This is a genomic window from Natronorubrum daqingense, from assembly GCF_001971705.1.
Taxonomy (GTDB): Archaea; Halobacteriota; Halobacteria; order Halobacteriales; family Natrialbaceae; genus Natronorubrum; species Natronorubrum daqingense.
On sequence record NZ_CP019330.1, the window covers coordinates 1 to 53,309 of the forward strand.

The 53,309-nt window shown below is 57.6% G+C and carries 70 protein-coding genes and 1 pseudogene (1 of these 71 running past the window's edge); 34 read left to right on the forward strand and 37 right to left on the reverse strand.

Annotated elements, in window-relative coordinates; all coding sequences use genetic code 11:
* The first annotated feature begins 3 nt into the window (after positions 1-3).
* From BB347_RS18415 to BB347_RS18525, 23 genes are all read left to right on the forward strand, one after another.
* Positions 4-1,587 (forward strand): S8 family peptidase, encoded by a 1,584-nt coding sequence (locus BB347_RS18415; protein WP_083687827.1) that lies wholly within the window; start codon positions 4-6, stop codon positions 1,585-1,587.
* 4 nt (positions 1,588-1,591) lie between these two features.
* Positions 1,592-2,458 (forward strand): hypothetical protein, encoded by an 867-nt coding sequence (locus BB347_RS18420; protein WP_236996034.1) that lies wholly within the window; start codon positions 1,592-1,594, stop codon positions 2,456-2,458.
* An 81-nt stretch (positions 2,459-2,539) separates the two neighbouring features.
* A complete protein-coding gene (locus BB347_RS18425; protein WP_076584281.1) occupies positions 2,540-3,511 on the forward strand; it encodes a hypothetical protein in 972 nt (323 codons plus the stop codon).
* 2 nt (positions 3,512-3,513) lie between these two features.
* Complete coding sequence (locus tag BB347_RS18430) at positions 3,514-3,759, forward strand: hypothetical protein (RefSeq protein WP_076584279.1); 246 nt, start codon at positions 3,514-3,516, stop codon at positions 3,757-3,759.
* The gene (locus tag BB347_RS18435) at positions 3,759-4,880 is read left to right on the forward strand and encodes a WD40 repeat domain-containing protein (protein ID WP_076584277.1); all 1,122 of its coding nucleotides are present in this window, start codon (positions 3,759-3,761) and stop codon (positions 4,878-4,880) included. The genes BB347_RS18430 and BB347_RS18435 overlap by 1 nt, the downstream gene beginning before the upstream one ends.
* Before the next feature lie 63 nt (positions 4,881-4,943).
* Positions 4,944-5,918: a hypothetical protein gene (locus tag BB347_RS18440; protein WP_139327086.1), complete on the forward strand. Its 975-nt coding sequence runs from the start codon at positions 4,944-4,946 to the stop codon at positions 5,916-5,918.
* 54 nt (positions 5,919-5,972) lie between these two features.
* Positions 5,973-7,511 carry a S8 family peptidase gene (locus BB347_RS18445; RefSeq protein WP_168170981.1) on the forward strand — a complete coding sequence of 513 codons (1,539 nt, stop codon included), beginning with the start codon at positions 5,973-5,975 and terminating at the stop codon, positions 7,509-7,511.
* Between the two features lie 180 nt (positions 7,512-7,691).
* Positions 7,692-8,693: a hypothetical protein gene (locus BB347_RS18450; RefSeq protein WP_139327085.1), complete on the forward strand. Its 1,002-nt coding sequence runs from the start codon at positions 7,692-7,694 to the stop codon at positions 8,691-8,693.
* Between the two features lie 109 nt (positions 8,694-8,802).
* Entirely contained in the window at positions 8,803-9,189 is a 387-nt protein-coding gene (locus BB347_RS18455) for a hypothetical protein (protein WP_076584269.1), read from the forward strand.
* 2 nt (positions 9,190-9,191) lie between these two features.
* Positions 9,192-9,386 carry a hypothetical protein gene (locus BB347_RS18460; protein ID WP_076584267.1) on the forward strand — a complete coding sequence of 65 codons (195 nt, stop codon included), beginning with the start codon at positions 9,192-9,194 and terminating at the stop codon, positions 9,384-9,386.
* A 157-nt stretch (positions 9,387-9,543) separates the two neighbouring features.
* The gene (locus tag BB347_RS18865) at positions 9,544-10,236 is read left to right on the forward strand and encodes a hypothetical protein (protein WP_083687832.1); all 693 of its coding nucleotides are present in this window, start codon (positions 9,544-9,546) and stop codon (positions 10,234-10,236) included.
* Entirely contained in the window at positions 10,236-10,610 is a 375-nt protein-coding gene (locus BB347_RS18470; RefSeq protein ID WP_076584266.1) for a hypothetical protein, read from the forward strand. The genes BB347_RS18865 and BB347_RS18470 overlap by 1 nt, the downstream gene beginning before the upstream one ends.
* 5 nt (positions 10,611-10,615) lie before the next feature.
* Positions 10,616-10,822 carry a hypothetical protein gene (locus BB347_RS18475; RefSeq protein ID WP_076584293.1) on the forward strand — a complete coding sequence of 69 codons (207 nt, stop codon included), beginning with the start codon at positions 10,616-10,618 and terminating at the stop codon, positions 10,820-10,822.
* A gap of 4 nt (positions 10,823-10,826) precedes the next feature.
* Positions 10,827-11,144, forward strand: coding sequence for a hypothetical protein (locus BB347_RS18480; protein ID WP_139327084.1), 318 nt, complete (start codon positions 10,827-10,829; stop codon positions 11,142-11,144).
* Positions 11,141-12,031: a hypothetical protein gene (locus tag BB347_RS18485; protein WP_076584263.1), complete on the forward strand. Its 891-nt coding sequence runs from the start codon at positions 11,141-11,143 to the stop codon at positions 12,029-12,031. The genes BB347_RS18480 and BB347_RS18485 overlap by 4 nt, the downstream gene beginning before the upstream one ends.
* Positions 12,032-12,235, forward strand: a complete 204-nt coding sequence (locus BB347_RS18490) for a hypothetical protein (RefSeq protein WP_076584261.1) — start codon at positions 12,032-12,034, stop codon at positions 12,233-12,235.
* Positions 12,235-12,489, forward strand: coding sequence for a hypothetical protein (locus tag BB347_RS18495; RefSeq protein WP_076584260.1), 255 nt, complete (start codon positions 12,235-12,237; stop codon positions 12,487-12,489). Before BB347_RS18490 ends, BB347_RS18495 begins: the two co-directional genes overlap by 1 nt.
* A gap of 6 nt (positions 12,490-12,495) precedes the next feature.
* On the forward strand, positions 12,496-13,002 hold the full coding sequence (locus tag BB347_RS18500; RefSeq protein ID WP_076584259.1) for a hypothetical protein: 507 nt from the start codon (positions 12,496-12,498) through the stop codon (positions 13,000-13,002).
* A complete protein-coding gene (locus BB347_RS18505; protein WP_076584257.1) occupies positions 12,989-14,989 on the forward strand; it encodes a hypothetical protein in 2,001 nt (666 codons plus the stop codon). The genes BB347_RS18500 and BB347_RS18505 overlap by 14 nt, the downstream gene beginning before the upstream one ends.
* Before the next feature lie 261 nt (positions 14,990-15,250).
* Positions 15,251-15,577: a hypothetical protein gene (locus BB347_RS18510; protein ID WP_076584256.1), complete on the forward strand. Its 327-nt coding sequence runs from the start codon at positions 15,251-15,253 to the stop codon at positions 15,575-15,577.
* Entirely contained in the window at positions 15,567-16,571 is a 1,005-nt protein-coding gene (locus BB347_RS18515; RefSeq protein WP_076584254.1) for a hypothetical protein, read from the forward strand. The genes BB347_RS18510 and BB347_RS18515 overlap by 11 nt, the downstream gene beginning before the upstream one ends.
* Positions 16,564-18,108 carry a hypothetical protein gene (locus BB347_RS18520; protein WP_139327083.1) on the forward strand — a complete coding sequence of 515 codons (1,545 nt, stop codon included), beginning with the start codon at positions 16,564-16,566 and terminating at the stop codon, positions 18,106-18,108. The genes BB347_RS18515 and BB347_RS18520 overlap by 8 nt, the downstream gene beginning before the upstream one ends.
* Entirely contained in the window at positions 18,095-19,969 is a 1,875-nt protein-coding gene (locus tag BB347_RS18525; RefSeq protein WP_076584251.1) for a hypothetical protein, read from the forward strand. The genes BB347_RS18520 and BB347_RS18525 overlap by 14 nt, the downstream gene beginning before the upstream one ends.
* 266 nt (positions 19,970-20,235) lie before the next feature.
* Here BB347_RS18525 and BB347_RS18535 read toward each other — a convergent pair whose 3' ends face one another.
* The 6 genes from BB347_RS18535 to BB347_RS18560 form a co-directional block, all read right to left on the reverse strand.
* The gene (locus BB347_RS18535; RefSeq protein WP_076584248.1) at positions 20,236-21,345 is read right to left on the reverse strand and encodes a tyrosine-type recombinase/integrase; all 1,110 of its coding nucleotides are present in this window, start codon (positions 21,343-21,345) and stop codon (positions 20,236-20,238) included.
* Positions 21,342-21,719 (reverse strand): DUF7344 domain-containing protein, encoded by a 378-nt coding sequence (locus tag BB347_RS18540; RefSeq protein ID WP_449289610.1) that lies wholly within the window; start codon positions 21,717-21,719, stop codon positions 21,342-21,344. The genes BB347_RS18535 and BB347_RS18540 overlap by 4 nt, the downstream gene beginning before the upstream one ends.
* 191 nt (positions 21,720-21,910) lie before the next feature.
* Positions 21,911-22,114: a hypothetical protein gene (locus tag BB347_RS18545; protein WP_076584245.1), complete on the reverse strand. Its 204-nt coding sequence runs from the start codon at positions 22,112-22,114 to the stop codon at positions 21,911-21,913.
* Positions 22,115-22,162: 48 nt separating this feature from the next.
* Positions 22,163-22,285 (reverse strand): hypothetical protein, encoded by a 123-nt coding sequence (locus BB347_RS19855; protein ID WP_257787649.1) that lies wholly within the window; start codon positions 22,283-22,285, stop codon positions 22,163-22,165.
* A 244-nt stretch (positions 22,286-22,529) separates the two neighbouring features.
* A complete protein-coding gene (locus BB347_RS19125) occupies positions 22,530-22,727 on the reverse strand; it encodes a hypothetical protein (protein ID WP_139327080.1) in 198 nt (65 codons plus the stop codon).
* 268 nt (positions 22,728-22,995) lie between these two features.
* The gene (locus BB347_RS18560; protein ID WP_076584240.1) at positions 22,996-23,475 is read right to left on the reverse strand and encodes a hypothetical protein; all 480 of its coding nucleotides are present in this window, start codon (positions 23,473-23,475) and stop codon (positions 22,996-22,998) included.
* A 181-nt stretch (positions 23,476-23,656) separates the two neighbouring features.
* Between BB347_RS18560 and BB347_RS18565 the strand changes: the two genes are divergently transcribed.
* On the forward strand, positions 23,657-23,935 hold the full coding sequence (locus BB347_RS18565; protein WP_076584239.1) for a hypothetical protein: 279 nt from the start codon (positions 23,657-23,659) through the stop codon (positions 23,933-23,935).
* The gene (locus BB347_RS18570; protein WP_076584237.1) at positions 23,932-24,129 is read left to right on the forward strand and encodes a hypothetical protein; all 198 of its coding nucleotides are present in this window, start codon (positions 23,932-23,934) and stop codon (positions 24,127-24,129) included. Before BB347_RS18565 ends, BB347_RS18570 begins: the two co-directional genes overlap by 4 nt.
* A gap of 4 nt (positions 24,130-24,133) precedes the next feature.
* On the opposite strand, the gene BB347_RS18575 is transcribed toward BB347_RS18570, so the two are convergent.
* The 13 genes and pseudogenes from BB347_RS18575 to BB347_RS18625 all read right to left on the reverse strand — a co-directional run bounded on the left by BB347_RS18575 (position 24,134) and on the right by BB347_RS18625 (position 30,293).
* Positions 24,134-24,520, reverse strand: a complete 387-nt coding sequence (locus tag BB347_RS18575) for a hypothetical protein (RefSeq protein WP_076584235.1) — start codon at positions 24,518-24,520, stop codon at positions 24,134-24,136.
* The gene (locus BB347_RS18580) at positions 24,517-25,401 is read right to left on the reverse strand and encodes a ParA family protein (protein WP_076584233.1); all 885 of its coding nucleotides are present in this window, start codon (positions 25,399-25,401) and stop codon (positions 24,517-24,519) included. Before BB347_RS18580 ends, BB347_RS18575 begins: the two co-directional genes overlap by 4 nt.
* A 423-nt stretch (positions 25,402-25,824) precedes the next feature.
* A pseudogene (locus BB347_RS18585) lies at positions 25,825-26,031 on the reverse strand (hypothetical protein); the annotation flags it as partial.
* 374 nt (positions 26,032-26,405) lie between these two features.
* The gene (locus BB347_RS18590; protein ID WP_139327079.1) at positions 26,406-26,648 is read right to left on the reverse strand and encodes a hypothetical protein; all 243 of its coding nucleotides are present in this window, start codon (positions 26,646-26,648) and stop codon (positions 26,406-26,408) included.
* A gap of 447 nt (positions 26,649-27,095) precedes the next feature.
* Positions 27,096-27,248 (reverse strand): hypothetical protein, encoded by a 153-nt coding sequence (locus BB347_RS19130; RefSeq protein WP_157525028.1) that lies wholly within the window; start codon positions 27,246-27,248, stop codon positions 27,096-27,098.
* Positions 27,248-28,153 (reverse strand): DNA adenine methylase, encoded by a 906-nt coding sequence (locus BB347_RS18600; protein WP_076584227.1) that lies wholly within the window; start codon positions 28,151-28,153, stop codon positions 27,248-27,250. Before BB347_RS18600 ends, BB347_RS19130 begins: the two co-directional genes overlap by 1 nt.
* On the reverse strand, positions 28,150-28,572 hold the full coding sequence (locus BB347_RS18605; protein ID WP_076584225.1) for a hypothetical protein: 423 nt from the start codon (positions 28,570-28,572) through the stop codon (positions 28,150-28,152). Before BB347_RS18605 ends, BB347_RS18600 begins: the two co-directional genes overlap by 4 nt.
* A gap of 182 nt (positions 28,573-28,754) precedes the next feature.
* Entirely contained in the window at positions 28,755-28,946 is a 192-nt protein-coding gene (locus BB347_RS19135) for a hypothetical protein (protein WP_139327078.1), read from the reverse strand.
* Entirely contained in the window at positions 28,946-29,263 is a 318-nt protein-coding gene (locus BB347_RS18610) for a hypothetical protein (RefSeq protein ID WP_157525031.1), read from the reverse strand. Before BB347_RS18610 ends, BB347_RS19135 begins: the two co-directional genes overlap by 1 nt.
* Before the next feature lie 86 nt (positions 29,264-29,349).
* Positions 29,350-29,547 carry a hypothetical protein gene (locus BB347_RS18615; protein WP_076584222.1) on the reverse strand — a complete coding sequence of 66 codons (198 nt, stop codon included), beginning with the start codon at positions 29,545-29,547 and terminating at the stop codon, positions 29,350-29,352.
* A complete protein-coding gene (locus BB347_RS18620; RefSeq protein WP_076584221.1) occupies positions 29,544-29,951 on the reverse strand; it encodes a hypothetical protein in 408 nt (135 codons plus the stop codon). Before BB347_RS18620 ends, BB347_RS18615 begins: the two co-directional genes overlap by 4 nt.
* Complete coding sequence (locus BB347_RS19140) at positions 29,944-30,114, reverse strand: hypothetical protein (protein WP_157525033.1); 171 nt, start codon at positions 30,112-30,114, stop codon at positions 29,944-29,946. Before BB347_RS19140 ends, BB347_RS18620 begins: the two co-directional genes overlap by 8 nt.
* On the reverse strand, positions 30,111-30,293 hold the full coding sequence (locus BB347_RS18625; protein ID WP_076584219.1) for a hypothetical protein: 183 nt from the start codon (positions 30,291-30,293) through the stop codon (positions 30,111-30,113). Before BB347_RS18625 ends, BB347_RS19140 begins: the two co-directional genes overlap by 4 nt.
* Before the next feature lie 112 nt (positions 30,294-30,405).
* Between BB347_RS18625 and BB347_RS18630 the strand changes: the two genes are divergently transcribed.
* Positions 30,406-30,648, forward strand: coding sequence for a winged helix-turn-helix domain-containing protein (locus BB347_RS18630; RefSeq protein ID WP_083687830.1), 243 nt, complete (start codon positions 30,406-30,408; stop codon positions 30,646-30,648).
* A 605-nt stretch (positions 30,649-31,253) separates the two neighbouring features.
* Here the strand turns inward: BB347_RS18630 and BB347_RS18635 are convergent.
* The 13 genes from BB347_RS18635 to BB347_RS18690 form a co-directional block, all read right to left on the reverse strand.
* On the reverse strand, positions 31,254-31,925 hold the full coding sequence (locus BB347_RS18635) for a tyrosine-type recombinase/integrase (protein WP_076584289.1): 672 nt from the start codon (positions 31,923-31,925) through the stop codon (positions 31,254-31,256).
* 129 nt (positions 31,926-32,054) lie between these two features.
* Positions 32,055-33,116, reverse strand: a complete 1,062-nt coding sequence (locus tag BB347_RS18640; protein WP_076584217.1) for a hypothetical protein — start codon at positions 33,114-33,116, stop codon at positions 32,055-32,057.
* A 106-nt stretch (positions 33,117-33,222) separates the two neighbouring features.
* On the reverse strand, positions 33,223-34,176 hold the full coding sequence (locus BB347_RS18645) for a hypothetical protein (RefSeq protein WP_139327077.1): 954 nt from the start codon (positions 34,174-34,176) through the stop codon (positions 33,223-33,225).
* Positions 34,177-34,501: 325 nt separating this feature from the next.
* The gene (locus BB347_RS18650; RefSeq protein ID WP_076584214.1) at positions 34,502-34,705 is read right to left on the reverse strand and encodes a hypothetical protein; all 204 of its coding nucleotides are present in this window, start codon (positions 34,703-34,705) and stop codon (positions 34,502-34,504) included.
* Positions 34,702-34,833, reverse strand: coding sequence for a hypothetical protein (locus BB347_RS19860; RefSeq protein WP_257787648.1), 132 nt, complete (start codon positions 34,831-34,833; stop codon positions 34,702-34,704). The genes BB347_RS18650 and BB347_RS19860 overlap by 4 nt, the downstream gene beginning before the upstream one ends.
* Before the next feature lie 97 nt (positions 34,834-34,930).
* On the reverse strand, positions 34,931-35,404 hold the full coding sequence (locus tag BB347_RS18655) for a hypothetical protein (protein ID WP_076584212.1): 474 nt from the start codon (positions 35,402-35,404) through the stop codon (positions 34,931-34,933).
* Complete coding sequence (locus BB347_RS18660; protein ID WP_076584211.1) at positions 35,401-35,634, reverse strand: MarR family transcriptional regulator; 234 nt, start codon at positions 35,632-35,634, stop codon at positions 35,401-35,403. The genes BB347_RS18655 and BB347_RS18660 overlap by 4 nt, the downstream gene beginning before the upstream one ends.
* Entirely contained in the window at positions 35,627-37,378 is a 1,752-nt protein-coding gene (locus tag BB347_RS18665; protein WP_076584210.1) for a DNA cytosine methyltransferase, read from the reverse strand. The genes BB347_RS18660 and BB347_RS18665 overlap by 8 nt, the downstream gene beginning before the upstream one ends.
* Positions 37,375-37,641, reverse strand: coding sequence for a DUF7563 family protein (locus BB347_RS18670; RefSeq protein ID WP_076584209.1), 267 nt, complete (start codon positions 37,639-37,641; stop codon positions 37,375-37,377). Before BB347_RS18670 ends, BB347_RS18665 begins: the two co-directional genes overlap by 4 nt.
* Entirely contained in the window at positions 37,638-37,931 is a 294-nt protein-coding gene (locus BB347_RS18675) for a helix-turn-helix domain-containing protein (RefSeq protein WP_076584208.1), read from the reverse strand. Before BB347_RS18675 ends, BB347_RS18670 begins: the two co-directional genes overlap by 4 nt.
* A complete protein-coding gene (locus BB347_RS18680) occupies positions 37,928-38,590 on the reverse strand; it encodes a hypothetical protein (RefSeq protein WP_077202652.1) in 663 nt (220 codons plus the stop codon). Before BB347_RS18680 ends, BB347_RS18675 begins: the two co-directional genes overlap by 4 nt.
* A complete protein-coding gene (locus tag BB347_RS18685; protein ID WP_076584205.1) occupies positions 38,590-38,907 on the reverse strand; it encodes a hypothetical protein in 318 nt (105 codons plus the stop codon). Before BB347_RS18685 ends, BB347_RS18680 begins: the two co-directional genes overlap by 1 nt.
* Positions 38,907-39,509, reverse strand: coding sequence for a hypothetical protein (locus BB347_RS18690; RefSeq protein ID WP_076584204.1), 603 nt, complete (start codon positions 39,507-39,509; stop codon positions 38,907-38,909). The genes BB347_RS18685 and BB347_RS18690 overlap by 1 nt, the downstream gene beginning before the upstream one ends.
* Before the next feature lie 367 nt (positions 39,510-39,876).
* On the opposite strand from BB347_RS18690, the gene BB347_RS19900 reads away from it, so the two are divergent.
* Complete coding sequence (locus BB347_RS19900) at positions 39,877-40,107, forward strand: helix-turn-helix domain-containing protein (protein WP_076584202.1); 231 nt, start codon at positions 39,877-39,879, stop codon at positions 40,105-40,107.
* Positions 40,108-40,167: 60 nt separating this feature from the next.
* Positions 40,168-40,629 carry a hypothetical protein gene (locus BB347_RS18700; protein WP_076584199.1) on the forward strand — a complete coding sequence of 154 codons (462 nt, stop codon included), beginning with the start codon at positions 40,168-40,170 and terminating at the stop codon, positions 40,627-40,629.
* Here BB347_RS18700 and BB347_RS18705 read toward each other — a convergent pair.
* The 3 genes from BB347_RS18705 to BB347_RS18720 form a co-directional block, all read right to left on the reverse strand.
* Entirely contained in the window at positions 40,626-43,721 is a 3,096-nt protein-coding gene (locus tag BB347_RS18705; protein ID WP_076584198.1) for a hypothetical protein, read from the reverse strand. The two genes, BB347_RS18700 and BB347_RS18705, sit on opposite strands and share 4 nt — an antisense overlap.
* Before the next feature lie 448 nt (positions 43,722-44,169).
* Complete coding sequence (locus BB347_RS18710; protein WP_076584196.1) at positions 44,170-44,481, reverse strand: hypothetical protein; 312 nt, start codon at positions 44,479-44,481, stop codon at positions 44,170-44,172.
* 694 nt (positions 44,482-45,175) lie between these two features.
* Positions 45,176-46,216, reverse strand: a complete 1,041-nt coding sequence (locus tag BB347_RS18720; protein ID WP_076584194.1) for a Cdc6/Cdc18 family protein — start codon at positions 46,214-46,216, stop codon at positions 45,176-45,178.
* A 910-nt stretch (positions 46,217-47,126) separates the two neighbouring features.
* Here BB347_RS18720 and BB347_RS18725 point away from each other — a divergent pair.
* Positions 47,127-47,522, forward strand: a complete 396-nt coding sequence (locus BB347_RS18725; RefSeq protein ID WP_076584192.1) for a hypothetical protein — start codon at positions 47,127-47,129, stop codon at positions 47,520-47,522.
* The gene (locus tag BB347_RS18730; RefSeq protein ID WP_076584191.1) at positions 47,519-47,824 is read left to right on the forward strand and encodes a hypothetical protein; all 306 of its coding nucleotides are present in this window, start codon (positions 47,519-47,521) and stop codon (positions 47,822-47,824) included. The genes BB347_RS18725 and BB347_RS18730 overlap by 4 nt, the downstream gene beginning before the upstream one ends.
* 20 nt (positions 47,825-47,844) lie before the next feature.
* Here BB347_RS18730 and BB347_RS18735 read toward each other — a convergent pair whose 3' ends face one another.
* Entirely contained in the window at positions 47,845-48,210 is a 366-nt protein-coding gene (locus BB347_RS18735; RefSeq protein ID WP_236996032.1) for a hypothetical protein, read from the reverse strand.
* A 138-nt stretch (positions 48,211-48,348) separates the two neighbouring features.
* On the reverse strand, positions 48,349-48,906 hold the full coding sequence (locus BB347_RS18740; RefSeq protein WP_076584189.1) for a type IV pilin: 558 nt from the start codon (positions 48,904-48,906) through the stop codon (positions 48,349-48,351).
* A 324-nt stretch (positions 48,907-49,230) separates the two neighbouring features.
* On the opposite strand from BB347_RS18740, the gene BB347_RS18745 reads away from it, so the two are divergent.
* The 4 genes from BB347_RS18745 to BB347_RS18755 form a co-directional block, all read left to right on the forward strand.
* Positions 49,231-50,022, forward strand: a complete 792-nt coding sequence (locus tag BB347_RS18745) for a hypothetical protein (RefSeq protein WP_076584188.1) — start codon at positions 49,231-49,233, stop codon at positions 50,020-50,022.
* Positions 50,023-50,081: 59 nt separating this feature from the next.
* On the forward strand, positions 50,082-50,237 hold the full coding sequence (locus BB347_RS19145) for a hypothetical protein (RefSeq protein ID WP_157525036.1): 156 nt from the start codon (positions 50,082-50,084) through the stop codon (positions 50,235-50,237).
* Positions 50,238-50,585: 348 nt separating this feature from the next.
* The gene (locus tag BB347_RS18750) at positions 50,586-51,194 is read left to right on the forward strand and encodes a hypothetical protein (protein WP_076584186.1); all 609 of its coding nucleotides are present in this window, start codon (positions 50,586-50,588) and stop codon (positions 51,192-51,194) included.
* Positions 51,195-51,208: 14 nt separating this feature from the next.
* A protein-coding gene (locus tag BB347_RS18755; protein ID WP_083687828.1) for a WD40 repeat domain-containing protein crosses the window boundary here: on the forward strand, positions 51,209-53,309 show its 5' portion. The gene runs 1,682 nt beyond the window's last position; 2,101 of the gene's 3,783 nt are visible here — the first part of the coding sequence; the start codon lies at positions 51,209-51,211; its stop codon lies beyond the right edge, outside the window.

The following is a 53,309-nucleotide window of genomic DNA, read 5'->3' on the forward strand; positions in this document are numbered from 1 at the left end:
CCAATGTTTAGGAGAGAATTCATCAAAGCAGGCGCAGGAGCAACCGCACTCATCGCAACACCGGCGTTCGTCCCGGTACCGGCGCTCGGCAGCCACGACACCCTCACCGAGTTCGCACTCTCGGACCCCGAAATCGATCCGTACGGCGCGGATCACAACCCATCGTTCGTCGGCAGCTACGACGACGCTGACGACCGCGAAGCGTTCGAGGCGTGGCTCGAGGATGATACCGATACCGGACGCATCGTCCGCGAGTACGACCATCTCGACCAGACCGCGTTCACGCTGTCGTGGTCCGAAGCTGGCGTCTCACAACTGTGGGGTGGCCTCGAGCATCGATCGGGCGGCCTTGACGACCTGACCTACCTCGAGTTTGCAGACGCGAACGCCATCCTCGACCATCCAGAGCCGATCGAACCCGACGACCTCGTGAGCGAGTCGGCGTTCTCGCTCGAGACGGGCTGGCTCGAGCGCCAACTGCTCGCACTCGAGCTGGGCCAACTCGACGCCGAACCCGATATCGACGGCCTCGCCTTCGATGACGACGCACCCGAATCAACGCTCAGAGAGGCACGCCGACTCGTCGGCGCGGGCGATGGCGTCCTCGAAGACACCAACCGCGGTGACGGCGTCACGGTCATCGTGATCGATACCGGTATCGAAGACCGCTCGATCTACGAAGACGAAAACGGCGATCGACGCATCCAACCGGAATCGACGGACTTCACGAGCGCGGGCGACCCGACGGTCGACGAGAACGGTATCGACACGGTCTCGGATGCCGACGGTCACGGCGATTGGGTCTCGGCGTGCATCCTCGCGGATAACGACGATGACCGATACTCTGGATTCGCGCCCGAAGCCGACCTCGTGACGGCGAAAGCACTCGACGAAGATGGTGGCGCGGTCGCGGATATCGTCGCGGGCGTCGACCTCGCTATCGACGTCGACGCAGACGTGATCTGCATGAGCCTCGGCAGCCCGCAATGGTCCGAAGCACTCGCAGACGCGCTCGAGGACGCGTGGGATGCTGGCGCGTTCACGGTCGTCGCCTCTGGCAACGACCGCGTCGGAACGACGTTTACGGCTCATCCCGCCAGCGCCGAACATGGCCTTCCGGTCAACGCGACGAACGTCCCCGAAAGCGGCGACCGGGACGACACCCAAATCGCGAACTTCGGGAACGTTGGCCCGCATCCGGGTACGCAGGACTTCTCGAGTGGTGCCTCAGAAGGCGCGGGGCCGGAACTCGCAGCGCCGGGGATGCAGATCGAGATCGACCCCGTCGGGACGCTCACCGGAACGAGCATGGCCGCGCCGATGGTCGCCGGCGCGGCGGCGGTCCTCGCAGGCGAGGGGCACGATAACGAGGCCATCCACGACCGGCTACTCGAGTCGGCCTACCCCGTCGAACACTTCGGCGTCACGGAGTCCGAGTACGGCTTGCTCGATCTCGAGGCCGCACTCGAGGGCCGTGAACACGATGACGACCAGGCCGACGTGCGCTCGGACAGTGCGCGCACGCGGGATGACTTCAACGAAGCGCTGTCGGTGAGTCGCGGGCGACTAATTTTGAGGCTGTTCTAAGACCATGGCTGGCTCAGTGACGCGTCGAGAGTACCTCCAGAGCACCGGGAGTGTCGCGTTTCTCGGCTGGGGGGCGTTCGATTCGGCGGATGACGCACTCGAGGACGAACCCGAACTCGAGTACGACGGCGACGCACCGGTCTTCCCCGACCATATTACGGAGACGCGAGACGATACAGACGAACTCGAGGAGTACGCGCCGAAACTCGTGACGACGCCCGAAGCGCGCTCGGAAATGCGTGGCATGTACGGCTGGATCGCCGAAAGCGAGGAGTTCGACGTGACGGCGTACTACTACTGGACGCGCTACAATACCCAACGCAGTTCGCTGGCCTACGTCGGTCTCGATGTCGATGCGATTCGAGTGCCGTTCACTGACCGCGAACTGTTCGGCTTCGATTCGCACTACCTGGACCACGAGCCCTATATCTCATTTGTGAACGACGACGGCACCGTCGAGCAAGCGGTCGCGACGGCAGGCCATCACTACGCGATGGAGCTCGATTCAGACTGGGGCAGTTTCACCGAAGACCGTGTGAGCGGGCGCGAGACGCACGCCAATCTGGCCGTCATCCGCCCGTGGAATCACTTCATGGATGCGCCGCGTGGCGAACACGGCGATTTCGTGTTCAACTACGCGAGTTTCGGTAGCTGGCTCAACGAGTACGAGACGTGGTATCGAAACAATCGCTACGAGCGCACCGCCGATATCGCGGTCATGGACCCCTTCAGGTTCTACGATGACGGCGAGCAGGCCTACCGGGACCACTGGTGGGAGGCCGACGAGTTAGACGCACGCGTCGTGCGCGATATCCGACTCCGGCGGATCACCGACCGCGACCAACTCCGGATCGAGGATTGGGACAGATGACTGAGAACGCAAAACCACCGCCAGACCCACCGCCCGATCGACCGCGCACAGCTACCGAACACTTAGCGATACAGACACACCATGCCACTTGAAATCATACCGAATAGACAACTCAAAATCGACACACCCGACGGCGGAAGCGTCGTCTGGGGGGATGTCGACGGAGAGACGAGCATCCCTGGAACGTTCGGGCGAACGTCTTCGGGCGTGTTGCTCGGCCCACTCGAGATCGCCGTTCCAGACGGCGAAACGCTCTGGATCGACGACCTCAGTTTCGAGGCCGAATACGACGGCGGCTGGTTTTCGCTAGGCCTCGTCGCCCCACTGGCGGCAGCCCCAATGGCTGACCGCGACGAGACTGAATCGAACCCGGTCAACCGACGCCACATTCTCACGCTACTGGCGGCAACCGTCGCTGCCGGTATGTTGTCGGTCAATGCGAGTGCTGACGAAGACGAAGACGAAGACGACGATGGTACAGTCGCCCTGTCGGTAGCCCGTCTCGAGATTGGCGATTCCGACCAACCGTTTTCGATTCGGATCATCGACATCGTAGACGAAGTCTTGCCACCGACGACCGATGTCCTGGTTGATCAGGACGGTCGGCGGACCGGATCGGTCGGTGACAGCGACGAACGTGTTACGATCGGTTCGGATGCCGAGACCGTTCGAATCTATCTCGAGGATAGCATCGGGCGGATATCGAAACTACTCGCGTGGGCACAGTCACACTTGCCCGGTGACTCGAGTCTGACGTTCGAGCGCGAGTTGCCCGACGATGCCGATAGCTACGACGATGGCACAACAGTCGATCTGACCGATAACCCAGTACTCGTCAACTCAGTTGATGAGTCTGGCTACGATCGAACGACCCTCGAGATCGGCGAGACACAGATACCGAACGTCAGCGATGCGGACGCTGAAAGTACCACTGCTGGGGAGTGGGCACTCGAGGATGACACACTCGTCTATGGGGTTGGCGAGGACGCACCATCGGAGTCAGTGTGGACGCTCCGAACGCAACTCAGTTTCACACAAGCACTCACAACATAATCATGACAGACGACACACTCGACCTAACGGTACTGGATGATGAGGGGGAAGAAGTTGACGATGCGGAAGTGACGGTGAATGGAGAAGAAGTCGGTGGGTCCGGAAGCGGTGGTCCACTCACTGAAAATGACGATGACGAACTCGAGCCAGAGGATGGACAGCCGATTCGGGCCTCGGGCGGATTGTACATCCCCGAACTCGAGGAAGACCCAGATGACGGCAATCTATGGATACGGGGCGATCTGTAATGTCTGATTGGGAACTGCTTGAGTCCTTGGGCGAGTCGTCCGGTGACATCAATTCAGTCACGTTCTCCCCAGATGGTGAGTGGATCGCTTATACTGGGTCTGACAACGATGTCTACATCCACTCGATTGAGGACCTAGAACATGAAGAGACACTTAGAGAATCAGGTGGAACTGTCCATTCTGTCACGTTTTCCCCAGATGGTGAGTGGATCGCATACGGTGGGTCCAGAGACAATGTGTATATCCATTCGACTGAGGACTGGGAATATGAAGAAACACTTACGGAAGCGAGTAATTCTGTCGAGTCCATATCCTTCTCACCAGATGGCGAGTGGATCGCTTACAGTGGTTCCAGTGGAGATGTAGACATTCATTCGACCGAGGATTGGGAATATGAAGAGACATTAACGGAGGATACTACCACTGTCAGCTCAGTCACATTCTCACCAGATAGTGGGTGGATCGCCCATGGAGATTCTGATGATGAAGTCCACATCCATTCGACTGGGGACTGGGAACATGAAGAGACACTCACTGAAGCGAGCGGTAACATCCAGTCAGTCACTTTCTCACCAGAAGGAGAGTGGATTGCTTACGGGGGGTGGGTTTTTGACGGCGAAGTCTACATCCATTCGACTGAGGATTGGGCACATGAAGAGACACTCTCGGAAGCGAGTAACAGTATCGAATCTATTGCATTCTCCTCTGGTGATGAGTGGGTTGCTTATAACAGTGGTGACGAAGAAATACATATTCATTCGACAGAAGATTGGGAGTATGAGGCTACATTAACAGAATCAGGTGAAGATATTAACTCGGTTGAGTTCTCATCAGACGGGTACCTAATTGCTTACGGCGGGGACGACGCGGAGGCACACATCCATACGACGCCTGAATTTGACGGCGACCCATACCCAATAGCTACTGCCAGTTACGAAACAAGTTATGGAACCACGTATGATATTCCACTCTACGACCCAGACGATATAGATGATTCATGGCTTCGCTTCCGCGTAGACGGTACTGTCTCGGTTGCAAAACTCATCGATCCTGACAACGAACCACTTCGGGCCAGACAAGGTGCTGGCGAAGAAGTTCAGGGCGTTGAAACCGACACTTAATCTAAAACGTATGATAAAATGAAGGGGACTATTGATACCCAGAAAGTATGCAGAAGAACAGCTATGGCATCAATCGCGGGTTTTTTCGCGTCTATAGCCGGAAGTACGTTGTTCTCCTCAACCGTGGGTGCAACAGACGATGGCCCTATTGAATTAGAAGTAGGTGCAACAATTCCTGATGGGTCCAATATCACACTCACCACCATCGACAAATCAGATGATGAGGTGTCAAGCACGATCGACCTCAAGAATGGTGAACACACGTACGAAGTAGATGGCCTTGACCACTCGGACGAACCCGAGTATTACTGGCGTGCAGAGTATGAGACGGAAGGTGATAAGACACCATCACTTGAGCGCGTAGAGCTGATCACGCCAGACGACAGCGGACTCTTCTCGATACTCGATTTCGATTTTGACTTCAGCTTTGACTTCGACTTTTGGCCGTTCAACGAAGCCGAGGGCGAAGTGCCACTTCTCTCCGGGTTTCGGCGCGGAACGAGCGGAGATGGCGATTCAGATACCGTAAGATTCAGACAACGCGGTCATGTGGAATCATCGGCTAAAGAAAGCGGCGTCTGGAGTGAGTCTGAATTCGAAGAAGCTACGAAACGGGGCGTGGAGCTATCGGGCGGACGTCTGTCATTGATCGAGCTGGAACAGGGACGACCGACTGGGAAAACAGAGGTTAGCAGCCCCGAAGAGGCGCTCTCTCTCGACATCGAAGAACAGGAACAAGGGGATGCATCAAACCTCCATTTCGAATTCTCTGGGACCGATTCCACTGTTGACTCACACCCCGATCTTGATAGCGATATTGCTGGAATTGCGACCTACGATGGCGACCCTGTTTCAGACGCAAAATTCTACGTTGTGAACACAACAGAAGATACGTACGAAGAAACAGCATACAGCAATTCTGACGGTGAATTCTATATTGATGTTTCCGACTCAGATGCAGAATACGCCGTTTTTGGCGAAGTAGAAATCGACGGTGAAACGCAGACCAGCATGGCACAGGCGTCAGTGCTGATCTGAGATAACGATCTCATAAACTGAGCAATCATCATGGTGAGCTACAGCCCAACCCTATTGGAAGAGCACGGCGAGAAACGAGCGATAATTAACTTCGACCGGCCGGATGAGTACTACGGTCCGTGTGAGACGAGATCTGAGAAAATTGCCGAGTTGAAAGAGTGTTGTAACTCTACTCATGCCCCACTCAAGGACTTTATCTCGAGCACTGCCGGTATCGAACTTCTGAGCGATCACTGGGCCGGATCAACTGCAACAGTACGGATCGACTTTAACACGTTCGATGTAGACGATCTCGAGGACGTTGATTACGTCAAGAGTGTTGTGGTCGACGATGGAACACTCAAAATCAATTCCGACGATGGTGCTGATACTTATCTCCCAGGAGACGTTGATTGGTCGCTTGAACAAACGCAAGTCCATGAGTTTTGGACTGAATATGGGGCCCGTGGTGAAAATGTGAAGGTAGCAGTGACTGATACGGGAATCGATCCCGACCACGAAGCACTTGAGTTGTATACTGATGATCCTGATGATGAGACGTACCCTGGCGGATGGGCCGAATTCGACCTTGACGGAAATGAAATCGAAGACAGCGAACCGTGGTACGATTTTTGGCACGGAATCGAAGTCTCGGGTCCAATAAAGGGAAAACCTCCAGAATCAGCGGACGAGGAGTACATGGGAGTCGCCCCTGAGTGCGATTTGATGATGGTGAAGATGAACGACCCCGATGAAACTGACACGACGACCCATTCGGCTATGATTGCGGCACTCGAGTGGTGCCTCGAAAATGGCGCAGATATCATAAATAGCAGCTGGGGGAATTACGCAAGACAATCCCCACCGTATGAATTAGACCTCTATTATGACATTTTCCAAGACGCATTGGATATGAACTGCATCTCGGTTGGGTCCTCCGGGAACACGGACGAAGGGGGTGAAATAGGGCCGGCACCTGGGTCATACTACAATGCCATCAGCGTAGGCGGAGTCGAAGAGTCGGGCGAGATGTACGGCAGTTCTACGGGCCGAACAATTGAAGAATCCGATTGGGATGAATACCCTGATGAATGGCCAGATGAGTATATCATACCAGATATTACGGCCGGGGGTCGAAACGTCCCGACCACAACGGAAGACGATGAATATGGAACGGCATCCGGAACATCGTTCGCCGCCCCGATCGTCACTGGCCACATCGCACTGCTCTTGTCCTACTCACGCACGCAAACAGAGTCGGATGCAGATATCAATGACATCATTTCCGCACTGAAAGGAACGGCGTGGAAGCCCGATGACTGGAGTGATGATGACTTTGAGGACGGATCCGAAGAAGCAGGCGAACACGACACTCGATATGGTTGTGGCATTGCCAAAGTGTTGGATGCGCAGGAAAAACTCCGAGATATGAGGTCTATCACGGGAGAGGTTATATTCAATTCAATACCGACTAACGATGCGAAAGTATATGTAATCGATCGCAACTCGAATGATCTTGCTGGCGTTTTGGAGCCTTCAGAGGGCGAATTCAGGTACGAGGGTGGCTCCAGCGACGACTCCTACCACATCGGCGTGGTGGCTGACGATGATTAACTCACAACCAACACTCGAAATGTCACCCATGACCCACACCAAAAACACAATGAGCCGCTGGACTGCCGGAGGCGTCCCGCCACCCTACGGCTAACAGCCCGCCCAAACAGCACCGCCCACCAACCAACCCTTCCTTCAACCAACACTACAATGAAATTCCAACGCTTCGCAGCGACAGCGATGGCTGCACTCATGATCCTCTCGGTTATGGGCGCAGCGTTCGCAGGCACCGCAGCAGCAGACGAACATCACATCGAACTCGAGCTCGACGACGAAGACATCATCGACGAGTTCGAGGCCGACAGCGACCAGGAGATCGAGGCGACGATCGACGCCGACGGCGCTGACTTCGGCGAGGATGACACCGACACGCTCACCCTCAACGTGACCGACGATGACGACCGCGAACACTTCGAACTCGAGGCGTCAGTCGACGACGGTGACGAAGACCACACGGTCGAATTCGACGCGTCGGACCTCGCAACGGTCCCGATCGACGCTGAGGACACGACCGACGTGACTGTCCACGTCACTGGCGAAGACGCCGACGGCGAGACGACGGACACCAGCGAGGAGGCTGACGTCGAGCTCGAGAGCACCAACGAGTACGCTTCGATGTACGTCGACGACGATGACGCTGAGACCGAGACCGACGAAGCCGGTATCGGCACGTCGACGCTCGATATGGTCTCCTTCGGCACGCTTGCCGACTCGGACGACACGGACATCTACACGCTCGAGGACGAGGTCGGCGTTGATGGCGACAACACGACGATCGCCGCTCACGATGGCACCGGCGCGGACGCGTTCGACGACGCCGTCGATACGGACGACCTCTCGAGTGGCGACCTGATCACGGACGCCAACGCAGCCGTTGATGGAGACGCCGTGATGATGTTCTACGACGACGCAGACGACGATATCGTCGACGACAACGACACCTACGTCGTGATGGAGGACTACGACGAGTTCAGCGTTGAACTCGGTGACGACCACGAGGACGCCGAGGACGTTGACGTGACGCTCGAGTCCCAGAGCTACGTCGACGCTGGCGTCAGCGCTGACGAGATGGGCGCGCTCTACCTCGAGCAGGCTGACTTCGGACTCTTCGACGCAACGTCTGAGTTCGGCGTGCTTGACGCGTTCAGCGGCTTCAGCGCGATGGAACTTCTCGGCCTCTAACGCCGACCTACTAACTCCCACAATTTTGTCCGCGAGACCGTGGCTTGGCACTGGCAGATCCCCTTCCGTCAGTCTCTGGGTTCGACTCCCAGCGCGGGCGCTTACGACCATGGCAACAACCACTCAGACGACGCAGCCGGCGACCGGTCGACGAGCAACGACTATCGCACGCGAAGCCGGGGAGACCATCCTCGAGACACTCTTCCACAGCCCGCGACAGCGCTGTGTGCCCGACGGCGACTGGCAGCGCGTCGACGACACACCACTACGAAAGACGTGGACGCGGCGGACGACCACCGACCGCGTGCAACTCGCGTCCGACGGCCTCTCGAGTCGCTGGGACGTGCTGCACCAGACGCCCGACGGCAAACAGCACACGCTCGAGACGGGCCTCGAACGCGAGCACGCCTACCGACGCGCCGAGGAGTACATGGCCGACCTCTCGAGTGTCGATCCGCGGTGTCGAACCGGGCGTGCGAGTACGGAGGGGGCGTAACCATGCCACTCCAATCACTCAGAAACGGCGTTCGGAAGCTGTTCGTCGACGTGCCGATCGGAGCGTACTACTGGTTCAGTGGCGCGCTTCTGGCTGCTGGCTGGTACATTCCAGGCCTACTTGGCGTGGACTTCGCCAGTAAGGCACGCCGTGAGGCGCGAATCTACCGACAGAAAGGCCGTGAACGCATGTTCTAACCCGCGATGGATTATCGCCAACCCTCGAGTGCAATCCTCGAGCGCGGGCCTGCCCGGATAGGCCGGGCGCTTGAGAGTAGCATCCAGCAGGCGGGCTTTCCTCCTGCTTGTTGGCCCTTCCCAACACCAAACCCCACCCACATTTCCGTACAAAACCATGACTACAGACACACCCAATAGACGACAGTTCCTACAGCGTTCCGCTGGTACAGCGTTGACGGCAGTCGGTATCGGAGCACTGTCGACGACGGCCAGCGCGGAGGACAGAACCGGCGGCCAAGGACTCCTCGCGGATGGATTCGATGTCGAACCCGACCGCGACGCGTTTATCACAGGCTATCTCGACGGCTTCAGCGACCAGTTCGGGCGCTTCGATGCACCGGACGAACTCGCAAACGACATGGCCAACGAATTCAACGCGAACACAGACGCGTGGCTTTCCTACGGCAACTGGCTTCTTGAGGAAGCCGGCGTGACGGCCGCTGGCAGCGCGACAGTCGCCGTCGAAGTCGGCATCTCGAGGATCCCGTTCCGAGATGTAGAAGACGCCGTCGAGACCCATATCACGACGGAGTATGACTCCGACGCGGGCGAGTTCAACGACCTCGAATGGGTGGACGAACCCACCGATGACGCCGATTTCGAGGTGGCACTACACAACTTAGCCGCCGAAAATGGTGATGGCGAGTTGTTTGAATTCCGATCGGAGTATATCGACACCGATGGCGACCACGAACTTCCAGATGACGCGTATCTGAACCGTTTGGCCGGCAAATACGGCGGTGTGGTCGGTGTTGGCGAGGAATCGATGACAGTCTTCGACATCCTGCTTGGCGGGGTGAACCGATAATGCCCCGAGACACTCCGGTCCCGACGTTCTCGGACGTGACGAACATCGAACCGTGGGAATTAGCCCGCGTTGCAGGCGGTCAACGGGGCGCACTGCCGTTCATCTCGGCGTGGCTGTTGATCCTTGGAATCGTCATCTTTTCGGCGGCAACGGGCGGTATCGCGACAGTCCTACTCGCGATATTCATCCTGTTCATCCTATCCATCGGAACGGCATGGGCCGCATTTGATAGCCTCGCAGGACTCAGTTACACCGATCCAGAGTTCATCGGCATCGCCGGCATCTTGCTTGCGATTGCTGCGGCCCTCTTCGCTGGCCCAATGGTTGGTGTTGCTGTCTTCGTTGCTGCAATCGTCCTGATGGCCGCGTGGTGAACACAATGGCTCGAAAAGACGCCGGGTTGGCGGTTGCACTGACGATACTTACACCCGGACTCGGGCACGTGTACCTCGAGTCCTACACTCGGGCAGTTTCGTTGTTCCTCGCGTTCGTGATTTCGGCAGCGCTGATAGCTGTCGGGATTGGGATCATACTCACGCCTGTGGTGTGGATTTACGCCGCATACGACGCTCATAGGAGGGCCTGAAACAATGCTACTCACAACTATTGCGATAATCCTGCTTATTGCACTCGTTCTCGTGGTCATTTTCGACCGGCCGATCGTGACACCGATCCCGAAATCGGTCCTCGAGTTCGTCCGCCGGATCGGTAGCGGCTCGATACTTCTGACCGCGTGGCGAGCGCTGTTAGTTGTCGCACTCGTCGGCTTCTCGCTGGGGCTGGCCGCGACGGGGGGCATCGTCGCCGGCTTCATCGCGGCGATCGTGCTGACGATGTTGATTCAAGACCCAGTTCGCTCAGTCGTTCGCGACCTGTGGGATATGAATTTCGTGAGGGTGAATCCATGAAGAGAACACTCATACTGGCCGGTATCATCGTGTTCGCACTGGTTGTTGTGGTCGGTCTCTCGGCGGCAGACTCGGAAATCTATGCCGTCGATGACAGCCACACACTCGACGATGACCGACAGATCGAGGAGTTCGAAACCGACGGCCACACGACCGGTGAAGCGGATGATTTGGACCTCGAGATGACGATATCCGAGGATAGTGAGCACGTCTCTACGGACCCGATGACGGATATCGGAACGACGTACATCGAACTCGACTATCAGGAGGATATCGACCGCACGATCCGGTTCTACGTCCCACAGGAGTACTTCCATCCCTACGAGGATCAGTCACTGAGCGTTGACGGTGACGCGACGGCTGAAATGGAACCAGTAGAAGGCGGTGAGTACACCGCTGTGACGGTCCATACCGAAGGCGAAGGCACGTATGTTCTGGAGACCTCGAGCGTCGAGAGCAGTCTGTGGGACCACCGTAACAGCGCCTACGACTGGATGGACGACGCAACCGGCTACGAAGTACCACGATTTGCTGGCAGCGGTGACGGCGAAGAGTGGGAGTATGTCGAGAGCCGCGAATTCGCGGGCGACGATACGGTAAGTGTCGACGTCAACGCGACCGTCCAACACGATGCAGGTGAGTCGAACAACGAAACGTCGTGGGTTCACACTCCTGAGTGTAGTGGCTCTGGTGAGGCGATGTGTACCCTCGAGCAAGGCGATGAACAACTGATTATGACTGACAATCACACCAACGAGACGGCACAGGTCAGGTACAAGACCGATACCTCGCTGACTGATAACCTCCGCGCCGGTCTTAACGAAGTGCGAAGCGATATCGATGCGTGGATCTCGAACGTGCAAAACGCCCTCTCGGAGGTGGTCTAAATGGGCCTCTTCCCCTCGTTCGACTTCGGAAACTGGGGCGGATCGCTCCTACTCATAACGCTCGCGATTCTCGTTGTCTCGTGGCTGGCGTTCACATTCTGGGGCTTTGCGGTCGTGTTGATCGTAGTCGCGGTTATCGCGCCACTCCTGTACTATACCGGGCTGGCTATCGATAACTGGCTTCGGCATGGAGGGCCGCTGTAATGCCGTCGTTCATTCTCTTACTGGCGCTGGTCATCCTGGCCCCACTCGCATTGGCGATTATCTTCCCCGATGTGACCGAGCAGATCTACCGCTGGGCAGTGATGTTTCGCACCGTCGGCGGGGCGATCATACTCGTCGTCACGATCGGGCTCTTTCTCTCAACGGGCAATATCACGCTCATCGCCCTTGGGGGCGTTCTCGCGGCGTATGGCGTCTGGAAAGTAGTCTACGACACAAACGCGACAGGGGTGTGAGACAACATGGAACAACACTTTGACGAACACGTTCAGGCACAGTTCAGAGCCAAACTCGACAACATTCAACAGGAGCGAATCAGTGCGCCGACCGACGTCGACGAGTGGGCAGAGCAGAAGCTAACCGAAGTCCGTGCAGAGATTCTTCGCTTCCAGCGCTCGAACTCGTACCGGCGGTTCCTGGTGCGTTATCTCTCGGAGTCCTATGATGACCTTCAAGACCCGACTACCGACCGCGAAGAGCCCCTGTGCACGTGCGAGAACAACTGTCTGTTGATGCAGGGCAAACTACCGCCGACGGTGCTCGACGCGCCGACGATCTCGAAAGGGATCGAGGAGTACGCCCACAACCACCCGGGCTCGCCAGCAGGGTTGTTCGATGCAGACACCGCCTATAGAGAAGCTATAGCCAGCGTACTTTCGGACCTCGAGTTGATCTGGATGGCCCTGAAGAACGGTGAAATCCCTACTTCAGAGCGTGGGGATACGGAGGTCGAGTATGTCGGAGCGTGAGCAAACGTTTGGTGAGCACGTCCAGTATCAAACGCAGAATCAGCAACAACAGTTCAAGCGTCAAGTGATTCGGTCAGCAACAGAGAGGGGCAATCAGGCAATTGTCCTCGGGAAATCAGAGCAGTTAGCCGATATCACTGACCGCCATCTGGTACCGAACCTACTCGAGGGCGGCTCGGCACGAGAACTTCGACGCTGGCGTGAGCGGATCGACGAGCACGAGTTCGATGCTGCGGCGTTGTGGTCGTTCCTCAATCACAGCGATCACAACCCAGAGACCGTCCACCGTGCGTTCACGTCACTCCAGTCGATTGCGATGCACCGTGGTATCGTCGACGAGTCGATGCGAAACTACGCTCCAGTGACTGGGTTCGGGATGAACATGGGGAAGATGTTCAAGACGCCGAAGTACCGCGTCAACGGAGAGGTGCAGATTGCATCCTACCACGCTGGAGAGACGAAGACCCTCTACAACGGCGAGACTGGTGAAGGGAAGAGTACGGCCCTCTCGACAGAGGTTGCCGACCGGTGGATGGCCAGTTGTGCCAACGAGTGGTTCGACGGCCGCGAATACCGGACTGAGGACTTCAAAATTGTCGACTTAGTCGACACCGACATGGTCGAAAACGGTGTGTACGATATCCCACAACAGCAAGACGTCCTCCGCGATGTTCGGTCTGAAATGGGGTTCCCCAAGGACTATAACGGGATAGATGGCTTCGAAAAGCCGAACCTCGAGTTGTTGGTCCCGTTGACTCGAGACTTTCAGGATGAAGAGATTCCGATCGGTGACGATGGCGACACGATCATCGTCGTGTTCACAATCGCGGCGTCGGACCTGACCAAACGCTCGTTGAAAAACTTCGTGGCGGGGACGACCGGCGAGCAACAGAAAGTCATCGGGACCTGTTACGACCGTCTCGAGGCCAGCAAAAACGATTGGACGTTGAAAGACCTCGCGAAAGAGGTCCTGTCGATGGAGGGGATCAACGACTCGTTCAAACGCCGCGCGCTACATCAGATTGAGACGCTACAACAGACCGGATTCGTTCGGGACAAGAAGTGCCCGCACCGTCTCGAGTGGGGTGAGGTCTTCCGAGATACCGACACCATCACCGCGTTCACACAGAAGTTCATGAGCGAGTACGACCAGAAACTCATGGTTCTGTCCTACCTCTTCCACTCGGTCTACCACGAACGCGAGGGCCGCGAAGACTTACCGCCGGCAGTGGCAGTCGCTCGTGAGCTGCATGAAGTCGTTCCGCACTCGCAGGAATCGAACGGGACGGAACGCGAGCAATCGCTCCAGAAGGCGATCGTGGGTGAGTTGTCGTACATCCTTCGCAAGCAACGGAAGCAGTCACTCGAGTTTATCTGCGACACACAGGACATCACAGACATCAAACGCGGGATTCGGAAGCGATTCAACCGCGCTGTGACGTTCTCGACGCACGAAGACGCGCTCGAGGAACTGTTCGACAAGGTCGTCGGCAACAAGTCGCTGTTTCGCTCCTATCACCGGTCGATTCAGACGAATACAGTCGGTCGGGGGACTGTGCTCGGGAAAACGGTGCCGAACAACGAGGACGGTAGCGCATTCCTGTCTCAAGTGCAGTTCGCACCGCCACCGTGGCACGTCTTTGATGACGACGACCACGATACGGGCCTCCATGCACGCGTTGAGTACACCAGTGAGGAGTGGGGTGAGCACGAGTGGAACACACGTCTCCCCGACCACCTCGAGTTAGACGTCGACGAGCTCAAGCGCGAGCAAGAAGCCGACGACGATGACGGACTCTCTGCGAAGGAACAGAAAGACCAGCACAAGAAAGAGGCGAGAAGACGCCGAGAGATGGGCGAATCGGTTCAACAGGTCCGTGAGGCCGTTCCGAACAACCCGAACACTGGAAATCCGTACTCTGAACGGACCATCCACGAGTGGACGAAAGACGTGTACCAACAACTGGTCAATGAGTCCACCTCGTAATCGCAAGAGGGCGACCGGTCGAATGTATTTACTTACTTCCCAAGTCAGGGATAATCAGATCATAGAATAATAGTACGCGCGCGTTTAATTGGTTAGTTTGGCAACTATTTTTGACGTGCGTACGCGACCCCCTTCCGAAACCGCCGAATTCGACGGAATTCCCGATTTCTCAGCAGATCACACCATGTTCACCGACAGACCACCGCCTCGAGCACCGTCTATAGAGAGCGTATAGCCTTCCTATCGACACGACACTCCCCAATGACAAACCATCAACAGAGAGCCACCGGCTCGCTCGAAGTCACACGGCCGCTGACGCCCAACGGCAACGGCGTCAACCTGTATCTTCCGCCGGAGTTCGTCACGCACCTCGGGTTTCCACTCGAGCCGGGCGGCGACACAACGGCGGTTACCGTGCCCGACGTCGGCGTCATCCTCTTTCCCGGCACCGACCCCGACCTACCGAGCGAGATCGACGTCCGACCGGCCGACGAGTACCGCGTAACGACTGACACAAACACTGATTCACGAACGATGATCCACACCGAAACAGCAGACGCCGATCGAGGTGACAACGATGGCGCTTGAACGCGCACGCGAATGGGCCGGCCAGAAACTCCGGCCAAAGCAGTACGTCGACGAAGAGAACGCGAAGACGCCGTACGAAACGCAAGACCCGCACACCTGGCGTGACGAGGCCGCGCCGTCGTTTCGAGACAAACTGGCCCAACGAAAGTACCGCATCCTCTCGAAATCGTTCGTCCTACTCTGTCTGTTGGGCGTCGGTATCGCCGGCATGCGGAGTTTCTTCCCCGGGATCTACTACTCCGAGGCCGTCCGAACGCTCGTCGCAGTTGTGACAATCGTCGTCGTTACGGGATTGCTCACGATCAACTGGATGCTCAAACGCCTCGAGCACTTCGACTGGTTGATCCTCAACTTGCCTGGCGGCGTCGAAGTCTACCTCGGCGAGTATACCACGACCAACGGCGGCGAGGAACCGATCTTCAAACCGTTGCGCGGATTCACGCTCTGGGGAACCGTCGGCAATCACTACGAGCTGGGCGACCTCTCCGATGACTTCGCACGCTCGTTCGCGAAGAAAGATCGGAAAGCAGACGACCCAGTTCGAATGGGCCTTCCCAAAGAGGCTGACGAACAATCGGTGTCGACGTGGTACGGGACCGTCTTGTCGGTTGTCTCCGACGGCGTCGAGCCCGATGCAACCTCTCCAGAGGTGGACGTCCGCGTCTGGCCATCCGCGAGAGACCACGATGACACGATTGACGGACTGATGGACCTCGTGCGCACGAAAGAGCGTCGTATCGATGATCTTCAGAAAGAGGTCTCAGACCTTCGCGAATCCCGGAATAAGTACCGACACGAGGCGAATAAGACGCGTCAAGAAGTGCGTGACGAACTGGTCGACAGTCAGAAAGAGATTTTCGAGTCGATCAACCCGAGCGTGTCGATGGCTGCCGGGCAAGCGTCACAGAACCAGCACACGCAGACGCGTTCGAACGGCACAACCGACCCAGATCCAGTGATGCAAGATACAATGGAGGCGATGAGTAATGAATAGCGTCGGGCGACTGCTTACAGTGGTGGCGATGCTGGCGCTGATCACGTCACTCGTCGGCGCGGGCATGGCCGGTACAGCCGTTGCAGATAACCAGACCGACGCCGATCTCGAGGTCGAACAGCCCTACGCCGACGGTGACGTGAACATCGACACGTCGGGCAACTACACCACATACGAAGTTGCCGGGTCGTCGCAGTTACTCACACTCGAGGGCGTCGACGAGAACGCAACCGTCCTCGATTACGGCACCGAAGAGAGCGAGGCACACCTTAGCGAGCACGACTCGTTCGACGCCTACGAGTTCGAAACTGATAGCGACGGCACCTATCACGTCTATTTCGCCATCGAATACGAGCAGGATAGCGACGACGGCAACGAAACCGAGACGGTTCGCGAGGATCACGTCGCCCAACTCTCGGTTTCCGATACCGATACGCAAATCGTCGCCGGTGAGACGCTCGATGAGTATCAGAGCGATGCCGACCGCTGGTCGAACTGGGAGAGTGACGTCCGGGCCATCGCTGGCGATGACGTCGACGTCGATCAACAGACCGACCTTGCCGGGACGCTGTTGAACCTGCGTCACAACCCGACCGAGGCCCTCACTGGCGAGTTCCTCGGGATCGTGTTGATGCTGTTCATCACCACGAGCGGGCTGGCTGTGTTGGCACTGTTCGGACTCTACCACCTCGTCGTGACGCGCCAACTCCGAAAACGGACGAATGAGCGCGAATCACTCGAGGCTGAAGAAGCCGATCTCGAAGAGAAACTGACCGAGCTCGACGACCAGAAACGGAATCGCTTGCTCGTGAACACGACGATGTTCGACCATCTCGAGGACGAATGGAGTGCCCGAGCGATGCACGAGGATCTTGGCGAGGATGCCATGAGTGCATGGCTCAACTTCACACAGTTGGTCGGCGCAGGCAATCTGCTCAAGGACCGACTGATTGCGATGGGGAAAGATGGGTATCGAGCCGCTGTCACCCGGGGTTCGGACGACCAGTATGCCACTGCACGACTGGTCCACCCACAGACCGACCCCGAGTGTAGCGACGACGAAGAACTGGTCGCACTCGAGGAGAAAGACAAGATTAGCGCGGTCGCTGACGCAATCGCCGTCGACGATACCGAGTTGGTCGAGTACGATCTTCGCGAGCACGACACCCGACTGACCGAGATGGGGCCAGAACTCAGCGCCCCCGACTCGGTCGACGAGCTGGTCGAAGAACTCGATGCCGAACTGCGACGCTTCCAGGGCAACGAGGAAGAGTATACGAAGTACCTCCTCGAGTTCGTCGAGCACGTCCGCGAGCATCCGTTCACGGACGCCCATGGCCGGCCGAAACGCCTTCGATACGTCCTCTCGTCCTGGCTCAAGACCGCGCAGATCAACCGCGATATGTTCGGCATGCCGCTGGCCGATATGCACGCCGAGTTCCTCGAAAAGCTGTTACAAGATCACGATCCGGCCGAAGACGCCGATATCGAGATTGAACAACACCGGAAAGGGGTGAAGCAGAATGCTGGCGACTGACGCCTTCTTGCAGGCCGGTGGCAGTGGTGCGTCGACGGCACAACTGGCTATCGCAGTCGGTGTTATCGCAGCGGCGTTCCTATTCCTTGCCGTCGCCACGTGGCGCTCGCAGTACGTCGGACTCTCGAGTGAACAGGCGGCTCATAAGAGCGCGCTGAAATCCGCGTTCGAAGCCCAACAGGCGACATCGCTGGCGATCCCCACCGACGCCGACTTTCGGAGTTATCGCGGTCGAATCCGCTCGCTGTGGTCCAACGATCCCGAGATTGATGACCACACGACGATTCGAGAGGCAATGGCGGCCGTGCACCGGTCGCTCTTGGATTCGTGGACGTCGCTTTCCGGGCGCGTTCCGAAACTCGCTATCTGGCTCGTCGAGGAAGGTATTGCCATCCTGGTTCTCGGTGCGTTGGCCGTCGTCTCGATCGAGCAGTGGGAGTCGTTGTTCAGTGCTGAAACCGGCCGGCCAGACGGAACGACCGTTATCGACACCGTTGTCTCAGTGACGACACAGACGCTCGCGACCGGGCAGACGCTGTTCGGGATGTTTCCCTACGGTGAAGTCGTCTGGGCGCTGGGACTTGGTTACGGCCTGTTGGCCTACGAGTTGCTCTACGTCCATTGGTACGTCATCGGCCTGGTGTTGATTCTCGGCGGCGTCTCGCTCGCGCTGTTGGATTACGCCACGCCGTCGGTCGACGCAACGCCACACCTTACCGACCGTGGTCTTGGCTACCTGTTCGTTCAAGCAGTGGTCGCCGTGTGGGCGGCTGGTGTCATCCCGACGATGATCGGGCAGGCGACCGGCGACCCGACTGCCGAGACGGTGTTCGCAACGATTGGCTTTCTCGCAGCGTTCGTCACCGCGCTCGCGATGGTTGGATTCGGCCTGTGGGCGGCGTTCAACCATCTTCGATTCCGTGCGTTGAACGCGGCGACCGAGCGCGACCTCGAGTCGTGGTTGCTCGTCGCCTATCTCGCCGCGTGTCGGATCTACGCGACGATTGCAGCGATTGCGGCCACGTTGATCCCAGTCTATCTCGGGGTCGTGCTTTTGAACGGACGGCTGATCGAGGTCTGGGCGGCGTTCTGGGCTGGCAGTACCGATATCCAGATCGTTGCCGGGTTGCTCTTTATCGGCGTCGTCGCCGTCCTCGCATGGGAGATTCAAGACGTCTGGCCAGATCTTCGGGCGTCGATCGGACACACGCTTTCGAGTCGGTCGGTTCGACTCGCGTTGTTCGGTCGTGCAATGCCGTTTGGCGTCATCTTCTTTGCGTATCTGATGGCGATTGCGTTCGAACTGTCGGTGCTGGTCGCTGCGATCGTGGCCCTGCTGTCCGGTGTGGCGGCGCGGCTCGGCTACCTGTTGCTCATGCGAGCGCGATACCGATTGCAGTTGTTCGAACCGCCGGAGCAGACGCCAAACCGAATCCTGATCGAAGCCTACACGATCGAGGATGCTGACGGCACGGAGCGGTACATCGCGACGGTCAACCGCGAACGGATTGCACGCGACGACATCGACTCGCTCGTTGATGAAGTCCTCGAGCACGCCGAGTCACTGGCCGATGACGGCCAGTACGCAACGACGTTGGGACAGCACTACGCCACGAATCTCTTCGAGTACGGTATCGTCGGCGAGGAGACGTCCCGAAAGAAGCTGCGTGAGCGCGTTCGAAAGCACGTCTACACACCGCTCAAGCAGAACAACGCGCGTATTGAGGAGTCGGATATTGAAGACAATCTCGAGGAGTACCCCGACTCGATCGTTGAAGAGCGCCTTCAGAAGTTCAGGACGTACGGCACCCGTGACGGGAAGGTGTTCCGTCGAGACGGGTATTTCGTCCTCGAGCGGTGAACTCGTAGGCCGTATTTAGCGGAACTGATAGAACCACATCCACCACTTGTAGTTCCGTTCGAACTCGTACGAACGCTCGTACGTCCAGTACTGCAATTTCGTGAACACACTTGGGCTCTGCACCACACTCGACCCTACGCCGACCGCATGTCCGCTTTTGTACTTGTGGTAGTTACGAGCACGCTTCGCCTTCGACTTTTCAAGGAATTCACGGTGATATCCACACGTCGAGCAGGTGCATGTGTACGTTTCTCTCGATCCCATAGTCACTCCCTCACTTCATCGATCGACTGCGCGACGTCCTCCGCTTTGATATCCGAATACGCCTTGTGCGTCGTCTCGATCGACTTGTGTCGCAACGCCGATTGGGCGAGTTCCGAGTGGCCTTTTTCGTACAGTTCAGCGCCGAGCGCTCGCCGCGCCCCGTGAGGTTGCAGGTACTCCTGGTCGCCCTCGAGTTCGATACCCGCCTCTCCAGTCAGTTGTTTCAGGATCTGGCGGCCGGCCTCTTTCGTGATCGACGGCGGTGCAACCCGTTTGTCGCGACAGATCGTGTCAATGTCACTGCCGGGTTCGGGACGCTCACCGGTCGCGTCTTCGACGGCGGCGTACTTGCTCGCAGCGTGATCGGTCGGGAACAGCGGCCAGTCGTCAGTCGGCGGGTCCTGTACGCGCTCGAGGCGCTCCAGTGCGCTGCGAGCGGCTTTCGTGAGCCCGACGGGTTCGCGGTCGCGTGACTTCCCGAAGACCGTGATCCGGCCACTCTCGAGGTCGACGTCCGCCCACAGGAGGCCAGTTCGCTCATCGTCGTTCGTATCCCGAAACATCTCGGCCCCTCGAAGGCCGAGTTCGGCGAGTAGGACGACGATCGTCCGGTCGCGGTATGCACGTTCGACCGATACGTCGATGGTCTCCTCGCGAGCCATGCGGACCCGTTCGTCGGCGTACTCGAGCAGTCGGTCTCGTTGGGCCGGTTCCCAGAACTGCGTCTCTCCGGACGGGCGGTCTTCGGGGAGGAACTCTTCGGCGCTCTCGGTCGCCGCGGGGTTCGTATCCAGTTGCTCGTCGCGGACGCAGAACGAGAGGAACGCCCGGACGTACGCGAAGTAGGTGTTGGCGGTCGAGCCGGCGATCTCGCCGTCGATGTAGTGCTCGCGCAGCTCGAGGCCAAACTCTCGACAGTCACTCGAGTCCAGGTCGTCGACGTATTCGACGCTCTCTCGAGTGCAGAACGCAGCGAACGACTCGAGGACGGGTTTCATCGTCGAGCGACTGCCCCCTGACTCGAGTTTGTGGTTCAGGTAGCGCGAAATAGCGTCTTCGACGGTCTGACCCCCACGGTTGCGTGCTCGAGAGTGGGTTCTATCTGCGTTCATTTCGTATCTTCGCAGAGATCACGCAGGGTCTGTAGAATCTCAACAGCGTTATCGAACGTCGGGCCTCGTTCTATTGGCTCTCTATCGCCCACGTTCAATATCCCAGCATCTTCCAGTTTTTCCAGATGCGTTTGTCTGTTTGATGTATGGGTCCGCTTGCGTTGTTTCCCCGTTACCTCGCTCACCGAGATATTATTTTCCAGCGCGGCGACCTCATCTGAGAGTTTGCTTCGCGTGATACTGGCATTTTCCGTGAGGACATCTATAACAAACCGCCTTCGGTAGGAACTCAGTAAATGCGTTGCGTCATCCATCGTCAACGTGTCTGATGTTCCATCTGCACCGGTCGAACCCCCTGAATTTCTGTTTGCCATGATCCTCACTGTGGGGTACAGCTTCGACCCTAGTAAAACTACTTGGTCAAATCGCCTTTTAGCAAAGTAGTTTGTTATACGTCTGATTCGTTCGATTTCGAAGTTCTCGAGGTCTGTACGGTTAGTTTCCCATGTTATAAACCATATACCGCGATATGAATCCGTCAAGTCTACTCCTAGATATGAATCCGTCAAAAACGAACGTCTGACGCCCTCTCGAGCGCCGTTCTCTGTCGAAGTGCATCCTCGATCTCAAGACCGTGGCTCGCTGCGAGGCCTTTCGCGAGCACCCACGCTCGAGCCGATCGCTCCGGAACGTGTTCTTGCTGTCGGTGGCTGTACTCGACGAGCGCCTCGATAACGAGCAAGTCCTCTTGTGGTGTCCACGGTGGCATGCCGACGTTCGCCGCGTCTTCATTGATAAAACCACGACCAAAGGCACATCACCGTTCGCTTCGAGCTGCGTCAATTGCGTTCTCGAGGGTGTGTTTCAGTTCGACGGCTTCGGGAAGCGGAACCCACGCCGAAGTCTGGACATTATCACCTTCTTCACCGACGTCGTTCATCGTACTTGGTGCAATAGATCCATCCATATCGATCCGCACGACCGGTGTCCCGTTCGTTTCAGAGTTCGCCACAAACACCTTATCGACGTGTTCCATGTCGAGGACGGTCCAGTGGTCTTGTTTGTACGTATCGTGCTTTCGCATTTCTCGTGACTCTCGCTCTACCATGAACGATACCATGTTCTATCGGAACTGTATTTTAACTAGCGAGGCCGACCTGAAAGTGAAATCTGGTCCTGATTCGTCACGCCACATCTGGGTCCCAGATCGCCAGTACCGTTATGACGATCAGAATTGGAGCAGCGATTTCGAGCGGGACCGACGCCAGTGCATCGAAGGTGGATACACCAAGTTCGTCCGTGAATCCAGACAGTTCCAGTAATCCAATCGCGCCCGCGAGCGAAAGGAGTGCAATCCCAACATTAGTTCTAAATTTCCCCATAAGTAGACATTCTCGCACTGATACAAAGTGATTGCGTCAAACTGCATTCTCGAGCACACCACCTATCACGATCTCATACGTATCCGAAATCATGGACGACACGAAAATCTACGAGTGCCCGTCCCCAGACTGTTCGTTCACGGTCGGCGGTTCGACGAATTAACCGAACACGTGAATGGAGATCACGCTGGTGAGTATCGCCGCGACGACTGGCCCGACACCGACGCTGGCCGGGCGACTCAAGAAGAATAGGCGTTAGGCTACAGCATTAGTCGTAGTGTTCGCCGTTTGCGATCGCCATGAACCGATCACTGGCTTCACAAGTGTCTTCTACGACCGTTTCCCCGCAGTCGGGACAGCTAATCACAATCCTGAATCTCCCGTCGGCTTCGGTTTCCGTCGTCGTTCGCCAGAACTGGTTCACCTGCTCACTGTATGCCGCCGCGCGAGCCTCGAGTAACTCGTCGGGACCGTCTGCGACCTGGACATCTGGGTCGACAGGTTCGAACCCACAATCCGGGCATGTATCCGGCTGTTCGAGGTCGTTTTCGTCCGTGTAATCGAGTCCGTCGTCGGGACGTTGTGTCGTGTCGAGTGCTCGCGAATCGAGTTCGCCCGGTGGAGTAGTCGAGAGGCTGTGTGTGAACGACCGGATCCGGTCGGAAAGATCGTCGTCGAGTGCGTGTCCAGAGCGATTCCCTTCTGGACCAGGAACGTAGAACGAGTCGTTGTGATCGCCGTTTCCCATACGAAATGAGTAGGCTTGCCGGTGCATAACAGTACCGCCGACAACATCACAATCCAGAACTTTCGAGTAGCCTACACGCCCGGTTGTCGGGGATACGCTTTTACGTATGTTACATGTAACCACTGTATAGGATTTCAAGCGTCTCGAGTACTCGAGGCCGACGAAATCAGGTGATTCGAAGATGAGCATCGAGACAGACGCTGGCCGAACTGCACAGATCGGGCCGCTGGCACGACTCCGAGAGGGCGAGGTGCTTCGGTGCCGAGACGACAGAACCGGATGGACGTGGTACTACGACGTCGTCGAAGGCGAGACGCGAAAGTATCACGCCTACCACGAGTTCGACGGACGGGCGCTGTCCGACCTCGAGACCGTGTCCGAGACGGTCGCATACGAGCGCGTCGACGAGCGGATTGTCAGTGAGCGACAGTTGGCGGTGCTTCGGGGTGACGAGCAGTGAGCTCGACAACGCAGCGCCGACGGTGTGCGTTCAGTCAGGACTGCGAGGCCGGCGCGATATTCGCGTTCGAGCAGTCGGGAATGTCCGTTCCGATCTGTCGGCCCTGCGGCCACGATCTCCTCGAGTCCAACCCCGAGTTGAGTCTTTCCGAGTTGACGGTACTCGAGCCACACGAACGATTCGAACAGAAATAGGGCGTTACGAGTTTCGTCGCGCCTCGAGTAGGAGTTCTGCTACGCGGTCGGGTTCTTCGATAGCTAACCGAAGCACCGCGTCATGTGTCTCTCGCATTTCTTCGTCCACAACATCAGCCTCCGCGAGTTTCGGTCCAATTCGAGTCCGGAACGTTTTCTCGAATTCAGACCACGTCTTATCGCGAGCGTAGAGCGGCCGCTGACGTACTTCGGAGTATTCGAACGCCGGGCCAGTCTCAGATGGCGGTAATTCGGCGTCTGGTTCGGGCTCTGGTTCGCTGGGTTCAGTTGGACTCGATTCGATAGCCGACGCTTCAGCGTCTTCTTGTGCGTCAGGCTCGCTCGATTCGTCCGTGTCGTCGCTCTCGAGGTCGTCGAACGGATTCGTCATCGGTCCACCCCTCCGTTCGAGACGATGGTCGCGAGTTCCTCGTAGTACTCGATTTGGTCGCTGTCGGGTTTGTAATCCTGCAACGGTTGGTTCTCGCTCAGTGAGCGAGAGAGGGCAGCCCGAGCACGGATTCCCGGCTTGGGTGTCTCGATTTCGCCCGCGTCAATCTGGTCGAATTCCTCGCTCGAGATGCGAGCGAAATTCGGTACGACCGATGGGAGTTCCTCGCCGGGATTGACTTCGTAACTGGCCGTATTCAGGTTCTCGAGCAGTTCTCTATCCTCAGTTTGCTGGTCGATCCGATCCTCGAGTTTGTTCGGGACGATGGCGAGTACGTCCACGTCGATGTACTCACGGGCGGGTTCGATGAGCCGCTCCATCGTGCGTTGGTACCCACCGATAGCGCTCGACCCCGGCTCGATCGGGATGATGACGTTGCCCGTCGCGACGAGTGCGTTGTTGTTGAGCATTCCCGGATACGCCGGGCAATCGAACACGATGTACTCGTACTCGTCTCCCAGTAGCGGGTCGACGATTTTCTGTTTGATTCGCGCCGAGCCTTGCATTGCCCCTTTGAGATCATCTTCCACGTCCTCGAGCGTGTTTGAGGATGGGAGAAGATCAAAGCCGAACTCGGTCGGTTCGATGAGATCACCTGGAGTTGAGTTGCCCTCGAGAATGACGTCGCCGATGTCCGTGTCACCACGGTAGACCGATCCGAATCCGAGCCCATTCGTCGCGTGACCGTTCGGGTCCAGATCCGCGAATAGGACGTTACCATGCTCTGCGAGCTGGCGAGCGAGATTCATCGACGTGGTGCTTTTCCCGACGCCGCCTTTCAGGATGACGACGCTCACTGCACGTGGGTCTGTGTCTGCCATTGTATCTGACTCCGCCCGTCGCAAGTCCAATAGGTACCTATTGTGCTACTGAAGCTTGTTTCAACGGGCAATTAGTATATCTCCAAAGTGTTACTTAATGCTACCTCTTACGACTGTAATAGCTGGTGTAGCTACTGTACCTATTACAGCTACTGCACCTATTACACCTATTGGGACTACTGAGTCTGGTGTATCTATCGGGACTGGTGGAACTGGTGAGTTTATTGTAGCTACTCAGGAGGAGTAGGAGTCAGTGGCGGCAGAGCCGCCCCAGTTGAATCTGGTATTTTGACAGCCAACTAGTGTTGGCGTGTGAAGGTACATGCGTTGGGAGGATAGATGTTGTGCCCCGAGAGTGCACCTGCTACTCTTCAATGTCGCAATGTAACGTGCGCGCGCTTCATTCACATGGGGTTGTGGAAGCTATGTCGGTCGTAGGTAATCCGTTATTGGTTCGTAGACCTCTCCCTTCTGTTTGAGTTTCTCTATTTCATGTTCAGCCTTCGAACGGTCCATCCCAATATCTGCTGCCCGCTCAAGGATTACTTCAACAGGAGCACCTTCGTCATACTCCAATTCTATGTCTGAGATTAGTTCCTTGATGCTCTTGATTCGCTCTCCTTGATCCCGATCCTGGTCACCGATAGTAAATCGAATTGGTGTAGTTACGTTCACCTCTTCGTCGAAATCGTCATCAATATCTTTCTGTAATTTATCTGGGGTACAAGTCACGTTGAATGCCTTCCCCTTTAGAGTCACCGTCACTCGGCATTCGAACGGGATTTTTTCGTCGACTTTCTCAAGAACTTCGTGCTTGGCTTCGGCGCGGAGGCGTTCAGCACGATCTTCGTGATCCGTTGCTATCTCGAGTTTCTGAAAGGGGCCCGAGCCAACATCAGAGTTAGAACTCTCTTCTGATTTGTTTTCGGCCATGTGCCCACTACCACGGCAACTAATATGAAAACTTGGACCGCTCCTGTGAAATCCCGCCCGCGAGTTGATCGTTACTCGTCACTGTACTCACCTCGAATGACCTTCCTAACGTCGTCGACCTCGAGTTTTCCTTCCAGGTATTCCGGGACAGGTGGCTCGCCTAGCTCGAGGCGGGCTAAGGCCAGCGATCGATATTCGATCCAGCCCCATGCTGCATCCTCCGGGTCTTCGAACTCTTTGACCTTCTTCGCAAGCCTATCCTTTGCGACCTCTTTCGGAACGCCATAGACGGTATCCGAGAGGTTTTCACCCATTCTATCACCGTCCCGCAGCGGGAACATACGAATGCGCTTAGACCGTCGATCTCGAGACCTTGTCCCTCTTGAATTTCGTGCCTCGTCTGCATCTTGCCGGCGTGTAGGCCGATTTGGCACTTCAGGCCGGAGATCATAGTTCCAGCACCTCATCGACTTTGTAGACTCGGATCTCACCATGCTCATCGAACCGTTCAGCGACCCACGCACCCGATCGGGAGATCCGAGTGCCTGATCGTACGTCGTCGATCACCGACTGGCGGACCCATTCGGCGTCGTTGCGGTCGGATTGGCTTTCATCACCAAATTGCTTCCATCGGTTCCGCATTCTATGGACCGCCTGCTCTGCGATATCGTGGAACTCTGGTCCACCTTTGGCCATTTCGTCGCAAACTTCATCGTACGCTTTGTCTGCTGGGTGGCGATCAGTTCGAGTATCCTGATTGTTCAAAGCTTCTCACCCCAGTCGTAGTGCTGGCGTCGGTGTCGTCGCCACGTCGAAGCCTTGTATCCGCCATGCAGCTCCTCTCCACAGATCGGGCACTCCTGATACGGCAGCTTTTGGATCTTCGCGGTTCGCATGGTTCGCTGGGAGGGCATTACGCCGACACCTCCGACAGTTTTGACTGGTGCTGGCTCCCGTCGACGAACTGTGCCGTCGACGTCGGATCAAAGTTGCACACCAACCGTTCAGTCACCTCATCGCCACTGCTTCCGTGTCCCTGAGCGAGTTGATGATAGCCGTCCATCTCGAGGACGTAGAACTGCCGCGCACCGGATCTGGTTTCGCCGATCATCTGTGCAACGAACTCGCCAGGGACCTCGTCGTACGACACCATCCAGTTCGCATCAACGGACACGAGCGCGTTCGCGAGCGCTGCATGATCGAATCCTTCGGCGTGATAGTATCGTCCCCGGTCAAGGTACGGCGGGTCGAGATACATGAAGACGTGGCCGCCGTCGTATGCATCGAGGATTTCTCGCCAGTCCTGGTTCTCGATTATGACTGAGCTGAATCTCTTCGCGATGGATCGGACTCGGTCGCGGGCATTGTTGAACGTCTTCGCTGGACTACGGAACGTGGAACGGGCCTTGAACCCGTTTTTCATTCCGATGACGCCGCCCCACTGCATGAAGCGGAGTGTGTAGAAGCGACCAGCACGTTCAACTGGGTCGTCCGGCCGTTCTCCGTTGTAGTACTCGGAAGCCCACTGCTCGTAAAGAGTCCTCGAGTACGGCACCATCTCGAGCCACTCGGCCAGCTCGTCGACGCAATCGCGAACTACTCGGAAGAACTGAACCAAATCGTCGTTCACGTCGTTGTACACCTCGCAGTCCGATCGAGGTTTGTTGTATAGCGTGGCCCCGGAACCGCCGAATACTTCGACGTAGCATTCGTGGTCAGGCATCTGCTCGATGATGTTCGTTGCGTACCTGCCCTTTCCGCCAGGATACGGGAACGGACTGCCTTTGTGATAGGTGTCTTTCTCTGATTGGTCGCTCATTCTGAATCACGGCCTTTGAGGCCTGGAATCTCGCGAACTTCCTGGAAGTCGTCCGGTTGCGGCTCATCAGTCGGTGCGAACAGCGCGTCGTCGTCTGGGTGTCTCCCCTGGTAAGCGTCCTCGTCGTCGGGTTCGGGTGTTTCTACGTCCGGTTCAGGAACGTTCCCAGCCGGGTAGGCGTAGTGCCGTTTCACGATCTGCCCAGAGCACTCGCACGTTCCTTGCTCGAGGGCTACGGTTTCGCCTACCTCCTCGAACGGGCCGATAGCCTCGATTATGTCGACCCGATGCACCGGTTCCTCGAGTTCGTTTGCGATCTCCTCATTTGCGTCGACGAGCTGGCCGCAGTTTTCGCAGTATTCCGCGTGATAACTCGAGAACTGATTGTCTTCATTTCCAGATCGTGCACTGTCCGTCATTGTTCACTCCCCGTGCTTAGTGTGCGGAAAGCACTCATCGGCCATCACCCGCTTGACGCATGAACCAGCGGATCTCTTCACGGTCGAAGAAGGACGCGCCACACGACGGGCACTTCTGTCGGTGCGGGTTGAACGAAGACTCACCTCTGGTTTCCTGCCATCCGCAATCGCAGATATTAACGTCAGTCGCCACTGCGACCACCTCCTAAGGCCGCTTCTATCTCGATCCGTTCGGGGCAGGCGAGACACTGGAACGTTGATCCGGGTGCGCTCGAGGGACTGATCTGACGGTGCGGGGTCTCGTCTTCGCAGCCATCGCACCAGCGTTCAGTCCCGCTCGAGGAGTTGTCGTGACTGGTACCATCGGCGGACATTACGTTTCACCTCGTTGAGTATCCGTGTCTACATACCGCTCTACCCATTCGTGGCCGCACTCAATACAGGACTTCTTAGAGACAGTCCCGTTCTCGCCAACGATCACCTCGACGTAGGCGTTGACCGGCTCGAGACACCCGGGACACTCTTCGGGCTGGTAGCCGCTTGCGTCGGCGCAAACGCTACCGTCCTCTGGTGGTTTTGCGTCGGCACAATCAGATTCGTCCACCACCATCTTTTCCACGATGTCGGCGGCCAACTCTTCCCCGTTCTCTCGGAGGTGCTCGATGTACTCCTCTTTCGAGACGCCGATCATCCGCGCCCCGCATTTGTGACACGGGTCTTGGTATGTTCCGTTCGAGGAGTGTTCGGTCCCGTCCTCGGACTGTTCGCTATTCTGAGTCATTGTTGAAGAAACTCCAGTGTGCTATCGATGCCCGACTCGTCGGAGTTGGACGAACCAGCAAACGGATTCGGAGCGTCGCGAAGCTCGTCCCAGTCCTCTTGAGTCATCGGATAGTCCGGCCCATCGCCGTCGACCATCCGGACTGCCACTTCACTCACAACGTGCTCTGTCTCGTCCCCGGATTGGTCGCTCATTCGTAACCCCCGAAGATGCTTTCCGGTAGGTGCTCGGTCTCGGATTCCCACCCCTCTTCGGGCGGTGAGATGTATCCGCAGTCCTCGCCAGCCAGAACGTAGTCCCACATGTCGGCAACGTAGTCGGACTCGGTCTCCAGCTCATCACGAGTCGTCGCCTGATCGACGACTCGGTGAATGGCGATCGCGTCATCCTCTGTCCGCCGGACGATGTATCCGCCCCAGTGGTGAACGCCGTAATCAGTGTTGTTGATCGCCTCTCCGATCATCTGTGGGATGCCGTGCCATTCGTTCGTCTCTTCAACCTCGGCCGTGTCGTTGTCTGCGTTCATGGTTTCGTGTAGGTCCGCGTCGTTGTTAGTATCGCTGTGCTGAACTCCCTCGCCAGATTGGTCGCTACTCATGAACGATCGCCTCCTCGAGCAGGTCGGCCTCGCTGACCACTTCCATTTCCACTGCCTGTTCGTCGTGCACGCAGTGTAACGTCGGGGGAAGGTTGAACGCGCCTGCCGACGTGGAGTTCGTTGCGACCTCTTTGCCGCATCGCGGACACTCGTGAAGACTCATACTCCCACCTCATTACCCTCAGCTTTCGCGAGTTGATCGACTATTTTGTGGAGCGTGCCGTATTTCTCCTCTTCATTCAGGAAGTCCCAGTCCTCGATGGTACGCATCGCCGTCCGCCGCGCTTCGGATACGTGATTGGCTCCTTCTCCGGATTGGTCGCTTTCTGTCTCTCCTTCCATATCACTACTCTCAACTCGAGAGAACTTAGTTCTTACTAATAGTAAGGTGTCTTTCGTATATTACCCATCGTAACACTGAAGCCGTAGCAGGTTGAATAGAAACTATCTTACGATGGACGAACGCTATCAACTCGTGATGGACCGGTCGGAGATCGACGAAGAGGAGTTTACCGAGACTGAGATCGGGATGCTCGACATGCTCGAGCAAGGGCGTTGTACACCAAGCTATCTCGCAGATGAGCTTGACGTCAGCCAGGAATACGTCCGAGGGCGACTCCAGGACTTGAAGCGTCTTGGTCTGATTAAGAAGGTCCACCGTGGGCTTTATGAAATCTCGGAGGGTGCCGATGACTGAAACCGAACGGTCCTCGAGAAGTACTGAACGCTGGTGTGATGGCTGCGAAGACGAGACACCGCACCGTCAGATCAGCCCCTCGAACGCGCCCGGATCGACGTACCAGTGTCTTGCCTGCCCGGAACGGATCGAGATAGAAGCGGTGTTGGGAGGTGGGCGCAGTGGCGACTGATGTTAATATCTGCGATTGTGGGTGGCAGGAAACCAGAGACGAGCCTTCGTTCAACCCGCGCCGACAGAAGTGCCCGTCGTGTGGCGCGTCGTTCTTCGATCGGGAAGAGATCCGCTGGTTCATGAGTCAAGCTGGTGATAGCCGATGAAGTGCGACCGGTGCGGTCATGATATCGACCGCGGCTTCCCACTTGACGCGGTTATACATCCAAACGCGGGTACTGTCGGGGAATGCTGCCTCAGAGACACTGACGAGGTGGTCGACGTATGACTGGCACTGAACCCCACTGCGGCGACTGCGAATCAATCCGACTCCGCCACGTCGGGGCCCATCATCCAACCGTATGCCTTGATTGTGGCTGGTACACTGACGACGACGGGCCGGAAGACGACTTCGACTGGCATTCTATACAGCCGATCACTGTCCGATAGAATTAATCGCCGTGCGCATCTTTTAGCGCCTTCGCCGTTGCACCGCCACTGAGCCGGAGGTATTTCTGTGCGGTCTGGAGGTTGCTCCAGCCGAAAAGAGACTGGAGAGCGGCTGCTGGCAGCCCACGATAGGCGTGATGACTTGCAGCGGTCGCCCGAAGGCTGTGCGGGTAGCACTTGGACGTCGGATAGCCGGCGGCCTCGAGCACCCGATCGACGCGCCGGTTGATGGAGACGCGCGAGTGTGGCCAGCAGTCGCGGTCGTCGAAGAACTCGCGGACAACGGTCTCGATGAACGGGTCGAAATCGAACGGAATCGCTCGCGCGCTATTCTCAGTCTTGGGCTCCCAACGGTTCTCGACAGCTTCCTCGAGCGTTCCGTAGGTGCCGTTCTCGACAGCAAGGTCTGCTTGCGCGCGACAGTAGCCACAGACAGTACCGTTCTTGCCGTGGTCGCAGGGATCGAAGCGCGGTATTTGGATCTGGTTGGTATCCCAGTCGATCCACGACTCGCGTAGGTGCGCGATCTCTCCCGCGCGCATGCCGAGGCGTCCCGCTGCGACCAGGACGAACAGACACTCGGCATCGTAGGGTTTCGAGAGGTCGTCGGTCGACTCGAGGAGCTGCGTGAACTCCGATTCAGAAAGGGCGTCTTGGTGGCTGTGGCGAACCATACAGTGAATGGGCCGCATCCCTAATTAAGATGTATGTCTGTGTGACGTTCACTAATCCAGAAACTAGACGTCTCTAAGCTTCTACGTGCGAAATTGCACAACCGAGTCAAGCACAACGGTCTGAAACAGCTACTCGTCTTCGAGGTATTCGACCGACACAACGTGTTTCTCCCGGTACTGGTGCTCGCTGTCGTTAATGTCGGTCTCCGATTTCAGCGCCTTGCGGGTGAACTCTTCCCACAGGTCGAACGCTTCGGTGACGAACTCGTCAATCTCGTCTTCGGTTGGGTCGTCGAGCATCTCTTTCGCTCGAGCGCGTTCGTCGTTGCGATTCGGGAGTCGGGTGTCGTCGCGGTCCTTGACGAACACGCGCGGGTTGATGTGAATGGGTTCCTGTGAGAGGTCGGGGGGATAGTAGTTGCCCTCCTCGCTGTAGTAGATCGATGCGTCAGTTGTCGATTCGAACGGCGGCGTCACTCGAAGGACAGCGGCTCGGCGGTTCGTGTACTCCGGCGGTTGGTTGTTGAATCGAAGCGCTTCGATCAAGTCGTCGACTGGCACCCGAACCGTGTTGATCCGGTTGCGTGGGTCAGATAGGATCTCTTTGGCCTGATTGACGTTTTTCGATACACTCTGTTGGCTACAGCCACGAGCCTCGGACCACTCCGATTGCGTCCGGCCGCGTTCTTCGACGGCGTAGTAGTCGATTGCCTCGGCGGGACTCAATCCAGACTCGAGCAGTTCGGTTAGCTCGTCGAACGTCGGTTCGGCTTCGTCGGCTGGCTGGCCGCCGTCGGTCATTAGCCGACCATTGTCTTCCTCAGGAGGTTTAGAGTTGAACGCACGCTGCGCCTCAATCTGCTGGGCCTGTCCGGCTGCTTTCTGGTATCCGTCGTCTTTAACGTGTTCGTTCGTCGGCTCCGCGCGGTTCTCGTCGTTAGAAGACTCGTCGTCGGTTTCGTCGGCTTCGTCATCGCCAGGTGCCTCGAGCACTTCCTCAACGTCGAAGTTCTTCATGTGCTTGTGACCGCCGTACTCGCCAACGAACGAAACGGAATCGCCGGTCTCCTCGGGGACGAGATCGTCATCGAGTTTGTCGATCGCGCTCGTGGGGACAGGGTACGCGCTTCCCCCGTCGAACTGCATTTCGTAGTGATCTTCAGTCTTGGTGACGCTGATTTCCTGAGTCATCTTTCTTCTACAACCATAGGTAGTACCGCCGAGTACTTATACCTTACTACTATAGGTTGTAATGTGGCCCAGGTGGTATGATGATACAGTAGATCCGCCCAGCCGGTCACGGCAGTTTCTGCTTCGCCTTCTCGAGTGCGTCCGAGACGTTTTTGTGATCGTGGTCGCCTTTTCGGTTCCCCCAGCGATTCTGGGAGTTGCCACGAATTTCGACGCCGTAGTACGCCCATGCCTGTCCTGGGGTGAGCCCCCTGCGCTGGAGGCCGTTTACGATTGCCTCGACGTAGTCTTGGCCGTCGTCGACACCATCGGGCTTGCGGGCGACGAAGGGGTACGAGACCGACCAACTGTAGTCACACCGTTCGCGTGCCAGCTCGTGGTGGATCTCCGTGACGATCGACATGGCGATATCGCCCACTTCAAGATCGCCATCGTAGAACTCGAGTTCTTCTGCAACGCTGTTGAAGTCACCAGTCGAAAGGACGACGGTGCTACCGTCCTCGTAAACGACTTCTGCGCTGGCATCTTCGATTTGATCCATGTAGACATCCCAGGCCTCTTCGGCACACTGCTGGACCCACGCAAGTAGGTCGCGGATTTCGTCGACAGTCCAGGCGTCTGGGTGGTCTGGGCCGTCGTTGCTGTTGATTGCGCTCTCGATCGTTTCGTCGTCAACGTGTGCGGTGATGTCTTCGCCGCCGTCGGTGACGATATCCTTCTCGCCGTTACTATCGTCTAGTCGTCGGATGTCGTCGATAATCTCGCACGTTGTGTGCGTCTTCCAGGCCTCGCACGTTTCGTATTCGAGCGTCGGTGAGAATCGACCGTGTCCGTCGTCGTCGATCGTGATTTTTGCATTGCGCTTGTCGTCGATTTCGAGATGAACGACGCGGCGCACGACGTGGCCCTCGGAATCGAGGTCCACAACGTCGAAACCAGTCACAGTGGCTTTGACGCACCCTGTTTCGGCCACAACCTCAACTTCTGTGCCGGTGGTGTCTGCGTACAGGTCGGCGATTTTCGCTTCGGTGCTGTCGTCGGTGGTGAGTTTACCAGTCATCATCTTCCTACTTGGTAGTAATATACCCTACTGCAATAAACGTTTGGGTCTATTACTACCAATGTCATACAGTAGCAAGTGCTAGAGTAGATTCTCGAGTCTGGCAGGAACGTGTAAGGCACGAGAATGGGGCCCGATCGGTGCGCAACCGATTGTGACTGACCTATCCAGTGGTCGAAGCGCAACGGTCAGTCTGTCCGCCGTGACGAGGTCGCTACAGACGCTCAAGTCCGTGCGAGGACCAGTCGGGATACTCGGGCCGGGGCATCCACACGACCGCGCGTCGAGAATTGCACTCGAGGTCTGGCGTGAATACCAGCGCGGTCTATCGCATCGATTCGAGCGAGACGAACGACTCAGTGCCTTCGGCGACGATCCAATTTCGCAGTTCGCCCTGGTTCGCGGACGGATCGAACAGCGCGAGCTCATCCGGCCAGTCGTCGCGTTTGATGTGCGTGTGCTCGATTGTCGGCTCTTCCAGGGTTTCGAGATCGTGGTCGTAGTCGAACGGGTCGCCGGTCGTGCTCATCGTCGGATGCCCTCGCTGTGCTCGAGTCGCAGGTATTCGGCGGCCAGTCGCGCGCCGTAGTACGCGACCAGCAGTCCCAGTCCGGTCAGTCCGACCAACAGGACCGCGAGCGTTGGGCCGGCCGTCATCCGTTTCCCTCCGCGCTGTTGATTGCTCGAGCGACGTCTGCTTGTGAGGCCTGTTCGGATTCCGGCACGAGGTTCCACTCTGGCTCTTGGTCGTCGCTCACGCGGCACCACCCCGGAATGCCGCTGGAAGATCATCTCCGACGTCGCCCGGCTCCATCGACTCGAGGCGCTGTGCGAGCGTCCGATGGTCGTCGGGAACTCTGATTCCGTAGTGCTTGAGGCGGTCGCGAACGGTCTCGAAGCTTCGATACGTGCCGAGTAGGTCCGACAGGTCGGAGATCGACAACTCGCGCTCGTCGAAATAGTGCTCGAGGCGATCGGCATCGTCGATCCACGGGCGCGGGAACTGGAAGATCGGGGCCTGTTCGGTCGTGGGGCGGTCGTCGACCGGAAACGTAGGGGTTGGCGTTGGTTCTCTGGGATTTGGGACGCCGAACGCGTCGAGTGAGGACTGTTCGGTTTCGATGCGTTCGTTTTCCTCGAGTGGCTGTGGGTCGTGCTCGAGGTCGAGCGTCGGCCACTCGAGTCGGGCTGTCGGTTGCGTTTGCGTGGGTGGATTCTGGGTACTCATTGGACCTCGTAGGCGAGTGTGTAGCGCACTCGTCGCTGGTCGTCATCATCCGGGACGGGTTCGATGCAGTCCTCCTCGTGAAGCTTCGTGAGGATGCGTCTGAGTTGTGACTTCGATCGATGTGTCTCGAGTGCTAACTCCGAGCGCGTTGGTGGCGTCTCGGCCGACGCGATCGCCGTCAGGACGTGGCCGTATTTGCGCCCGCGTTCGATAGCTCCGTTCTCAGTCATCGCTCTCGATCACCTCCGAATACGCTGGGACGTTCGTCGCTGGGTCGGCTGTGACACCGCCGCCGAACTGCGATAGGCTCGGCGTTTCATCGACGAGCAGGTGACGACAGAGTGCCCGCGCGAGGTTTACGGGCACGGCGTTTCCGATCTGTGCCGTGACGCTCTTTTTCGTCCCGCCGGCCAGCTCGTAGCTCTCGGGGAAGCCCTGAGCCTGCTTGAGTTCGTGTGGCTCGAGCATCCGATAGCGGACGTCGAGGCCGTACGGGAACACTTCGGGCACGCACAGCGCGAAGCGTTCTTTCTTGGTGACGGTCGGGAGCGGAGAGTCGATCGGCTGTGGTCGCCCCTTGCCGTAGTGCTCATCGAGGAACGGTGCAACGATCGGATTCGAAAGTGCGAACGCGCCACCTTTCTCGGTCGCGATCGTCGGCATCGGGTCGTCAATATCCCGCAGCGAGCCGCCGTGTGAGTAGTGCAGGATCGACGGCGAAACGAGGTAGCCGTCCGTGTTCTTCGCTGTGACCGTGTGTAGTGGTCGATCCGCCGGGTCGTACAGCGGGTTCGAATGAATCCCGCGACGCGGGCCGTTGCGCGGCATCACGAGCGACCGAGTTTGGGCGGTCGCCATGCCGATCGCTCCTTTCTTCGCGACCGTTGGGAGCGGGCCGTTTGTCGGTGCCGGGACGCCGCCCGATTGCTGCCGGAGGCAGAACGCTTCGGGCGTCGTGAGGGCCGTTCGGCCACTCGGTACGCGCACGAGGAACGGATGATCGATAGCGTCGGCGACGGTTGCCGCGTGTTCGGCCGGGACGACGTTCTCGCGAAGCTCGCGGAGTTCGTCCTTGCCGATCTGCTCGAGGGCGTCTGCCAGCGCTGCGAGTCGGTCGTCGCAGTGACGACGAATACCCTCTGCAATTCGAGACATCGTGCTCTTCGCGAGCGGTTGGACACGTGGGTTCTCGAGGTCGCGCGTCCACAGACTCGAACCGAGGTCCGACCAATCGATGATGTCCGCGGCCGTCCGGCGGTCGGGTTTGTCCGAATCGGCGTCGGAGTGAGTCGATTCCGGCGCGGTCGGTCGAATCGATTGTGAGGCCAGGATGAACAGCCGCGTTCGAGATTGGGCTTCTCCGAAATCCGCGGCGTTCAGGACGGACCCGTAAGCCTCGTCGACGTCGTCGTACAGCACCGAGTAGCCGAGTGCCTCGAGCATGCCGACCCAGCGTCGGAAGATCGATCCGTCGCGAGTGGGTTGTCCGTCGACAATCGGCCCCCAATCGCGAAACTCGGGGACGTTCTCGAGGACCAGGTGTTCGGGCTGGAGTAGTTCGACCCAGTGCAGAACGTGCCAGCCGCTCGCTCGTTTCTGTTCGCTCACGGGTTTTCCACCCCGAGCCCGGCTGTAGTGCGTACACGAAGGGCCGCCGACCAGAAGATCGACGTCGCCCGGTTCGACGACGTCCGGTGGGTGGAGTTCTTCGATTTTCGCGTGGTAGTGTTCGGCCCACGGATGATTTTGCTCGTGGGTCTCGATCGCGTGTTCCCAGTGATTGACCGCGTGTAACTCGACGTTCTCCCCGATCCACCAGTGTACGCGGTCGTTATCGAGCGTGATCTGGTCGGCCTCGAGCCCGGTCTCGCGGGCGATCGTCTCTGCGTGCGTGTCGAGAATTGCTTTCGCGAGTCCCGTCGAGAGGCCGCCCGCGCCTGCAAACAGGTCGACTGCGACGAGTTTGTCGGTCATCGATTCTCTCCTCGCTGTGGAAAGATTGGGTGATGGTCTGAGGTGTCGCCGCGGTCGATAGCCGGGTCGTAGTCGGGGTTTTTGCCCGCCCCCTGTCGCATATCTCGGATTGCGATCTCGGGACAGTTCGGGCAGTGCCAGAGGTCGTCATTCTCGTCGCCGTAACCGCGTGCCGTCTGGGGCGTGACGTGTGCCCCGCAGTTCTGGCACTCGTTGTTCGAGGTCATCTGTGTCGGCGTCCAACTCGGGCGTTTGGTGCTCATCGGTTCGATCCTCCATCAGCCACGAGCCGCTGGTCGGTTTCGGTGTTCTCGACGGGCGCGTACGCGAGTTGCTTGCCGTGTGGCGTCAGCCCCCAGTCGCGCTCGAGGTCGCCCTGTTCTGCGAGTGCACGGAGTCGGCGTTTGGTCGTCATCGCGACGATCGGCAGTTCTTCGGCGACCGTCGCTGCCGTGACGCCGCCCGCCGGGAGTGTCTCGTCGTTCGCGTAGCACTCGCGAACGCGCTCGAGGATTCTCGAGTCCGTGACTTTTTGGCCAGGTTTGTGGCTCATTTGGACCCCTCCGGTTCAGTTTCCGTGTCGAGTGAACAGTCGAGTGAGCAGTATGGCCCATCGTTGAACCCGAACACGTCTTTGACTGGAACCGACTCTCCATCCTCAACGTCGTCGAATGCCCCAGCCACCAACCCGCTGTTGGCGTAAAATGGGTTGTTTCCAACCGCATCTCCGCATTCGATGCACTGCTCAGTATCGCTCGAGGATGTGCCGCCATCAGTTCGAATCTGGCGATCGTCGTCAGAGTCAGTATTCGCGTTCTCCGATCGTTTGTCTTTTATTTCAGTTTCGCACGCTGCACAGACTGAAAACTCACGTACTTCGCCTCTTATAATTTCTTCCACCGTTTTTGTCGCCTCTTCTTGCTCGCACATGATACAGTTGTGTGGCATGTCGAGTTCAGTCTCATCCGTGGAAGTTCCGCCATCAGTTCGGATTTCGCGTTCGTCGTCGTAGTCAGTATCCGGGACGCGTTCCCGGATCACCGATATCGACTCTGCCAATTCCTCGTTGGATTCGAACACGCCATGTTTGAGAATATTCGCCCGGATTTTCCCGTCAGTCATATCCCTATTTAAGTGCTGTTCGGGCACCTGAACCGTCGATATTACGTTGACTCCGATACTCCGACTCTGGCCAGTATCGTCTGGAGACATCACGAACCGCCCCCGTTCTGGTGTTTTCCTGTCTGTAGTGAACGGACCAATTCCTCGAGTTCGTCGTCAGTAAGGATACCCTCAAGAGCATCCGCGAGTAGCTCTTTATCTCCCCCTCCATCTTCCAGCGCGAGTGGAGCGAACGTCCGCGGAGTGTCCGCTGCAAGGTATATCCCGCGATCAATTCCATCTGTGGAAGCTCCGCCATCAGTTCGAATCTCGCGTTCGTCCTCGAGTTCGTCCACGACATCCTGCGGCGCGTAGCGCTCTGCCGCTCTGTAGGCGCGCTCGTGGAGTTCGTCGCGCGTTCGGGGCATCATTTCTCACCCCGCGTTGCCGCTGCCCGTGGCGCGTTTTTCTCGAGGCTCTCGTTCGAGACGGTCTCGGTCTCGAGTCCGAGTCGGGACTGTATCTCGCCGATCGAGAGCATCGTCTCCATGCTCTCGTTATCTTCGGCGTCGAACGCGCGCATCACGTAGGGTTGTGGCGCGTTGGGCGTCGTCGGCCAGACGTACTCACTCGAGTCGTTGCGGTCGACGACCAGGACTTCACCGACTTCGAGGCCTTTCGTCTCCGGGTGGAGTTCGTCGGGTTCGGATTCGGGTTCGGGTTCGGTCACGATCTCGCCGCCGTCGGTCGCCGGGATCGGTTGTTCTTCAGGTTCGGGTTGGCCCGTGAGCTCGCGTTCGCGAGCTGCGAGGTGTTCGAGGACCTCCGTTTTCGAGGAGCCCGAGAGAATCTGTTTCGTCACTGCGCGGTAGGCCTCGAGTAGTTCGGGGTCGCGAATGCCGGCGATTCGCGCTTTCGCGAGTTGTTTTCCCGACTGGAGGAATCTGGACGGGTCCTCGCCGTGTTCGGCTTTGATCTTCGGGAACTCGTGGCGATCGCCGACGTCGGGATTGTAGCCCGATCGGGTCATGGGCGGGTCGCCTCCTCGAGTGTTAGGAGTGAGTTGTACTCGCGGTCGTACGTTGGTTGGGCGGTGAGTGAGAGACCGCGTGGTGGTTGTGAACGATTCTCCGCTTCCGATTCGTTCCGACTAGATTTAAGTCGGTTTGTCTGTAACTGTCGCATGGTTCGTTATTCACTTCCCAGTGGAACACGGACCACGCGCGTCATGCCCAAACATGACGTTTTCGCGAGATGGACTATCTCGGTAGCGTGGCGTTCGTGCTAATTGGTACATTGAACTGGATATACTTAGGTTTTGCCCTCGGTGCAACTGCACATCGGCCCACAGTGCAGTTGCACCACCCTTTATATTCCCCGCACCCGTATCTACCTCCATGTCACCAGAGCGCCGACGGGATCAGGACAGCGGCCGGTACGGGTCCGAGTATTCTTCAAATCAATACCTCGAGGCCGTTCGGCGGCTCGAACCAACGACGACAGGCGAAGTGGCAGAGGAACTCGAGTGTCACAGGAATACTGCCCGTCGAAATCTCGAAAAACTCGCGGAACGGGGTGAACTTGAGCAGTCGAAACGAAGCGGAGCGTTCCTCTGGCAGACGATTTGAGTTTACTTTCAGTCCGGTAGGGCAGCGTTTATACTTCTGTCTGTTGTAGGACCTATCACAATGAGTGCCGAATCAGAACCCTCGAGTGAGTCCGTTATCCGGCAGGATATCGATCGGGTGCAAGACGATGTGTCAGCACTCAGTGATTCATCCGACAACGAGCAGGTGGTCGAGTTGCTATCGGCAATTGAGGATTTTATCATCGAGTTCAAGCGATTGGATGCAGAGAAGCGCAAGCTCGAGGCGCGGGTCGACGACCTCGATCGGCGTGTCCCGGCGGGTGGGATCAAAGCCGACAGTAGTGCCGGTGGCACGAACCCACGAGACCAGGCTGTCCTCGATGCGCTCGAAGACCGTGGCCGATGTAAGATTCAGGTTCCAGAACTCAAGCAACTGTACCGTCGGCACACCGATATCAAAAACAAACGTACGCTCGATGACCGCGTTCGTCACCTGACCGTCGACGGGCCGTTCGAGTTCGTCAGTCCTGGCCTCTGGGAATATATCCCCGGTTCGAATTAGTCTGCGGCCGCTTCTGTAATCGCCTGTTGTCGCACCGCTGGACCCATCGAGACGAGTTTTTCCGGTTTCTCCCCAGGTTGTTCACCCAGTAATCGGAGCGCTATCGAGATCCACGATTCGAACTCATCAATCTCGAGCAGTTGTCGTGGGTTCTGTGGCCAATAGAGTGTGCTGCCCGCTGGGTCATCCGGATCGGCGTACCGATCGGGTGGCAACATCGTCTCGAGTAGGCCGTCTGCCGCATCGATCAACAGACCGTCGGCAGTCGTCAACGCCGGGATAACAGGATCGTTCCGTTCCTGTCGTGTTGGGAACGAGAGACTGAGTCGCCACCCCGAACTGCTGTGTGAGACCAACGAGAGGGACTGGAGTCGTTCAGCGTGATTGCGAACGGTTCGGGCCGTTACGTCGGCCAGTTCTGCAAGGCGTTTCTGTGAGAGTGAATCGTCGGCCGCGAGTAAAACGGATAGGAGTTTGCCGACCGACCGTGGGAGCTCGGGGACGAACGCGTCAGCGTCCACACCACGGAGTGCGACACGAAGTTCATCCGGCCGGAGTTGTCGCGAATCGTCTTCTGGCTCGAGACGGCGTTGTAGGGCATCGGCGATATCGTGTGGCGTCGCGACCAGTGCATTGAGGATCGATACGGCGCGATCCGTTACGCCGATGTTTTTGGGTGCGAGGATTCGTGTCGCCATCCGTCCGAAATCAGCGCGTTTCGGGTCGCGAACACGGATATCGATCGAAAACGCTGGCGCATCGTCGAGTGTCTCTCGAGGCGTTTCGAGGAAGTGTTCGAGGTCGTCACGGAACCGATGGACGTCGGGGCCACGAATCACGAACGAGCCGATGAGGTCGCCAGTCGGGGTTTCGGCGTCGATCGAGGCGGCAACCGGCGGTTTGTCGCAGTCTGGGACATCAAACAGTTGTCGGTACGGTGCGAATTTTCGGTATTCGGACTGGATAGCCGCCGAGATACCGATCGACTTCGCGAGTGGTCGAAGCTGTTTCTCGATATTCCGACCGCCAGGAACGCGAATCTCGCGAACGAGGTCGATGCCGACAGTCTCGAGAAGATGGGCGATCGAGCCGGCAAGCCCGTGTGCCGATCGGATGATCGATCCCCGGAACCGGTCGCGGTCCTGGTAGTCCTCATTTCGGAGTGCGGTCGTCATATCCTGAACGTCACGGCCCCACTCGACGAGATTGTCGCGAAGCTGTTGGGCGTCCGAGGCAGCATGCGCCGACAGACCACCGATATTCCGAACGTCGCGGAGTAGTGACGGCGGTTCCGTGATATCCTCGAGCCGGTCAACTGGCAGGGCTCGGTCTATAAATTCCTCACTCGCTAATGCGGCTGCAAGCGTCGTCGTGTATGGTAGCGGTTCGGCGGCCTGTATGGCCACAACCGCTTCGTCGCGTTCATCGTCGTAACTCACCAGCCGTACTTTCCCATCTAACCCGTTTTCGTGTTCTACGTCGCCTCGCACCACCGTCACAGCCCCGTTGCGGGCGCATGCCGCGGCGGCGTGGTGCGTGCTGGGGCTGGCGTAGTCCGTTCGGTACGGGCGGCCGGCCTGCGGTTGGTCGGCCTGGCCGTCCTCCCCACCCACTCCCTCCTGCGGGGTTACACGGCACTTGTTATACGAATTTCCGGAAAAAAATTCCAGATCGCTGATGTTTGACTGGCGTCCTGCGTCAGCGTTGATCTGCTCGAGAACGAGTTGGCCAGCAGCCTGTAGCGCAACCATCTGGCCGCCATCGGGACCGTAGACTGAGACCAATCCAAGGGCGGTCAACGAATCGGAACCGTTCCGGAGCAACTGCGAAATCCGGGCAGTAGTCACATCATGTTCAGCTTCAATATCGGCACGTGCGAGTACTTGATCGGGTTGTGCTGCCAGTTGGCGAAGGATTCGAACCTTCCGACCGTCCGGATCGAGAACGCGGCGTGCGGCGCTCGCAGTGTCTTCGATTTGTTCGCTCGCACGGTCTTGATTGCACCATTCGCTAAACCCATCGAGGTCCGATCGGTGGCGATCGGCGACCTTCTGGAGGGTGTTCGGTGATCCGACGAGTTGCAGATCCAATCCGGCGGCAAGCACACTCAGTAGGTCGCAGATATCGACACGCTGGTCACGTCGCACCTGTTTCGGGTCGACGAACGGCTCGCGAACGACGACGGCGACTGTCGGGTCCTCCTCGAGCGCGCCGAACAAACTGGCAACAGTCAACAAATCCTCTGTTGCAGCAAGTGGGTTTGCGGAAAGCGTCGGTGTGAGCTCAGTGACGAGCTGCCAAATCGATCGCGTCTGGCCGTTGACTGCGGCGGCGATCGGGGTCCGAAGCCAGAACGGGACGCCCATCTCTTGAAGTTCGTCGTAACACTCGTTCGCGTCAAGGTTCCCGAACCGGCTTCCAATCGCGTCTGCAAGCGTCTGTTGCAGCCCGGTTGATTGGAACAGATCGTTCCAGAACTCTGTGACAGTCGTCGAACCGAGTTCGACTGTTGTGACTGACGAGACAGGCTGTGTCTCAGTGACCGTAATCGATCCGCGTGCGTGTGCGTCACGATCAGCGCGCTCACTCCACCCATCAAGTGCATCGTCGACGTACTCCTGGCAAATCTCGTGCTCTGGGTTCTCGAGTGAAATCTCGTCTTCGAAGGCGCTGACACCGATGCCGCTGTACTCGTCTGCCCATTCCTCGAATTTCCGCCGGCCCGGCTCGAGGACGGTCTTCGCGAGCGTGTCGTAGCGGTCGGACTCGATGGGCGTGAGGTCCATCTTGTCGGCGTCCAGCGTGAACGAATCGATCTGCTGTTCGACCTCCGCGTGTTGCTCTGCGTACTGGCCACGATCTTCGATAAACCGTTCGTAGATGTCGGATTCGTCGGCTTCGCCAGCCTCGATACGCGACCGAAGCTCGGCCGCACGGGCCTTGGTTTCTTGCGAGCCGCGAATCTTGACGAGGTTTGTGGCGCGTTCGGAACCGCAGTGTGGGCACGAAACTGTGTCGTGTGCCTGCCAGCCTGATTCCTGAAGCCAGGTATTCTCACAGGTTTTGCAGGGGAGGATGTCGAACCCGCTCATTTGAAAATCACCATGCTGGCGGCTGGCTGTGTATGGAAAACGGCACTCTCTTCGGTGGGTGTGGGCTCGTAGCTCATGTATTGGAAACCTCGATAACAGAGCGCACACTCACCACTCGTCGACCGGGCGCGAACTCGGAAATTCGAGTCTCGCCAGTCGTCGTGGGGGAAAGCTTAAGACCAAAGCCCGCCAAAACCAGAGTGATTGAGTGGTTCTGGCGTGGCGGGCTTTGCCCCAGCGCCCTGCGGTAAATTTTCCTTAGCTGTGCATATCCGAAACGAACGAACGCGCCCGTCTTAAATCTAGTCGGACTGTCTGACGTTATATTCATTCACTTCCCAGTGGATTGTGTTGGCTAACTCACAGCCAACGGCTGCCCAAACAGCCGTCTTCAGTTCACTCTCTCGCTGCCCAAACAACGAGGAGTGGCCGATACTATCTCGGACCATCAGCGCATGGACACCTCGCGGATCTCCAACTCAGCGCAGACGGCCCGAATCCAGCCGGGGACGCGCTCGGGTTTCCCGACCTGGTCACCGCCAACAGCGTAGACGGCCGTCAGTTCGGCGACGTCGCCTGCCCCTTCGACAGTCCATCGAGTCTCGCGACGCGTGAACTCGAGCTCGTAACTCGAGCGGTCGCCGGCCACGGCGAGGTCGCAGGTCGTCCCCGGTGGGACGTCCGCGACGATCTCACCGAGGTCGACCGTCGTGTGTTCGCGTGCCGAGTGTCCGATCGTGTGTGTTTGCGTGAGTGCCATGGTATCTGATACGGCTTCGGGGGGCTTAACGAGGGGAGGGTCGCTTCCACCCGTTCCACCCTCTGCCGTCTTGCGATTTCGATCTTCCACCCTGACAGAGCAGGCGCGAACCAGTCGGGAAACCTGACGTTGCGCGCAGCGCAACTGTTGTAGGTCCGGCATAGTTTTGGGGTCGCGCGTCATCTGCCATGGTAGGGTATCAGCGTTATCAGCCCATTGGGCGGCGTGTTTGTGGCACGTCCGTCCGATTGATTTTCACGAACGGGTAGCCCGGCCAATGTCTCAATTTCGCTGATAGTCACACCATTATGCCACTGCTACTTAAGCTTTGACTACGGAACCCGTATCATACGATACGACTATTGGTATTGAAAAATTACAACCACACAAGATTATGAATCATTCAGCCGACGGTGGCGACGACGGAATGCACAGAGATGTCGACTGGTTGAGGCCGTCAGACCGGCCAATTGTGAGAAAAATCGCAGATTATAATGGTGATTGGGTGAAAGCACCAACTCTTGCGTTAAACCTACCATATACACGCCGACACATCTCTAACCGATGCCGAGAGTTAACAGATAACGGACTCCTCGAGCGACATTCTGATGCCGCGGCGTACCGAATTACGGAGAAAGGATGCGAGTTCCTTGCTGACAATCTTGAACCAGAGGACCTCAAGGACGACTAAACTCTATCCTCGTGCCACAACTCCCAACTCCTCGAGCACGACCTCGCGAACACTGTACCGGGGCTCGTGCTCTGGCCCCTCCACGTCCACCAACTCGTAGTTCTTGAATTTCGGCAGCCACCCCCGAAGCGTCCGCTTTCGAACAGCCGACTCCGAACACTCAGCGTAGGCGTGGAACATCTCTCCACTGGTCGCGGGCGCGATCTCGGCGAGCGCCTCGAGTGAGACGCGTTGCTCTCTCGAGAGTGCCGATAACCGCGACCGGATGATATCCCGAGTGGCATCGGACTTCGATCGATCAATCAGCGCACGCGTAACTCGGTCTCTGCCTCCCCGATCGGCCGCGCGAACGCTATGATACAAGTGGGCAATCGCGACTCGAGCATCATTCTCGGCGAGTCGCGCGATGTACTCCAACTCCGAGCCCATGACCACACCGGGCTCGACGCCGACGCTCACCCGTTTCTCGAGAATCGAGACGAGCTCCGTATCGGAATACGCAGAAAACGGTATCTCCTCGAGCGCCCGAATACGCGAATCGAGACGCGGGTGGGACTCGACCTCTCGCAAATCGAACTCGCGCCAGGACTCGTTCGAAATCAACACGAGCGTCAGGTCCGGGATGCCGTACAGTTCGTGGAGCACACGCAACTCGTCGATCTGGTCGGCTTCATCGAGAACGACGACGGTCGGCTTTTCGATGGCCTGCCGGACGAGTGAGGAGAGGTCGTCGGTCGCGATCGAGCGCCGCTCGAGTGTCGCGCCCTCTCCCAACCCTTCGAGGACGCGATTCAGAACTGAGCGGCGCGAGTGCGACCCCAGACAATCGAGATAGACGACGCGCTCGAGCTCGGAACAGACAGAGCGGACGGCACACGTTTTGCCCGCTCCCGGTGGCCCGTGGACGAACGCACCGTTGGGGGCGACGCCGTGGGTGATCGGCTCGAGAACGGAGGTTAGATGATCGATTTGGCCGTCCCGTTGCATAATAATCTCTCTGTCGGGCTGGACGTCGGTTTGGAGGACGGCGTAATCGGTAATCATGACTGTCACAAAGAGCGAGAGGATAATCAAATCGGTGGGGTACGTTCCGATTTTCCGATATGTTTGTGGGCTCGAGCGTAGTTCTCGATTCGACTCAGTACAGCACTACGGTGTCGCGTTCTTCTTCAGGTTCGCTCCGCTCTGGCACCATTTTTATGCACGTAGTTCCACTGAACTGTTGTGGTCATTGACCACTCACGCACGAATGAATTGCGTGGCTAAATAAGAAATGCTACTGGGGTGATTACATGACCCCGAAAGTCCGAGCGGCTTTGGTCAAGGGCGGCGCAATCGTGCTGATACACGAACCTTTGGTCGGGTGTGCGCTTATCGCCCTTGCCCTGACCGCACCGAATGCGGAATCGCCGAACGACCGATAAGTCTGGCCGTGTGCATCGGCCAGCGTGCTGCCTTTTTTAGTTCGGTGATGATGTAGGCAGTTGGCTTTGTGTGTGGGGCCTACGGGCAGTACTACTACTTCTGCTGCAAAAAACCTTGCTATGAATGACAATCATGACTGTGGCACCTTCGGTATAGTAATACAATCGTGATTCTCAGAGCATGACCGAATTCTCGTTTTGTTAACTCTAAATCGGCGTCTGAACGACGTTCCAGACAGCCTACCCCGACCATACCGAACCTTTCGAATCGACATGTCGGCGTTTCTGTGACACTCGGGCAACCCACAGACAACACTCCGAAAGTCGAGTCTGAAAATACCTATTAAAACTGGTAAGATACCTCGAAAAACGGCACCCGGTACGATCGAATTTCATAGTCATCAATCTGGTAGATGGTCGGTATCTTTATAATGGAATAGCACGATGGACTAGACAACTCAGGACACGCCGAATGAAGGATTCGGCCGGTGTTGTAGCACCGACCTGGGTTCACCGGAGTAACGATGAACATGTCCACCGAAACCACCAGCAGGCAAAAGCGTACCGACTACAACCAACCCGAATCGGGTATCGAACTCATCGACGAGTCGACCATCCGATCGCTCGAGGACCAGGACAGCGACGAGGATGGCTGCCGATTCGCGGCGGTCGCGAAAACCCACGAACTCGCAACCGGGGCCAACAGCACCATCAAACTCCCCGTGACCGTCGTCGCCTACGTCGACGGCTCTGGCGAATACGCCGTCGAGTCCGAGTTCTTCGGCTATCTCGAAGATTGGGAGTACATCCCGAGAACGATTGTCGTCACTGACGACTCGGTCGTGCGCGAGCTGCCCGACGCGCACAAAGCGCGCTACGCACCGATTCTCGAAAGCTACGAGCGCGTTCTCTCGGAGGACGAATGAAACTCGAGACCGAAGACGCGCTGTTGTCGGGCATCCCGATCGGGGCTGGCCAGCTCGCACACTGCGATTGCTGTAACGTCTGTCTGCGACCGAATCACCGCGTCGAAATCCTCGTGACCATCGTCGGCACGCAGATCGACGTCGCGACGACTCGATGCGCCGTCTGTTCGCAGGGATCGCTCTCGAAGGAAACCGAACGTCCGTGTCTGTTGGCTCGAGGGCGGGTGGCCGCGTCGGTCTCCTCGAGCGGCCGCTCGAAGTTAATCTTGAGTGGTGCGAGCGTCGTCGATCGGGCAGAGTAGGCTACACACTCTTTTCGGATTTAGAATATCGGAATCGGGTTGTGTCCGAGGTACCAGCCATACAGATTCCATCCGGTCAGCGCAGCGCCAACAAGAGTGAGGCCGATTGGGATTCCTATGCGGATCTGCTTCGGCACCACTCGATAGCCGAGATAGAAGACGCCGATCGCCGCGAACTTCCATGGAACTAAGATCCACGTCCCAACCGATTCGACAACTGGTGCCACAATCGGATTCCCTTCAACACCAGCACCAATCTCGATGAAGACGATTGTCGTGGCTAAATCTCCGGTTCCAAAGAGCGCGACGGCGAAGATCCACATCCACGTCTCGGTTGGCGTGCTCTTGTGGGATCTGACGACCCACCGACTATGTTGAACAGACATTACGAATACGTGCTTTTCTCGAGCATTAATATCTACTCCTGACAATTATACAATTGACCAATATGTACATATCTATATAAAATGGAATATAACATCTGGGGCAATATTCGAATTAAAAATATCGGTATCTATACTATGTTAAGGCTCGTGGGTGTGTGTTCCGACTGTGCCATCAGATGGTGTGTGGATCAACTGAACTTCTACTTCATCAATATCGTAGAAGGCCGCATCGCTTTCTTCACCACCTTCAGTTTCAACCGTTATCGTGGAACCACCGCCGAATTCTTCACCGGTGAAATCATCACCATTCAATGTTGCATTGATGCCGAATTCATTGTCACCAACTTCATTATCTTGCGCTTCACCCGATAGTGTGGTTAACGCCGCTCCATTCTCGTCACGAATTACAACGTCTAGATCTTCACCATCAATCGAATCGCCAGATTGATGACTAATATACGCAAATTCTTCCCATTCACTTTCTTCTTCGTCCCAGTCACTGTTTGCACTCATATCTGTTCCAACAGTGGGAGTATTGTCATCACCAAGGTCGTCACCCATTCCCATCACCATCGCGGCAATAACGGCAGCTAGAATGACAGTCACAGCTACCATAAGAACGACCCCTATAACGGGCGATACTGCACGTTCGTCCTCCGATCCGACTAACTTATTCCGATACTTTGTCAAGTCCATTGTAGTCACGCACCCTGTGCCGGCCGGAACGCTTTATATCGGCAATCATGTCTGACCACATGGCGCAGATCGCTGGCCGACCTCTCCGGCCTCCCCGCGCCACCGTCCCACCGTGCGATTTTGGTGCTAACTTCCCAACTCGAGTACCAGTACATATATTCATAGGATCGTGAAATTCTTTAGTTCTGATAAGGCTTTCAAACCTGATAATTAGGCAGCGATAGAGACCTTCCAGCCACCACTTGAACGCGCTCACGTCGCCGATTTCGACACTCTCGAAGCCCAACCGGAAACAGTTATAGATGGCCGACACAACCCACGCGTATGTCTGACCGCGGTCCTCTGTCGGAACGCGCCCTCGCCAGAACGTACGAGAGTACGTCCTACACCGACGCGTACGAAACGGTCGAAGAGTACCGGCGCGTGATGAGCTACGCCAGCAGGCACCCGAATAAGGGATCGACGTCGATCGCGTCGACGTTCGACCTGCCACGTGGCCGCGTCCGACCGTGGATTGAACACGTCTCAGTACCCGACCCTGTCCGCGCGATTGAGACGGCGCGTGAGTATGGTTGGCTCGAGGCCGATCTCGACAGCCCGACGTTCACTGCGCTGAACACTCTCGTCGCGAACGTGTTCTCTGGAGGGTCGATTTCGACAGCCCACTATGCGCCGACCTTCGCGTTGAACCATCACGGCGAACACTCACACGTAGTCGACGCGCTCGAGTCCTCCAACATCGAGTTCGACGTAATCGAGCGCGATGGCCGAGCTGATGAAGCACGGCCCGCAACCGACGGCACGATTCTCGGCCGCACGCTGGCGGTTCTCGGTGCACCCGTGGGTCCGAAAGCCGAACAGCGACTCGAGTTACCGTCATACCTGAGTGATGCACCCGAACCCGTTCGCGAACGATTCGTCCACTCGTATCTCAAGAACCGGGCGGTCGAGCACAACCAGAAAGACACGCTGACGATCCAAGAAGAGCGGAACCGAGACTATCTCGAGTCGCTGTGCGAGCTCATCGATTCGGTGGTCGACGAACGCGTTGTACTCGGAGAGCGCCATATCGTCATCTCGGCGGACGCCGCTCGTTCGCTCGGGACGGTTCGATAGATTCGGCGCATTTTATCACCTGATAGCGACAGTCGTGTCTATGGAGGTGATGAGTCACGATGGTCAAACGCGAGATCGAAGTGCCCGAACCGTTGGATTCGTGGGTGATGGACGAGTTCGGGGACGTTGCGACCTCGCGTGCCGAGGCGTATCGCATGGCACTCGCGTATGCAAAACGCGAGTACGAGCTCGAGGACAAGCGGGCCAGTGAGTAGGGCGCTCGTCAGTCACATTTTAGGACCGTCTCCGTATTCAATCCAGCGACTCGAGTAGCAACCATCTCACTGCGTACAACTCGCCTGTATTCTCCCCCTAAACTACGGGCAATTCCCCAGTAGCTTATCCGCTTATTTCGGGCACTATACGGGTTTGTTCCCGGTACTTTCATGTAGTAGGGAGTATTTGTAATTGGTAACAGGTCATCGCCACGGTAATCGTCCTGAAACGGGGCCGGAATGACCGGACTCGGCCTGAAGGCAGCACCCTTGAGGGTGGCCGGTTGGCGAGGCTTTCCGACCGGTAAAACGGTTGGAAAAACAATCAGCTACGCTTCTCCCAAACCCATGCCCGCAACTAAAACACAGCCCGATGAGTCGTCAGACCGTCCATCGCTCGAGCGAGCCCAATACGCTCGCTACGATCACTGGGGCGAAGACGACGAAGATGAACAACTCGAGAGAACAGGCCACAGCGAGCTTCGCGGGACGACGAAAGAGGACTCGTTCTCCCATTTGTGGCTTAAGCAAACTAGTGAGGGGTTACTGGACCCGATCGCACTCAACGAGCCACCGGAGGATGGCTTACACGAGTACGAGGGCGAAGTGATCGAACTCTCGGATGCAGCCGAGTACCCGCCGACGAGGAACAACCGAAAAACGCCCCAGACACAGATGCAGAAGAAAGCACCGTCGACGAGACGCTGGCGAATCTCGGAGGTTGGGCACGTCACGTTTGGGGGGATAATCCCCGACCGAGGAAAAGACGAGCTGCGGGATCTCATCGATTACGTCACGGCGAACATGAACAACGTGAGCGTCCCGCCGCGAAATCGGCGTGAAATCCGAGACCGGGCCATGCGAATGAAGGAATCAGGGCGATACCACGACACGCAGATCATGCGGCAGGTTGCGACGTGGGTTTTAAACCCGAACGAACTGCGCGACGATAACTGAGAGAACCATTTCCAATGACACAAAACAATACCAAGAGCAACAGCATCCGCCTCGGTTCTCGGACTAGCCTGATTGCAGTTGTCTTCGCGGTCCTGATGGCGACCTCGATGGCAGCGATGCCGATCGCGGCGGCTGGGTTCGACGACCCGGCACAGACAGCCCAACCCGAGATGCAGGACGGCCAGTTTGAGGATGACGCGCTTGCGGCGATAGGCGACGAAGCACTCTCCGCAGACGGTGGCGAGTCACTCGAGTCGATGAGTTCGGGTGACGAGTTGGATGCTGAGACTGCCGAATCGTTGAACGTCGACGCTGAGGATTCGGTTGAGTCGGATGGCGTTGTCTACTCTGCATCGGGGGACGAAACGGTGAAAGCGTTGGACGCAGAGACGGGCGAGGAAATCTGGGAGTCGACAGCCCACTCGGACACGGTGGGGTCGGTCGCGCCGTCGCCGGATGAGGATACCGTTTACTCTGGCTCGTACGACGACACGGTGAAAGCGCTGGACGCGGAGACAGGCGAGGAGATCTGGGAGTCGACAGCCCATTCGGACTCGGTGGAGTCGGTCGCGCCGTCGCCGGATGGGGATATCGTCTACTCTGGCGGGTCCGACAATACGGTGAAAGCGCTGGACTCGGAGACGGGCGACGAAATCTGGGAGTCGACAGCCAACTCGGGGGTTGTGTACTCGGTCGCGTCGTCGCCGGATGGGGATATCGTCTACTCTACCGGGTCCGACAACACGGTGAAGGCGCTCGATGCGGACGATGGCGAGGAGATCTGGGAGGTCGACCTTTCGAGTAATGTGATGTCGGTCGCGCCGTCGCCGGATGGGGAAATCGTCTACTCTGACTCGACCGACGACACGGTGATAGCGCTGGACGCGGAGACGGGCGACGAAATCTGGGAGTCTACAACCCACTCGGGCTCGCTGCGGTCGGTCGCGCCGTCGCCGGATGGGGACATCGTCTACTCTGGCTCGTTTGAAGGCACGGTGAAGGCGCTGGATGCGGACGGTGGCGAGGAAATCTGGGAGTCGACAGCCCACTCGGACACGGTGCAGTCGGTCGCGCCGTCGTCGGATGGGGACGTCGTCTACTCTGGCTCGGACGACGACATGGTGAAAGCGCTGGATGCGGGCGATGGCGAGGAGATCTGGGAGTCCGACGCCCACTCGGGCTCGGTGGAGTCGGTCGCAACAACCGGAATGTTTGCCGCCGGCGACCCAACCACTGGCGTCGTCGAAGACCAATCCGGCTCGCCAGTTGAAAACGCAACCGTCGCGGCACAGGGTTCGAACCCACCGAACTTCAGCGAAGACTTAATCGAGGACCTCGAGACCGAAGCCGAAAACGCCGATGAACTCGTCGAAGAACTTGGTGATCTCCCCGAGGAGTTCGATGAGTTCCAAGATGAGTTCGAAACCGGTGACCACCTCGTAGACGCCGACGACTGGGCAGACGATATCGACGCAACGTACCCACTCGTACACGAAGAAGACGACTGGGGCGTTGGCACGACCACACTCGTCCAATCGAGCGTAGATGACCCACAGATGCAAATCGATAGCGGCGAGACGGTCGTCATCTCGCTGTGGGACCCAGCGGAAGATGGCTGGGTCGAGAATCAGGTCGATGGCTCGTTCCCCGGTGCAGCCACCGAGGGCGACGTTGAAATCCGACAGATCGACCCGTTCGGCGACCCACTCGACACGGAGACGCATTCCACACAACCAGAATACGAGACGACGGGCGCGAACCCGATATCGACGAACGAACACCACGCGGTCAAGACCCAACTCTCGACTGGGATCTACCAGGCCTACCCTGAAGACCACCCAGAACGCGCGTACACGTTCACGGTCGGTGAGCCAACAGACCTCGTAGACAACTTCGCGGACGACCTCCGCGATGAAGCTGGCGACCTCACGGAACGCTCGCAAACACTCCAGAACCTCCGCGATGAGGACTTCATCGTCACTGAGCGAACGTCGACGAACGAAGACGGCGAGTTCGAAATCGACATTCCAGAAGGCACGGAACACGCCCAACTCCAGGCCTATCAGGCTGACTCTGAGATCATCGACACACTCGAGGATATCCGCGAAGACGAGT

What these genes read in the sequence shown, in the direction of transcription:
- BB347_RS18415 (WP_083687827.1), top strand. Translation starts at nt 4, where the DNA reads ATGTTTAGGAGAGAATTCATCAAAGCAGGCGCAGGAGCAACCGCACTC.
- BB347_RS18420 (WP_236996034.1), top strand. Translation starts at nt 1,592, where the DNA reads ATGGCTGGCTCAGTGACGCGTCGAGAGTACCTCCAGAGCACCGGGAGT.
- BB347_RS18425 (WP_076584281.1), top strand. Translation starts at nt 2,540, where the DNA reads ATGCCACTTGAAATCATACCGAATAGACAACTCAAAATCGACACACCC.
- BB347_RS18430 (WP_076584279.1), top strand. Translation starts at nt 3,514, where the DNA reads ATGACAGACGACACACTCGACCTAACGGTACTGGATGATGAGGGGGAA.
- BB347_RS18435 (WP_076584277.1), top strand. Translation starts at nt 3,759, where the DNA reads ATGTCTGATTGGGAACTGCTTGAGTCCTTGGGCGAGTCGTCCGGTGAC.
- BB347_RS18440 (WP_139327086.1), top strand. Translation starts at nt 4,944, where the DNA reads ATGGCATCAATCGCGGGTTTTTTCGCGTCTATAGCCGGAAGTACGTTG.
- BB347_RS18450 (WP_139327085.1), top strand. Translation starts at nt 7,692, where the DNA reads ATGGCTGCACTCATGATCCTCTCGGTTATGGGCGCAGCGTTCGCAGGC.
- BB347_RS18455 (WP_076584269.1), top strand. Translation starts at nt 8,803, where the DNA reads ATGGCAACAACCACTCAGACGACGCAGCCGGCGACCGGTCGACGAGCA.
- BB347_RS18460 (WP_076584267.1), top strand. Translation starts at nt 9,192, where the DNA reads ATGCCACTCCAATCACTCAGAAACGGCGTTCGGAAGCTGTTCGTCGAC.
- BB347_RS18865 (WP_083687832.1), top strand. Translation starts at nt 9,544, where the DNA reads ATGACTACAGACACACCCAATAGACGACAGTTCCTACAGCGTTCCGCT.
- BB347_RS18470 (WP_076584266.1), top strand. Translation starts at nt 10,236, where the DNA reads ATGCCCCGAGACACTCCGGTCCCGACGTTCTCGGACGTGACGAACATC.
- BB347_RS18475 (WP_076584293.1), top strand. Translation starts at nt 10,616, where the DNA reads ATGGCTCGAAAAGACGCCGGGTTGGCGGTTGCACTGACGATACTTACA.
- BB347_RS18480 (WP_139327084.1), top strand. Translation starts at nt 10,827, where the DNA reads ATGCTACTCACAACTATTGCGATAATCCTGCTTATTGCACTCGTTCTC.
- BB347_RS18485 (WP_076584263.1), top strand. Translation starts at nt 11,141, where the DNA reads ATGAAGAGAACACTCATACTGGCCGGTATCATCGTGTTCGCACTGGTT.
- BB347_RS18490 (WP_076584261.1), top strand. Translation starts at nt 12,032, where the DNA reads ATGGGCCTCTTCCCCTCGTTCGACTTCGGAAACTGGGGCGGATCGCTC.
- BB347_RS18495 (WP_076584260.1), top strand. Translation starts at nt 12,235, where the DNA reads ATGCCGTCGTTCATTCTCTTACTGGCGCTGGTCATCCTGGCCCCACTC.
- BB347_RS18500 (WP_076584259.1), top strand. Translation starts at nt 12,496, where the DNA reads ATGGAACAACACTTTGACGAACACGTTCAGGCACAGTTCAGAGCCAAA.
- BB347_RS18505 (WP_076584257.1), top strand. Translation starts at nt 12,989, where the DNA reads ATGTCGGAGCGTGAGCAAACGTTTGGTGAGCACGTCCAGTATCAAACG.
- BB347_RS18510 (WP_076584256.1), top strand. Translation starts at nt 15,251, where the DNA reads ATGACAAACCATCAACAGAGAGCCACCGGCTCGCTCGAAGTCACACGG.
- BB347_RS18515 (WP_076584254.1), top strand. Translation starts at nt 15,567, where the DNA reads ATGGCGCTTGAACGCGCACGCGAATGGGCCGGCCAGAAACTCCGGCCA.
- BB347_RS18520 (WP_139327083.1), top strand. Translation starts at nt 16,564, where the DNA reads ATGAATAGCGTCGGGCGACTGCTTACAGTGGTGGCGATGCTGGCGCTG.
- BB347_RS18525 (WP_076584251.1), top strand. Translation starts at nt 18,095, where the DNA reads ATGCTGGCGACTGACGCCTTCTTGCAGGCCGGTGGCAGTGGTGCGTCG.
- BB347_RS18535 (WP_076584248.1), bottom strand. Translation starts at nt 21,345, where the DNA reads ATGAACGCAGATAGAACCCACTCTCGAGCACGCAACCGTGGGGGTCAG.
- BB347_RS18540 (WP_449289610.1), bottom strand. Translation starts at nt 21,719, where the DNA reads ATGGCAAACAGAAATTCAGGGGGTTCGACCGGTGCAGATGGAACATCA.
- BB347_RS18545 (WP_076584245.1), bottom strand. Translation starts at nt 22,114, where the DNA reads ATGCCACCGTGGACACCACAAGAGGACTTGCTCGTTATCGAGGCGCTC.
- BB347_RS19855 (WP_257787649.1), bottom strand. Translation starts at nt 22,285, where the DNA reads ATGAACGACGTCGGTGAAGAAGGTGATAATGTCCAGACTTCGGCGTGG.
- BB347_RS19125 (WP_139327080.1), bottom strand. Translation starts at nt 22,727, where the DNA reads ATGGGGAAATTTAGAACTAATGTTGGGATTGCACTCCTTTCGCTCGCG.
- BB347_RS18560 (WP_076584240.1), bottom strand. Translation starts at nt 23,475, where the DNA reads ATGGGAAACGGCGATCACAACGACTCGTTCTACGTTCCTGGTCCAGAA.
- BB347_RS18565 (WP_076584239.1), top strand. Translation starts at nt 23,657, where the DNA reads ATGAGCATCGAGACAGACGCTGGCCGAACTGCACAGATCGGGCCGCTG.
- BB347_RS18575 (WP_076584235.1), bottom strand. Translation starts at nt 24,520, where the DNA reads ATGACGAATCCGTTCGACGACCTCGAGAGCGACGACACGGACGAATCG.
- BB347_RS18580 (WP_076584233.1), bottom strand. Translation starts at nt 25,401, where the DNA reads ATGGCAGACACAGACCCACGTGCAGTGAGCGTCGTCATCCTGAAAGGC.
- BB347_RS18590 (WP_139327079.1), bottom strand. Translation starts at nt 26,648, where the DNA reads ATGGGTGAAAACCTCTCGGATACCGTCTATGGCGTTCCGAAAGAGGTC.
- BB347_RS19130 (WP_157525028.1), bottom strand. Translation starts at nt 27,248, where the DNA reads ATGCCCTCCCAGCGAACCATGCGAACCGCGAAGATCCAAAAGCTGCCG.
- BB347_RS18600 (WP_076584227.1), bottom strand. Translation starts at nt 28,153, where the DNA reads ATGAGCGACCAATCAGAGAAAGACACCTATCACAAAGGCAGTCCGTTC.
- BB347_RS18605 (WP_076584225.1), bottom strand. Translation starts at nt 28,572, where the DNA reads ATGACGGACAGTGCACGATCTGGAAATGAAGACAATCAGTTCTCGAGT.
- BB347_RS19135 (WP_139327078.1), bottom strand. Translation starts at nt 28,946, where the DNA reads ATGTCCGCCGATGGTACCAGTCACGACAACTCCTCGAGCGGGACTGAA.
- BB347_RS18610 (WP_157525031.1), bottom strand. Translation starts at nt 29,263, where the DNA reads ATGATCGGCGTCTCGAAAGAGGAGTACATCGAGCACCTCCGAGAGAAC.
- BB347_RS18615 (WP_076584222.1), bottom strand. Translation starts at nt 29,547, where the DNA reads ATGAGCGACCAATCCGGGGACGAGACAGAGCACGTTGTGAGTGAAGTG.
- BB347_RS18620 (WP_076584221.1), bottom strand. Translation starts at nt 29,951, where the DNA reads ATGAGTAGCGACCAATCTGGCGAGGGAGTTCAGCACAGCGATACTAAC.
- BB347_RS19140 (WP_157525033.1), bottom strand. Translation starts at nt 30,114, where the DNA reads ATGAGTCTTCACGAGTGTCCGCGATGCGGCAAAGAGGTCGCAACGAAC.
- BB347_RS18625 (WP_076584219.1), bottom strand. Translation starts at nt 30,293, where the DNA reads ATGGAAGGAGAGACAGAAAGCGACCAATCCGGAGAAGGAGCCAATCAC.
- BB347_RS18630 (WP_083687830.1), top strand. Translation starts at nt 30,406, where the DNA reads ATGGACGAACGCTATCAACTCGTGATGGACCGGTCGGAGATCGACGAA.
- BB347_RS18635 (WP_076584289.1), bottom strand. Translation starts at nt 31,925, where the DNA reads ATGGTTCGCCACAGCCACCAAGACGCCCTTTCTGAATCGGAGTTCACG.
- BB347_RS18640 (WP_076584217.1), bottom strand. Translation starts at nt 33,116, where the DNA reads ATGACTCAGGAAATCAGCGTCACCAAGACTGAAGATCACTACGAAATG.
- BB347_RS18645 (WP_139327077.1), bottom strand. Translation starts at nt 34,176, where the DNA reads ATGACTGGTAAACTCACCACCGACGACAGCACCGAAGCGAAAATCGCC.
- BB347_RS18650 (WP_076584214.1), bottom strand. Translation starts at nt 34,705, where the DNA reads ATGAGCACGACCGGCGACCCGTTCGACTACGACCACGATCTCGAAACC.
- BB347_RS19860 (WP_257787648.1), bottom strand. Translation starts at nt 34,833, where the DNA reads ATGACGGCCGGCCCAACGCTCGCGGTCCTGTTGGTCGGACTGACCGGA.
- BB347_RS18655 (WP_076584212.1), bottom strand. Translation starts at nt 35,404, where the DNA reads ATGAGTACCCAGAATCCACCCACGCAAACGCAACCGACAGCCCGACTC.
- BB347_RS18660 (WP_076584211.1), bottom strand. Translation starts at nt 35,634, where the DNA reads ATGACTGAGAACGGAGCTATCGAACGCGGGCGCAAATACGGCCACGTC.
- BB347_RS18665 (WP_076584210.1), bottom strand. Translation starts at nt 37,378, where the DNA reads ATGACCGACAAACTCGTCGCAGTCGACCTGTTTGCAGGCGCGGGCGGC.
- BB347_RS18670 (WP_076584209.1), bottom strand. Translation starts at nt 37,641, where the DNA reads ATGAGCACCAAACGCCCGAGTTGGACGCCGACACAGATGACCTCGAAC.
- BB347_RS18675 (WP_076584208.1), bottom strand. Translation starts at nt 37,931, where the DNA reads ATGAGCCACAAACCTGGCCAAAAAGTCACGGACTCGAGAATCCTCGAG.
- BB347_RS18680 (WP_077202652.1), bottom strand. Translation starts at nt 38,590, where the DNA reads ATGTCTCCAGACGATACTGGCCAGAGTCGGAGTATCGGAGTCAACGTA.
- BB347_RS18685 (WP_076584205.1), bottom strand. Translation starts at nt 38,907, where the DNA reads ATGCCCCGAACGCGCGACGAACTCCACGAGCGCGCCTACAGAGCGGCA.
- BB347_RS18690 (WP_076584204.1), bottom strand. Translation starts at nt 39,509, where the DNA reads ATGACCCGATCGGGCTACAATCCCGACGTCGGCGATCGCCACGAGTTC.
- BB347_RS19900 (WP_076584202.1), top strand. Translation starts at nt 39,877, where the DNA reads ATGTCACCAGAGCGCCGACGGGATCAGGACAGCGGCCGGTACGGGTCC.
- BB347_RS18700 (WP_076584199.1), top strand. Translation starts at nt 40,168, where the DNA reads ATGAGTGCCGAATCAGAACCCTCGAGTGAGTCCGTTATCCGGCAGGAT.
- BB347_RS18705 (WP_076584198.1), bottom strand. Translation starts at nt 43,721, where the DNA reads ATGAGCGGGTTCGACATCCTCCCCTGCAAAACCTGTGAGAATACCTGG.
- BB347_RS18710 (WP_076584196.1), bottom strand. Translation starts at nt 44,481, where the DNA reads ATGGCACTCACGCAAACACACACGATCGGACACTCGGCACGCGAACAC.
- BB347_RS18720 (WP_076584194.1), bottom strand. Translation starts at nt 46,216, where the DNA reads ATGATTACCGATTACGCCGTCCTCCAAACCGACGTCCAGCCCGACAGA.
- BB347_RS18725 (WP_076584192.1), top strand. Translation starts at nt 47,127, where the DNA reads ATGTCCACCGAAACCACCAGCAGGCAAAAGCGTACCGACTACAACCAA.
- BB347_RS18730 (WP_076584191.1), top strand. Translation starts at nt 47,519, where the DNA reads ATGAAACTCGAGACCGAAGACGCGCTGTTGTCGGGCATCCCGATCGGG.
- BB347_RS18735 (WP_236996032.1), bottom strand. Translation starts at nt 48,210, where the DNA reads ATGTCTGTTCAACATAGTCGGTGGGTCGTCAGATCCCACAAGAGCACG.
- BB347_RS18740 (WP_076584189.1), bottom strand. Translation starts at nt 48,906, where the DNA reads ATGGACTTGACAAAGTATCGGAATAAGTTAGTCGGATCGGAGGACGAA.
- BB347_RS18745 (WP_076584188.1), top strand. Translation starts at nt 49,231, where the DNA reads ATGTCTGACCGCGGTCCTCTGTCGGAACGCGCCCTCGCCAGAACGTAC.
- BB347_RS19145 (WP_157525036.1), top strand. Translation starts at nt 50,082, where the DNA reads ATGGTCAAACGCGAGATCGAAGTGCCCGAACCGTTGGATTCGTGGGTG.
- BB347_RS18750 (WP_076584186.1), top strand. Translation starts at nt 50,586, where the DNA reads ATGCCCGCAACTAAAACACAGCCCGATGAGTCGTCAGACCGTCCATCG.